The organism is Erwinia sp. SLM-02, assembly GCF_037450285.1.
In the GTDB taxonomy this organism is placed as follows: Bacteria; Pseudomonadota; Gammaproteobacteria; order Enterobacterales; family Enterobacteriaceae; genus Erwinia.
Window position 1 is genome coordinate 1428078 of sequence record NZ_JAQISN010000001.1, and the last position, 57671, is coordinate 1485748.

The following is a 57671-nucleotide window of genomic DNA, read 5'->3' on the forward strand; positions in this document are numbered from 1 at the left end:
GGCCGTGCATCGCCGCGTCGATTCATGCCGCCGCCGCCATTCCCAATCTGTTTATGCTCGAATACCAGCCTCCCGTTTTTGCCCTTGCCAATCAGCTGCTGAAGCAGCCGCTGATCTGCGAAGGCGGTGCGTATCATCTGCCGCAGGGTCCGGGTTTAGGCATTGAAATCGATGAAGATCGCGTTCGCGACGTGGTTATGGAGGCAGCATGTTAAAAGGTAATGTCCCGATTCTCGCCACGGCATTTGATGAGCAGGGCCAGCTGGATCTGGCCTCCGTTGAACGTCTGGTAAAGTTTCTGCTGCAGCAGGGCGTTGATGGTCTGGCACTGTTCGGCAATGCGTCCGAAGGCTATGCCCTGACCCTGGATGAAAAGCGGGCGCTGTTTGACTGCGTCAAAAAACAGGTGGGCGACCTGCCGCTGGTGGCCGCGGCGGGCGGGGCGTCATCCGCCGTCGCCATTGAGGAGATCGCCCGGGTGCAGCACTGGGGCGCGCAGGTGGCGATGGTTAATCCACCCTCGGTGGTGAAGCCCGGTCCGGAGGAGATTTATCGCTTCTGGCGCGACATCTGCCAGGCCTGCGATATCGACATCATGATTCAGGATGCGCCGCTGATGACCGGGGTGAATATCCCGGTGCCGACGCTGGTGCGCCTGTGCCAGGATTTCCCGGCAATCAAATACATCAAAGTTGAACAGCCGCCCACCACGCTGAAAATCACCGCCTTAAAACAGGCGCTGGGGGAGAGCGTCGGCCTGTTCGGTGGCCTGAACGCGGGCTTCCTGTTTGAGGAGCTGTGCCGGGGGATCACCGGAACCATGCCCGCCTGCGAATTCCCGGAGGTGATCAATGCCATTCTGGCCGCCTGGCAGTGGGACCGACGTGAAGCTCAGGCGCTGTTCTATCGCTATCTGCCTTTCCTGCGCTACGGCGTACAGCCGGGAATTGGCGTGGCCATTCATAAAACCGTGCTGCATCAGGCCGGAATTTTTGCCAGCGATTACGTGCGTGAACCGGCAAAGAGCCTGGATGACATCACGCGGCAGGAGCTTCGGGAACTGACCGCATTTCTGCCGCTGGCCGCGCTGGGAGGGGAGCGATGAACTACATTGCGGTGGACTGGGGAACCAGCAACTTCCGCGCGCTGAGCGTGCGCGATGGCGTGGTGATCAAAGCGGTGCAGGACAGCTGCGGCGTTGGCAAATGCCAGAAAGCCGAACTGCCCGGGATCCTGCAACGGCAGATGCGGCGGCTGGAAGAGGCTTACGATGAGCGGCTGCCCGTGCTGCTGTGCGGGATGATCGGCAGTAATATCGGGCTTGCCGACGCCGGATATCTCGAAATGCCGCTCAGCTTTTCGCAGCTGCTGGGGAAGGGCCGGGCGCTGCCGGGCATCCTGCCGAATCCGCTCACCCTGCGGCCCGGCATCTGTGACCGGCGGGTCAACGAGATCTGCCGGGGGGAAGAGATGCAGCTGGCGGGGGCGCTGACGCAGTGCGATGCCTCGCTGTTTGCCGCCGTGGGCACCCACAGCAAATGGCTCAGGGTGGACCGCGCCCGGCAGGCGGTTATCGGGATGCAGACCATCATGACCGGCGAGCTGTATCATCTGCTGCTGAATCACGCGGTGGTGGGTAAAGGCCTGCCGGAGCAGGTTCACTCAGCGGCAGCATTTCAGTCCGGCGTAGAGACGGCAATCACGGTGGTGCGGGAGCAGGCCGAACTGGTGACGGAGCTGTTTCGCTGCCGGGGCCGCTACATCCTGGATGCGCTGCCAAAAGAGGCGGCCGCCTCCTGGCTTTCCGGCCTGCTGATGGGATACGAAATACTGCGCGGCGATCCCGGCGGCAATGAAACGGTATGCTATATCGGCAGCGAAGCACTGCTGCCGCACTACCGGCATGCCTGTGAAATACTGCACCGCCGCTGTCAGCTCCTGTCCGCCGAAAGCGCTACCCTTGCCGGATTCAATGAGGTGTTTCGTCATGGAGAATAATGCTCAGGTTATCGCCATCCTGCGCGGGATCCCCGCAGACGAAGCCGTGCCGCACATTGCCTGTCTGCTTGAGCACGGAATTAACCGCGTTGAAATCACCACCAACTCTCCCGAGTGGGAAACCAGCCTGCGCCGGGTTCGGCAGCGCTTCGGTGGTGATATCCAGCTCGGGGTGGGGACCGTCACCACCGCCGATCACCTGCGGCGCAGCGTGGCCGCCGGTGCCGATTTCATCCTCACCCCGAATCTCAATCCGGCGATCGTAACTCAGGCAAAAGCGCAGGGGCTTTTCGTCTGCGCGGGGGTATTTACGCCGGGGGAAATTTACAGCGCGGTAGAGCTGGGGGTGGACGTGGTGAAGATATTTCCCGCCTGCGCGCTGCCGCGCAACTATCCGCAGCTGATCAAAGGCCCGCTTTCTCAGCCCGTCAGCTTTTCGGCGGTCGGGGGCGTGGATCTGGACAATGCCGCTGAGTATCTGCGCTACTACGACAGCGTGGGGCTGGGGTCCGCGCTGTATAAACCGGGCCAGCGCGTGGCCGACACGGCAGCCCGCTGCGAACGATTAAGGCAGCATGGGAAGTGATTCCCCGCTGATTTTTTTTGCCGCCGAGATCAGGTACAACCGCAGGCTGGCCATATCCATTTTTTCGCTGTTGATGTTCGACAGCGCAATGGCGGCCTGCATGCCCGGGATATTGCAGGCCAGGCGGTAATCGCCGGGGCCAAAATCTTTAGCAAACACCTGATGCCGGCGCGCCTCGTCAATGTCCTGTTTCAGCAGCTGATGATCGTTGATGCCGATCCGGCCAATGATTTCTTCATCACTCATCGCCGACAGCAGTTTAATGCCGATGACGGAGTCATGTACCGGAAACGACTGGTAGTTGCCGATGGCGCGCGCAATGCTTTCCCCGCCGCGGGTATGGATCAGATACACCACGCTCCTGCCGCTCAGCGCGCCGATCACGATGGAGATGGCGTGATTGCCGCTCTCTTCCAGCAGATCCATCACCGCATTGTAAAACGCCGAATTGTGGATGGCGTGGGCCGAGAGGCGGTGGATGCCGATTCCCAGGCTGTATTTGCGCCCGGCATCGCGCTGCACCATATCCAGCGCCAGCAGGGTCTGCATCAGTCGCGTGACCTTGGCAGAATCCAGCGCCAGCTCACGGCCCATTTCGCGAATGCCCTGCGGTCGGGTCGCCGTGGCCAGTAAATTCAGACAGCGAAAGGCATCATAGACGGTACTGTTCATCGGGATCCTTGCCGGGGGAGAGGTTAGTGATGATAAATCCTGCGCGTGCACGGTGACATCGGTTTAGCGGTGGAATGTGAAGTGTCTCAATTGTACGAATGAAGTTAATTTGGTCGTTCCGCGGCGGGATTGGTGAATGGGATGACTGTTAAAGGCAGGTTGCATTGTGATTGGTGAATGGGGCGACCGTTAAAGGCAGATTGCGGTTTGATTAGTGACTGGATCGACCGCTGCGGGCAGATCGCCGGGTCGCCGTGAATACATCCCTGTAGGCTTGGCTGCCGCATCCCTGCGGCAGACACCCGGCTAACCCGTCCCGCAGCGGTCTCCCTTTTGAGTCATAGCGTTGCTGCCAGAGAATACTCGTTAATCTGGGCGGGCAGAGATTGTTCGCGGCGGGATTAGTGAATGGGGCGACCGTTAAAGGCAGGTTGCGGTGGGATTGGTGTGTGGGTCGACCGCTGCGGGCAGATCGCCGGGTCGCCGTAAATACATCCCTGTAGGCTTGGCTGCCGCATCCCTGCGGCAGACACCCGGCTAACCCGTCCCGCAGCGGTCTCCCTTTTGAGTCATGGCGTTGCTGCGAGAAAATACTCGTTAATCTGGTCGGGCAGAGATTGTTCGCGGCGGGATTGGCGAGTGGGATGACCGTTACGGGCAGATTGCGGCGGGATTGATGTATGGGGCGACCGCTGCGGGCAGATCGCCGGGTCGCCGTAAATACGTCCCTGTAGGCTTGGCTGCCGCATCCCTGCGGCAGACACCCGGCTAACCTGTCCCGCAGCGGTCTCCCTTTTGAATCGTGGCGTTGCTGCCAGCTAGTATGTGTTGATATGGCCGTTCAGAGAGTGTTCGCGGTGGGATTGGCGAGTGGGATGACCGTTACGGGCAGATGGCGGTGGGATTGGTGAATGGGGCGACCGTTAAAGGCAGGTTGCGGTGTGATTGGTGTATGGGTCGACCGCTGTGGGCAGATCGCCGGGTCGCCGTGAATACATCCCTGTAGGCTTGGCTGCCGCATCCCTGCGGCAGACACCCGGCTAACCCGTCCCGCAGCGGTCTCCCTTTTGAGTCGTGGCGTTGCTGCCAGAGAATACTCATTAATCTGGTCGGGCAGAGAGTGTTCGCGGTGGGATTAGTGAATGGAGTGACCGTTAAGGGCAGGTTGCGGTGTGATTGGTGAATGGGGCGACCTTTAAAGGCAGGGTGCTGTGTGATTAGTGGCTGGGTCGACCGCTGTGGGCAGATCGCCGGGTCGCCGTAAATACGTCCCTGTAGGCTTGGCTGCCGCATCCCTGCGGCAGACACCCGGCTAACCTGTCCCGCAGCGGTCTCCCTTTTGAGTCATGGCGTTGCTGCCGGGAAAGAACGAGTCTTCTAGCGGCGATATCAAAATATCTGGTCTGGAGCAAAATCCGTCCTCTTGCAGCAACGCAAGTATATTCAGGCAATCGGTGCTATCCGGAAAAGCGGACCGTCCGAGCACAGGGATGTGCGAGGCCGAGCGAACAGGGACGTGGCAGCGGGTCCGCGTTCCGGATAGCACCGATACGCCAGACGCGTATACCGAAGCGATCGATTCAAGCGCTGTAATGTGCATGACGAGCGAACAGGGACGTGGCAGCGGGTCCGCGTTCCGGATAGCACCGATACGCCAGACGCGAATACCGAAGCGATCATTTGAAGCGCTGTAATATGCAGGCCGAGCGAACAGAGACGTGGCAGCGGGTCCGCGTTCCGGATAGCACCGATACGCCAGACGCGAATACCGAAGCGATCATTTGAAGCGCTGCAATGTGCATGACGAGCGAACAGGGACGTAGCAGCGGGTCCGCGTTCCGGATATTGCTGCCTGTCAAAATGCGTCACTCATCACGTTTCAAACAATTATATTTCTTCGGCAGGGCGCTTTTTACGGGAATAATCGCACGCCTGTCACGCCTTGTGACATGATGGGCAGCATAAATGACACTATGAGATTGATGAATAATGTTCAACGCCAGAAAAATTGCCGATCTGAACGTACTGGAAAGTCATGTCCACAATTACATTATCAAAAACATTAACGCGGTTATTTATATGACCATCAGGGAACTGGCCGATAATTCCGGAGTGTCGACCGCGACGGTACTGCGCTTCTGTAAAAAAATGGATTTCAAAGGCTACTCCGAGCTTAAAACCTGCCTCAAAATTCATTTACAGAAAAACAACACCTTATTGATACCGCACGGCGCGGAAGAAATACTGACTTTTTTTAAAAGCATCAGGAATGATGAATTTGATGAAATGATAGGCCGCGCGGCCGACCACATCCGAAGCGCGGAGCGCGTTTTCTTCGTCGGGGCAGGAAGCTCCGGCTCGCTTGGCCGCTACGGCGCGCGGTTTTTGTCTAACATCGGCAAGTTCAGCAACCATATTGACGACCCCTGGTACCCCGTCAGCACGGATATGGCCCAGAGTGCCGTTGCTATTGTGCTCTCCGTGTCGGGTGAAACGCCTGAAATAATAAAAATCGCCAGGCAGTTCGTTATTCATCAGTGCAAGGTTATCTCGATCACCAGCAGTCAAAACTCCACCCTGGCAAAACTGGCTGACTTTATTATCCCCTATCATGTCTCGCGTATTCTAATTGAAAATGAATACGACATTACGACACAGATCCCGGTGATGTTTATCCTCGAATCTATCGGGCGAAAACTGGCGCTAAGCAGTCATGATACTCAGTCACAGGGTGTGACATTTCTGTAATTAGTGACGAATTTCCGCCCGTTGTGACCACGTGACATTGCCTCAGGCTTTTCCTAACATGCCGGGAATGAATTGGGACCTGCGGGCCTGAATTCCCCTCTGGCAATGGAAAAAAGCGATGGCGATAAACTATGCAGAGTCTGCGAAAGAAATCGTAAGACTCATTGGTGGCGATGACAATGTGATCGGCGTAACGCACTGCGCGACGCGGCTGAGATTTGTGCTTAAGGACCCCTCACAGGTAGAGATTGAATCACTTAAACGCGTTAGCGGCGTTATCACCGCCGTTAAGGCCAGCGGTCAGATGCAGGTAGTGATTGGTAACCACGTCGGCGATGCCTACCGTGAGGTGCAAAACCTGCTGAGCATCGACGAGAACGCTGCGGTAGAGGCGCCGAATGTCGGCATCGTAAACCGCCTGATGGATATCATATCCAGCATTTTCGCGCCTTTTCTTTATCCCCTGGCCGCCTGTGGCGTACTGCAGGGCATAATCTCCCTGCTGACGGCGATCGATCTTATGGATCCCGCTGGAGGCACCTATCGCATACTTAACTTCGTCTCCTGGACGGGGTTCACGTTCCTTCCCGTAATGGTCGCCTTCACCGCCGCCAAAAAGTTTAACGTGAATCCGTTTACCGCGGTGATTTCAGCCTGTGCTCTGGTCTCTCCGGACTACTTGAATATGCTGACCGCCAACAAAATACTGACGGTGAATTCAGCCGATCCGGCGATGCAGGCGCTGATGAAAAGCGCCGTTGAAAATCCGGCCATTTCGAAAGTGCTGGTGGAGGTTGCTGGCATCCCCGTGGCGTCCGAACCGCTGACCTTTATGGGCCTGCCGGTAGAGTATCTGAGCTACACCTCGTCGGTGATCCCCATCATTCTGATGGTCTGGGGGATGTCTTACGTCCAGCGTTTCTTTGAACGGATCCTCCCGATGGTGATCAGGAATCTGTTCACGCCGATGTTTTGCATCGCGATTATGGTTCCGCTGACGCTGCTGGCGTTTGGCCCCATCGGCAATACCATCGGGGGAGCGATCGGCGGCGTCTATAACACCCTGTATCACCTGAGCCCTGCCGTAGCCGGGTTTGTCGTGGGTGCCCTGTGGATGCCGTTGGTTACGCTGGGCGTGCACTGGGGCATTACGCCGGTCACCGTGGGTAACTACGCGACGCTGGGTTACGACACGTTCACCGGCCTGCAGGCCTCCGCCGTGTTTGGCATGGCGGGTGCGGTATTGGGTGTCTACCTGAAAGCGAAAGATGCGGAGATGAAGCGCCTGGCATTATCCGCCGGGGTCACCGCGCTGTTCGGGATCACGGAACCGGCGATTTATGGCGTTGCGCTGCGGCTTAAACGCCCGATGATTTGTGGCTGCCTGGCCGGGGCCGGCGGCGGGGTGATTGCCGGCGCCTTTAATGCGGTTTCCTGGAGCTACTGCATCCCGGGGATTGCCGTCCTGCCGGTGTTCTTCAAGGAAGGACATATGACCCAGTTCCTCGGGTTCCTGATGTCGATTTCCGTCGCGTTTATCCTCGGGATTGTCTTCACCTGGATCGCCGGCTTTACAGAAAACACTCAGCCCAATGCTCGCGCCGTTTCACAACCCGGCACCGTCTGAACATCTTTAGAGAATGATTATGAACAACGTATTTCCAGAAAATTTCATGTGGGGAGGTGCCGTCGCGGCACACCAGGTTGAAGGTGCGTGGGATAAAGGAGGAAAAGGCCCAAGCATTGTGGATGTCCTGACCAGCGGAGCGCACGGCGTTGACCGGGTTATCACGGAAGGCGTTCAGGAAGGCTTTCTCTACGCCAATCACGAGGCTTCAGATTTTTACCACCGCTACCGTGAGGATGTTGCGCTGCTGGCAGAGATGGGATTCCGCTGCTTTCGCACCTCTATCGCCTGGTCGCGGATTTTCCCCCGGGGCGATGAATCTGAACCCAATGAAGAGGGGCTGCAGTTTTACGACGCGCTTTTTGATGAGCTTCTGAAGTATGGCATTGAGCCGGTGATCACCCTGTCGCATTTTGAAATGCCGAATTTCCTGGTGACCGAATATGGCGGCTGGAAAAATCGGCAGGTTGTCGACTTTTTCGTCAACTTCAGCGTGGTGGTATTAAAACGTTATCAGCACAAAGTGAAATACTGGATGACGTTTAATGAGATCAATAATCAGCGCAACTGGAAGACGCCGCTGTTCGGCTACTGCTGCTCCGGGGTGCTTTATACCCGGGAGCCTAATCCCGAAGAGTGCATGTACCAGGTCCTTCATCACCAGTTTGTCGCCAGCGCTCAGGTGGTTAAGCTCGGCCATGAGATCAACCCGGCGCTGAAAATAGGCTGCATGATTGCTATGGTGCCGCTTTATCCTTACTCCTGTCACCCCGATGATGTGATGTACGCGCAGGAGGCGATGAGGGAGCGGTTCCTGTTCAGCGACGTGCATATGCGCGGCCATTACCCGGCCTATATTCTGAAAGAGTGGCAGCGTAAGGGCTATAACATCGCGATGGAACCCGGTGACGCGCAGATCCTGCGGGAAGGTTGCGCAGATTACATCGGGCTGAGTTATTACATGAGCAACGCGGTCAGCAAAGAACATGCGGGGTCAGGCTCGGCGCTGTCCGGGTTTGAAGGGAGCGTGCCGAATCCGCATGTGAAGGCATCCGACTGGGGCTGGCAGATCGATCCGGTCGGCCTGCGCTATGTGCTGAACATCCTTTACGAGCGCTATGAGAAACCGCTTTTCATCGTTGAAAACGGCTTTGGTGCCGTGGATAAGAAGGATGAGTCCGGCGAAATCAACGATGACTATCGGATCGATTATCTGCGTTCGCACATTGAAGAGATGAAGAAAGCTGTGGTGGAAGACGGCGTAGACCTGATGGGCTACACCCCGTGGGGCTGCATTGACTGTGTATCCTTCACGACCGGGCAGTACAGTAAGCGGTACGGCTTCATTTATGTCGATAAGAACGACGACGGCAGCGGCACTTTTGCGCGTTCAAAAAAGAAAAGCTTCGACTGGTATCGCCGGGTCATTGCCAGCAACGGGAGTGAACTTTAACGACCGCTAAGGGATTGGTGAATGGGGCGACTGTTACGGGCAGATCGCGGTGGGATTGGTGAATGGGGCGACCGCTGCGGGCAGATCGCCGGGTCGCCGTAAATACGTCCCTGTAGGCTTGGCTGCCGCATCCCTGCGGCAGACACCCGGCTAACCTGTCCCGCAGCGGTCTCCCTTTTGAGTCATGGCATTGCTGCCAGAAAATACTCGTAATCTGGGCGGGCAGAGAATGTTCGCGGCGGGATTGGCGAGTGGGGCGACCGTTAAAGGCAGGTTGCGGTGTGATTACTGACTGGGGCGACCGCTACGGGCAGATCGCCGGGTCGCCGTAAATACATCCCTGTAGGCTTGACTGCCGCATCCCTGCGGCAGACACCCGGCTAACCCGTCCCGCAGCGGTCTCCCTTTTGAATCATGGCGTTGCTGCTAAAATAAGTGTTTTCCTGACAGCAACACCAGTATCTACAGGCAATCGGTGCTATCCGGATAAGCGGACCGTCCGAGCACAGGGAAGTGCGAGGCCGAGCGAACAGGGACGTGGCAGCGGGTCCGCGTTCCGGATAGCACCGATACGCCAGGCTCATGAACCCGCAGCGAGACAGCCCTGCCTGACCGCAGCGTTAAAAATCATCCTGTTGCAGATAACGCCACGCATACTGCGCGTAAAGCTCCGCACCGTGCACCATCACATCCTCATCAATATTGAAACAGCCGTGATGATGCGCCCAGTCGGTGCCCTTTTCCTTATTGCCGCATCCCAGCAGGGCAAAGCAGCCCGGGATATTTTCGATAAAGTAGCTGAAATCCTCACCGCCGGTAGTAGGGCGCTCGGCGTACAGCACCTCTTCGCCAAAGGCATCGCGGATCACCGACTGCGCCAGCAGGGCGCTGCGCTCTTCGTTGATCACCGGCAGCGTACCGTAGGTGTACTCCACTTCGGCCGTAGCCCCGTAGATCCCCGCCGTCTGGTGGGCGTACCGCTCGATTGCCGCCTTCAGGCGCTCGCGGGTGGCGACGTCAAAGCAGCGCACCGTACCGTCCAGCACGGCGTTTTCGGCAATCACGTTAAAGCGCGTACCGACCTCCATCCGGCCAATGGTCACTACCGCCGAGTCCAGCGGTGAGGTCTCGCGGGAGACGATGGCCTGCAGATTCATCACAAACGACGAGGCAACCACGGCGGCGTCAATACAGGCTTCCGGCATCGAACCGTGGCCGCCGCGGCCTTTGAATTTCACCTTAAGCAGGTCGGCAGAGGCAAAGCTGGAGCCGACGTTGCAGGAAATTTTACCGGAGGCGGTGGTGGTCCAGATATGCATACCGAAAACGTTGTCCACGCCTTCCACTGCACCCTGGCGAACCATCTCGCGTGCGCCCTGGGCAATCTCTTCCGCCGGCTGGAAAATCAGCCTGACGTTGCCGCGCAGTTCGGCGCGGTGTTCCTGTAGCGCTCTGGCCGCGTTCAGCAGCATGGACGTGTGCGCATCGTGGCCGCAGGCGTGCATTTTGCCGTCGGTCAGCGACTTATAGCTCAGCGTGGTGCTCAGTTCCTGGACCGGCAGCGCATCCATATCGGCGCGCAGCGCCACGGTTTTACCCGGCTGGCCGCCTTTTATCTCGGCGATAATGCCGGTCGGTTCAGTAAGACGATAGCTGATGCCGATCTCATCCAGCGCCTGCGCCACCTTCTGCGTGGTGCGGACTTCTTCCCACGGCAGCTCGGGGTGGGCGTGCAGGTCGCGGCGGAAGGCGATCATCGCCTCGGCCCAGGCTCGAACGGACTCGGTGATTGACTGACTGGTCATGAGTATTGCTTCCCTTATCTCTTGTACCGGTTGTACTGAATAATGCGTTAAACAGCAGGAATAATGTAGCCGACCATGATCCCGGCAAGGACCACCGACACCATGGTAACGGAAATAAAGCCGCCGACCAGCATCGGGGCCAGCATGTGCTGGGTCAGCACTTCGCGCTCTTTTTCATCTTTGGTCAGTGCGGTGATGGCTTCGTTAGTAATAATGTAGTCCGCCGGGAAGCCGTACATTGAGGTCAGCGCAATGGCGAAGGCCATCTCCATACTGACGCCCAGCAGTTTGCCCACCACCCAGGAGACGATAAACATCCCCACCACGGCGGCGGCAATCAGTACCAGCATCGGGAACAGCAGGCGCAGCAGCATTTCCGGCGTGGCGCGGTTCAGCGTATCAAAAATAAACAGCATCAGGCCCATCACCGCGAAGCCAAAGCCGTTGGCCTTTTGCAGCGGCTGCCTTTCCAGGAACCCCAGCGAGGCGGCGATCACCCCGAACAGCAGGCAGAGCACGAACGGGCTGACCGCCACCACGGGCGCCAGCCAGCCTGAAACCAGATACGCCAGCCAGCCCACGAAGGCGAGGCGCATAAATTTGAAGTAGCTGGTGTTGTAGTGGGCGGGGAAACGGCCAAACAGGCGCGGCATGGCATTGTCGGCGCTGGCGGCACCCGCCGCCTTATCCGGCAGCGGTGCGGCGGCAACGGTTTCCTGCCATTCCCCACGGCGGTATTTCTGCAGCACGCGCCTGCCTTCGCGCTGCAGCATAATGGCGGTAAGCGGATAGCCGGCAAAACCCTGCATCACGTAGATCAGAATGGCGAAAACGGACAGATCGACCAGTCCGGCGGACGCTGCACCTTTGGACATGATGATCGCCGACACGATGCCGCCGACCAGCGGTGGAATGGTGACAATGGCGGTATTACGGTCGAACATCAGCATGCAGACCACGAAGACCGTGGCCATAATCCCGGCGATACCGGCCAGCGAGATTATAATGGTTTTCCACTGGCGGATCAGTTCAGGGACCGAGAGCAGGGTGCCCATATTGGTGATCAGCAAATACATCAGCATAACGGCCACCACCGGCGTGATACCGGCGCGGCTGACAATATCCTGCGGGAAGAAGGTCCAGTAGCCAATTAAAAACAGCACCGCACAGACAAATACGGACGGGATCCAGGCTTTGGTTCTGACCGATACCAGGTCACCCAGGTATAAAATGACCACAACCAGCAAAAGTGCGAACATTTGAGACATAAGACACATCCATTTGATTATTTTTAGAATAACAGCCCTGTTAGTCAGATAATCTGATTTTTACCTGAAAACTATAATTATCAACTTGTTGGTGGGGCTGGTAAGTCGAGGTTTTAGAACAAATGCCCAGGGTGTTAAATAAAGTGACCCGTGACAATAATTAACACAGCGCCAAACTGATGACCAGAGAAGAATGACGGGAAATGTGAGGTTATAAGGAAAAACGAGGTGATTTTGCGATGAACGCTTATTTCAGCGGCGTTATGACTGCAGCGCGGTGATATATCCGCAGTTGGGAAAATCCAATATTAATAACGCGAAGCAACGATAAAATAACCCCGGTAGCACCCTCGGGCGCTACCGGGACTTTCTTTAACGTGCCAGACGATAATAAGCGTCGTTCCAGCGCAGCGCATCGCGGAAGCCGTGAATGGTGGTGTCGTTATCGATCACCAGTACTTCGATATTATGCAGTTCGCCGTACAGTCGCATATCGTCCACCGTCAGCGCCTGGCTGAACACCGTATGGTGGGCGCCGCCGCCGAGGATCCAGGCTTCAGACGCCGTCGCCAGCGAAGGCTGCGCGCGCCACAGTGCCCGGGCAACCGGCAGCGCGGGCAGGTCGTGCGGCTGCTCGATGGCGTCGACCACGTTGACCAGCAGGCGGAAGCGATCCCCCATGTCGATCACGCTGGCATTCACCGCTGCGCCCGCCGGAGAGGAGAAGATCAGGCGTGCCGGATCCGCCTTACCGCCAATGCCCAGCGCCTGGACGTCGAGCAGCGGGCGGGCTTCGCGGGCGATAGACGGGCACACTTCCAGCATGTGCGAACCCAGCACCAGGTCGTTGCCCGGTGAGAAGTGATAGGTGTAATCCTCCATAAACGAGGTGCCACCCTGCTGATTACCGGCCATGACCTTGAAAATATGCAGCAGTGCGGCGGTCTTCCAGTCGCCCTCACCGGCAAAGCCGTAGCCCTGCTGCATCAGGCGCTGTACCGCCAGCCCCGGCAGCTGGGTCATGCCGTGCAGGGTCTGGAAGTTGGTGGTAAAGGCGCGGCAGCCTTCGCCGTCGAGGAAGCGCTTCATGCCCAGTTCGATGCGTGCCGCATCCAGCACGTTCTGGCGTCGCTCGCCGTTAACGGCCGCCGCCGCAGAGAACACGTAGCTGCTCTCGTATTCATCAACCAGCGCGCTGACGTCGCCGTCGCTGACCTGATTAATCACCTCCACCAGGTCGCCGACGCCCCAGCCGTTCACCGCATAGCCGAACTGGATCTGCGCGGCGACTTTATCGCCTTCGGTCACCGCCACTTCACGCATATTGTCGCCGAAGCGCGCCACCTTCAGCTGCTGGCTGGCGAGTTTTGCCGCCGCGCCGCGCATCCACTGTGCAATGCGCTGCACCGCCTGCGGATCCTGCCAGTGGCCGGTTACCACCTGATGCGGCAGGCGCATCCGCGCACCGATAAAGCCGAACTCGCGGCCGCCGTGCGCGGTCTGGTTGAGGTTCATAAAGTCCATATCCATGCTGTCCCACGGAATTTCCGCATTGAACTGGGTATGGAACTGCAGCAGCGGCTTGTTGAGAACGGACAGCCCGCCGATCCACATTTTCGCCGGTGAGAAGGTATGCAGCCAGGTAATAATCCCCAGGCACTGCTGGTCGTGGTTGGCATCGCGGCACAGCGCCAGCGCCTCGTCCGGGCTTTTGACCAGCGGCTTAAGCTGAAGTGGGAAGGGCAGTTTTCCTTCACGGTTAAGCTGGTCAACCACCTCTTTGCCGTGCTGTTCAACCTGACGCAGGGTTTCCGCGCCGTACAGATGCTGGGTACCAATCACGAACCATACGGTTGCGGTGCTTAACTGGGTCATAAAACCACTCCTTCACTAACGGTTGACTGTTGTGGCGCAAACTGCGGTTCGGCAACTTCGCACCATTGAAGATAACGCTGATAAAGCTGTTGAAAACGGGCGACGCGCGCGGGGTCTGGCTGCAGGGTCTGCTCCAGCGGGCTGGCCATCTGCTGCTGCGCGGCCGGAATATCGGCATAGACGCCGGCGGCAACGGCGGCAAAAATGGCCGCACCCAGCGCGCAGCACTCGTCGGAAGCGACGATGTCCAGCGGGCGGTTCATCACGTCGCAGCACACCTGCATAATCGCCGGTGACTTGCGGGCGATGCCGCCGAGCGTCAGGATCTGCTGCACCGGAATATCCTGCTGCTCGAAGCACTCCATAATCGCTCTGGCCCCGAAGGCGGTGGCGGCGATAAAACCGCCGAACAGGGTGGACGCATCGGTCCCCAGGTTGAGATCGGTAATCACCCCCTTCAGGCGCTGGTTGGCGAACGGCGTGCGGCGGCCGTTAAACCAGTCCAGCACCACCGGTAAATGGTCGAGCTGCGGATTGCTGGCCCAGGCTTTGGTTAAATCCTCCAGCAGGGCGCGGCGAATCGGTTCCAGCTGGGTTTTCAGTTCCGGCTGCTGCTGCATGGCCTGCACCAGCGGCCAGCTGAGAAGACGGCTGAACCAGGCATACATATCGCCAAACGCCGACTGCCCGGCTTCAAAACCGATCATGCCCGGCACCACGCTGCCGTCGACCTGGCCGCAGATGCCCTTGATGGCCCGGTCGCCTACGCGCTCGGGGTCGGCAATCAGAATGTCGCAGGTGGAGGTGCCGATCACTTTCACCAGCGTGTACGGCTTCGCACCGGCCCCGACCGCGCCCATATGGCAGTCAAAGGCACCGCCGGAAATCGCCACGCCGCGCGGCAGGCCGAGCCGTTCCGCCCACTCGGCGCTCAGCTCACCCACCGGCAGATCGGCGGTCCAGGTATCGGTAAACAGGGGAGAGTCCAGATCGCGGGTCAGCAGCGGATCCAGCGCATTAAGGAATGCCGCCTCCGGCAGCCCCTGCCACAGCGGATGCCAGAGTGATTTATGCCCGGCGGCGCAGCGGCCCCGGCGCAGGTCGGCGGGGGCGGTGGTGCCGCTGAGCAGCGCCGGAACCCAGTCGCACAGCTCCACCCACGAGACGGCGGCGTCGCGTACCGCGGCATCTTCACGGCTGACGTGCAGAATTTTGGCCCAGAACCATTCCGAGGAGTAAATGCCGCCGATGTAGCGGGAATAATCCCCGAACTCGCCGCTGTGGCACAGGCGGGTGATGGCTTCCGCTTCTTCGATGGCGGTGTGATCCTTCCACAGCACAAACATCGCATTAGGGTTATCGGCAAATTCCGGGCGCAGCGCCAGTACACGGCCTTCGCGATCGATGGGGGCCGGGGTCGAACCGGTCGAATCCACGCCAATCCCGACCACGTTCTGGCTGTCCGCGCCGAGTTGAGTGACAACGTCACGAATTGCCTGCTCCAGCGCCTCAATATAATCCGCGGGATGATGGCGGAACTGATTGCGATTGGGCTGGCAAAAACGGCCTTCCTGCCAGCGGGGATAGGCGACCACCTGTTTCGCCAGTTCACGTCCGCTGGCACATTCCACCGCCAGCGCCCGAACCGAGTCGCTGCCAAAATCCAGACCGAGGGTAATGGCACCCTTGTTCATAGTTGTTCTCCAGAGACGATAGTCAAGTCTCCTTATCCTGAGCACATGGTGCAGAAGCGGTTAGGTGTGAGTGGCTGCATATATGCACTTTTCTGCCATCCGTTCCGGTTATGTGATGCGCTTCAAATGTTACTTTCCGGTTAAATCAGCTGAATGCATGGACAAAACGCCTGTAATTCCAGTGTGTGATAGCGCTCTACAAATTTCCGTTTATATACGGGTAAAACTAATTAACCGCCGCCGCAAAAAACACGACGGTTTTATATAAGTTACTGTTTATACGATTTTAATAATTTCATCTTCCGATTGTTACCGTTTACACAACCCCGTCAAAAGCGGGCACTGAGCCGGAGAGCCTCATGCACAAATTTACTAAAGCACTGGCCGCAATCAGCCTTGCTGCCGTTATGTCACAATCCGCTATCGCAGAAACAATGAAACTCGGTTTTCTGGTGAAACAGCCGGAGGAACCGTGGTTCCAGACCGAATGGAAATTCGCTGACAAAGCCGGTCAGGAGCTGGGCTTTGAGGTGATAAAAATCGCCGTGCCGGACGGTGAGAAAACCCTGAACGCCATCGACAGCCTGGCGGCCAGCGGGGCGAAAGGGTTTGTTATCTGCACCCCGGACCCGAAACTGGGTTCCGCGATTATGGCGAAGGCGCGCAGCTATGACCTGAAGGTGATTGCGGTCGACGACCAGTTCGTTACCGCGAAAGGCAAGCCGATGGATACCGTTCCGCTGGTGATGATGGCGGCGACCAAAATCGGCGAGCGTCAGGGTCAGGAGCTGTATAAGGAAATGCAGAAGCGCGGCTGGGATGTGAAAGAAACCGCGGTAATGGCCATCACCGCTAACGAACTCGACACCGCCCGCCGTCGTACCGGCGGATCGATGGATGCGCTGAAGGCGGCCGGGTTCCCGGAAAAACAGATTTATCAGATCCCCACCAAATCTAACGATATCCCGGGCGCGTTCGATGCCGGCAACTCGCTGCTGGTGCAGCATCCTGAAGTGAAAAACTGGCTGATCGTCGGCATGAACGACAACACCGTGCTGGGCGGCGTGCGCGCAACGGAAGGCCAGGGCTTTAAAGCGCCTAACGTTATCGGCATCGGCATCAACGGCGTGGATGCGGTCAGCGAACTGTCGAAAGGCCAGGCCACCGGCTTCTACGGCTCGCTGCTGCCAAGCCCGGACGTTCACGGCTACCGCAGTATCAAAATGCTGCACGACTGGGTGACCAGCGGTACGGAACCGGCCAAATTTACCGAAGTGACCGACGTGGTGCTGATCACCCGCGACAACTTCAAGGCTGAACTGGCCAAGAAAGGGCTGATGTAAATCAGTCTGTGACAATGTCACTTAATGCGGATCGGTCGCTGCGGCGATCGGCCCTCAGTCAGGTTAACCGTATGACCGGACGCGTGCAGTTTACGCCGTCCAACACCGTTTCAGGGGAGTGATATGACCAGAGAACCCGCTTATCTCAGCTTTCACGGCATAGGTAAAACCTTTCCCGGCGTGAAGGCACTGCAGGACATCAGCTTCGACTGCCATGCCGGAGAGGTCCATGCGCTGATGGGGGAAAATGGTGCCGGGAAATCAACGCTGCTGAAAATTCTCAGCGGAAGCTACCGCGCCAGCAGCGGAGAGATTCGCCTTCAGGGCCAGCCGGTGAATTTTCAGCACACCACCGATGCGCTGAACGCCGGGGTGGCGATTATTTATCAGGAACTGCATCTGATCCCGGAAATGACCGTGGCAGAAAATATTTTCCTTGGCCAGCTGCCGCACCGCGGCGGGCTGGTCAATCACCGCCGCCTGCGCGCCGAAGCGGCGAAGCAGCTGGCGGTGCTGGGCATGGATATCGACCCGGACATGCCGCTGAAATACCTCTCACTGGGGCAGTGGCAGATGGTTGAAATCGCCAAGGCGCTGACCCGCAACGCGCAGGTGATTGCCTTTGATGAGCCGACCAGCTCGCTTTCAGCGCGTGAAATCGACCAGCTGTTCCGCGTGATCCGCCAGCTGCGCGCCGATGGCCGCGTGGTGCTGTACGTCTCGCACCGCATGGAGGAGATCTTCGCCCTCAGCGATGCGATTACCGTTTTCAAGGACGGCCGTTACGTCCGCACCTTCAGCGACATGAACACCTGCGACAACGAACAGCTGGTGCAGGCGATGGTCGGGCGCGATATCGGCGATATTTATGGCTACCGCCCGCGTCCCTGCGGCGAGGTGCGCCTGCGGCTGGACAACGTGCAGGCTAAAGGCGTGCGCAGCCCGGTATCCTTCAGCGTGCGCGCCGGTGAAATCGTCGGGCTGTTTGGCCTGGTGGGGGCCGGGCGCAGCGAGCTGATGAAAGGGCTGTTCGGCGCTACCCGACTGACCGGCGGCGAGCTGTGGCTGGACGGGGAAAAACTCACCCTGCGCGAACCGGTTGAGGCGATCCGGGCCGGGATTATGCTCTGCCCGGAAGACCGCAAGGCCGACGGCATCATTCCGGTTCACTCGGTTCGCGACAACATTAACATCAGCGCCCGCCGCAATAACCTGACGGCAGGCTGCCTGATTAATAAGGCCTGGGAAGCGCAGAATGCCGGGCTGCACATTCGTTCACTGAACATCAAAACCCCGACGGCGGACCAGCTGATTATGAACCTCTCCGGCGGCAACCAGCAGAAGGCGATCCTTGGCCGCTGGCTGTCGGAAGAGATGAAAGTGATCATGCTCGACGAGCCGACGCGCGGGATCGACGTGGGTGCCAAAAATGAAATTTATCAGCTGATCTATGCGCTGGCCGAGCGCGGTATTGCCGTGCTGTTTGCCTCCAGCGACCTGCCGGAGGTGATGGGCCTTGCCGATCGCATTCTGGTAATGCGCGAAGGCGAGATCGCCGGCGAGCTGGCCCACGATGATGCCACCGAGGCGCTCACCCTCGGCCTGGCGATGCCTAAAACAGCAAAACCTGCCACCGCGGTGGCCTGACATGCAGGAGAAACCTATGTCTTCGACAACTTCAACGACCGCTCCGGCGGCACCGTCGCGCCTGAGCTTTGGGCGCATCTGGGATAACTTCGGCATGCTGGTGGTGTTTGCCGCGCTGTTCCTCGCCTGTATGGTGTTTGTGCCCAATTTCGCCAGCCTTATCAATATGAAAGGGCTGGGACTGGCTATCTCCATGTCCGGCATGGTGGCCTGCGGTATGCTGTTCTGCCTGGCCTCCGGTGACTTCGACCTCTCGGTGGCTTCGGTGATTGCCTGCGCGGGTGTGACCTGCGCGGTGGTAATCAACCTGAGCGAAAGCCTGTGGATTGGGGTCGGTGCCGGTCTGCTGCTCGGCGTGGCCTGCGGCTTCGTTAACGGCTTCGTCATCGCTAAGCTGAAAATCAACGCGCTGATCACCACCCTGGCGACCATGCAGATTGTGCGCGGTCTGGCCTATATTTTCTCCGACGGTAAAGCGGTGGGCATTGAAGACGAGCGCTTCTTTGCGCTGGGCTACGCCAGCTGGCTTGGCGTACCGGCACCGGTGTGGCTGACGATTATCACCCTTGCGCTGTTTGCCTTCCTGCTGAATAAAACCACCTTTGGCCGCAACACGCTGGCTATCGGCGGCAACGAAGAAGCTGCCCGCCTGGCCGGGGTGCCGGTGGTGCGTACCCGGATCATCATCTTTATTCTCTCCGGCCTGGTGTCGGCGGCGGCGGGCATTATCCTGGCCTCGCGCATGACCAGCGGCCAGCCGATGACCTCGATTGGCTATGAGCTGATTGTGATCTCGGCCTGCGTGCTGGGGGGCGTATCGCTGAAGGGCGGCATTGGTAAAATTTCCTATGTCATCGCGGGCGTCCTGATCCTGGGGACGGTTGAAAACGCTATGAACTTATTGAATATCTCGCCTTTCTCACAGTACGTGGTGCGCGGTTTGATATTGTTAGCAGCAGTGATTTTTGACCGCTACAAACAGAAAAATAAAGCAGCCTGATAAGGGGACGCATTATGTACCATCGCCTGGCACCGGTCGCACAATCTAACCCGCTTTTACCCGGTTATCAGTTCGGTGCCTGGCTGGTGGCCGGGCTGACGCCGATTAACGCCGACGGGCCGCTCGATTTCTTCGTCGACCGGCCTCACGGCATGAAGGGCTATATTCTTAATCTGACGGTGAAAGGGCGCGGACGCATTTTCGACGGCGAAAACGCCTTCGACTGCGAAGAGGGCGATCTGCTGCTGTTCCAGCCGAAAACCCCGCACTACTATGGCCGCTCGCCGGACAGCGACGCCTGGCATCACCGCTGGGTCTATTTCCGCCCGCGCGCCTACTGGAGCGACTGGCTGTCGTTTCAGGACGAAGTGCAGGGCGTGGGGCGGTTGCATCTTCCCGAAGCGCTGCGCGGGGAGTTTGACCGCCTGTTCGCCAGTATTGAAAACACCCATAACTCCGGGCGACGCTTCGCGGAAGAGCTGGCAATGAATCTGCTGGAGCGCCTGCTGCTGCGTGCGGTAGAGGAAGATCCGCGCAGCCATCAGCAGGTCCGCGACTCGCGGGTGATTGAAGCCTGCCAGTATGTCACCAGCAACCTGGCGGCCGAGGTGAAAATTGAAGAGGTTGCCAAACACGTCTGCCTGTCGCCTTCGCGGCTGGCGCACCTGTTCCGCGAGCAGATGGGGGTCAATCTGCTGCGCTGGCGCGAAGACCAGCGGGTGATCCGCGCCAGGCTGCTGCTGCAGACTACCCAGGAACCCATCGCCAGTATCGGGCGTGAAGTGGGCTATGACGACCAGCTTTACTTTTCCCGCGTCTTCCGTAAACGGGTTGGCGTCAGCCCCAGCGATTTCCGCCGCCGCAGCCTGGATGCGCACGATGCGCTGGTCGCTCAGGAAACATGGTACGTACCGCGGCGTGCTAATGAATAAAAATCAGAATGATTTCAGCTTGTCCTCTCTGGGCCGATCGTCTTAAATCAATGGGTAACCAATGAGGAAAAGTGATGACTGATAAAATACGTGTAGGGCTGGTGGGCTATGGTTTCGCCAGTAAGACGTTTCATGCGCCGCTGATTGCCGGAACGGCAGAAATGGAGCTGGCGGCGGTTTCCAGCAGCGATGCCGCCAAGGTTCATGCCGACTGGCCTTCGGTGCAGGTAGTATCCGATCCTCAGGCGCTGTTCGACGATCCGACCATCCAGCTGATCGTCATTCCCACCCCGAATGACACTCACTTCCCGCTGGCGAAAGCCGCGCTGGATGCGGGTAAAAACGTGGTGGTGGATAAACCATTTACCGTGACACTGTCACAGGCACGCGAGCTGGATGCGCTGGCAAAATCCAAAGGTCTGCTGCTGTCGGTGTTCCATAACCGCCGCTGGGACAGCGACTTCCTCACCGCCAAGTCGCTGCTGGCTGAGGGAACCCTCGGTGAAGTACGTTACTTTGAGTCGCACTTCGATCGTTTCCGTCTGGAAGTGAAACAGCGCTGGCGCGAGCAGAAAGGCCCGGGCAGCGGCATCTGGTACGATCTGGGGCCGCATCTTATCGATCAGGCACTGCAGCTGTTCGGTTCCCCGGTAGCGATTAACGTCGACACCGCCGAGCTGCGTCCCGGCGCGCAGACTACCGACTATTTCCACGCCACGCTGATTTATCCTCAGCGCCGCGTGGTGCTGCACGGCAGCATGCTGGTGGCGGCGGAATCCCCGCGCTATCAGATCCACGGCACGCAGGGCAGCTACGTGAAATATGGCCTTGACCCGCAGGAAGATGCGCTGAAAGCGGGCGCGCGTCCGCCGCAGGAAGACTGGGGCTACGATATGCGCGACGGCGTGGTGACGCTGGTCAACGGTGACGTGCTGGCGGAGAAAACGCTGCTGACCATTCCGGGCAACTATCCGGCGTACTATGCGGCGATCCGTGACGCGCTGAACGGCGTGGGTGAGAACCCGGTGAAAGCCGAAGAGGCGATTCAGGTGATGGAGCTGATTGAGCTGGGCCTGCAGTCTGCCGAGAAACGCCAGACTCTGTCGCTGAGATAATCTGAGCCGCCCAGGGTAGATCCTGTGACAGGGGTTAATTTGGGCGGTCAACGTAAGATACTGTCGTTGAATTAATCTGGCCCGCCGGGACTTATCCGGAACGTGACATGCCTAATAACTGCCGCCGCCTGTCGGATCTCTATCCGTCATGCGGCGGCAGTTTTTTTATTTTCCTGCTGAGCAAATTAACCCGCGACGCGAGCCTGCACCGCGGCTTTTTCCGCTTCGTTCAGGAAGGCGATTTTCAGGCCGTTCTCCTGCGCGGTACGCATCTGCTGCTGGCTCAGCCCGGCTGCCGGCGCGGCAACCTCATATTCATGACCAATCTCGATACCCTGAACCGCCGGGTCGTCGGTGTTGATGGTGGCCAGAATGCCGTGTTCCAGGAAGGCTTTCAGCGGATGGCCCGCCAGCGACGCCACGGTGCTGGTCTGGATATTGGAGGTCAGGCAGGATTCAATGCCGATGCCGTTCGCCGCCAGATAATCCATCAGTGCTCGATCCTCAATCGCCTTCACGCCGTGGCCGATACGTTCTGCCCCCAGCTCGCGAATCGCCTGCCAGATGCTTTCAGCTCCGGCGGCTTCGCCAGCGTGCACGGTGATGCGCAAACCGGCATCGCGCGCGCGGTTGAAGTGGCTGAGGAACTGATTGCCCGGGAAGCCCAGTTCATCACCGGCCAGATCCAGCGCGGTGATGCCGTCGCGGTGGGCCAGCAGGGCATCCAGCTCGCGCAGGCAGGCCTGTTCCCCGAAGGTGCGGCTCATAATTCCGATCAGGCGCACGTCGATATTGTGTGCGGCGCAGCCCGCCTTCACGCCATCAATCACCGCTTCGACCACGCCGTCGACCGGCAGGTGATGGGTCATTGCCATATAGCCCGGGGAGAAACGCAGTTCGGCGTAGTGGATACCGGCGCGCGCGGCATCCTCAACGTTTTCCTGCGCCACGCGGCGGCAGGCATCCAGCGATCCGAGGACTTTAACGCCCCAGTCGAGTTTGTTGAGGAAGCTGACCAGATCCGGTTCGGTTTCGATGACCTGCACGTGCGGGCGCAGGGTTTCCAGGGTGCTGGCGGGCAGGGTGAGGTTAAATTCACGGCCCAGGTCGAGGATAGTTTGCGCACGAATGTTGCCATCAAGGTGGCGATGAATATCGGTAAGGGGAAGCAGGCGGTCGATCATGGTCGGCACTCTTGAGGTGATGAAAAAGTGCAGAGCATTATAAAAACTTATTGCGCAACAGTACCAGTTATTTGCGCAAATGGGCGTGCGGTTGCTGGTTTATTGGGCGAAACGGTTGTTTGCAGGGGCGTGAGTAGCGCTGATAATGGCGTCTGTGTTGGGTTGTTTGAGTTGTTTGAGTTGTTTGAGTTGTTTGCAGGGGCGGGAGCGGGAGCTGGCTGGCTGTGCCCCCGGTCGGGCGGGTCCTCGCGCCGCGTTGCAGTCCCTTCACTTCGCTCGTCAGCCGGTCGGACCGCCACAGACGGGCCGTCCTGGCCCGGCTGTGACTTTTGCCCGCGTCCCTGCGGTCAAATCCTGGCTTCCTTTCTACGTTCAGCGCTGCGGATTGCCCGCCCGGGGGCACGGCCAGCCTGCTTTCTGACTGTTGTATTGCCTGAAAGCGAAAAGCGATGAAATTATCAATGGGGCAGCAGAGACTGAACTTCAGATACAGCTTCAATAACAGCGAGGTTTGCTCTGACAGTTTCAGACGTATGACCGGTTCTTTATGCTGTGTTGTTTGCAGCGTCGGGAGTTAGCGCTGGCTGGCCGTGCCCCGTTCGGGCGGGTCCTCGCGCCGCGTTGCGGTCCCTTCACTCCGTTCGTCAGCCGGTCGGACCGCCACAGACGGGCGTCCTGCCCGGCTGTGTCTTTCACCCGCGTCCATGCGGGTGAATCCTGGCTTCCTCTCTGCGCTCAGCGCTGCGGATTGCCCGCTCGGGGGCACGGCCAGCCTGCTTCCTGACTTTTATTTTGCCTGAAAATTAAACGGCTTTAACTGTGAATTCCACTTTGGAATCAGGATCCAGATTGGTTGCAAATTTCGGAGAAGGCGCTGGCTGAAAATAACTGGTTTGAAGGTATTGCTACTCGTACAACGAGATGACTTCCAAACTGTAGCGGACGCGATTTGATTGTCTGCTCTTTAAACTGACCGCATGCGAAATCACACTTTGGTCGTAGACGTAGCTTTTGTCCAAATCTAAAAGCGATGAAATGATGAATTGGGGCAGCCTCTGTTGCTGAGTAAGGGCATCCGCAGCGCTGAGGTGGAGACATTGAGCCAGGAGACGACAGCAGGGAGGCTGGCGTCAGGCCGGGCTTGAACAGGGATGTTCAATCCTGGCCGATCCGTTCGGCGCAATGGCGTAACCAAAGGGACCGCAACGCGGCGCGAGGACCGCCCTGAAGCAGCAGCAGAGGCTGCACCCTCCACAAGGTTCAACCAGCGCTGACCAGCGTTTGTATTGAGTGACATTGTAACGTTAAGGAAATTAGCTACTGTTACCAGGGCATCGATGGTGAGTTGTTTGTCGGATTGGGAGTAGGCGCTGGCTGGCCGAACCCCCGGTCGGGCGGGTCCTCGCGCCGCGTTGCGGTGCCTTCACTTCGTTCGTCAGCCGGTCGGAGCGCCACAGACGGGCCGTCCTGGCCCGGCTGTGACTTTTGCCCGCGTCCCTGCGGTCAAATCCTGGTTTCCTCTCTGCGTTCAGCGCTGCGGATCGCCCGACCGGGGGCACAGCCAGCCTGCTCTCTGACTTCTGCGTTGGCTGAAAATAAATGGTTTGAAGGTATTGCTGCTCATACAACGAGATGACTTCCAAACTGTAGCGGACGCGATTTGATTGTCTGCTCTTTAAACTGACCGCATGCGAAATAACACTTTGGTCGTAGACGTGGCTTTTGTCTAAATCTAAAAGCGATGAAATGATGAATGGGGGCAGCCTCTGCTGCTGAGAAAGGGCATCCGCAGCGCTGAGGTGGAGACATTGAGCCAGGAGACGACAGCAGGGATGCTGGCGTCAGGCCGGGTTTGAACAGGGATGTTCAATCCTGGCCGATCCGTTCGGCGCAATGGCGTAACCGAAGGGACCGTGCTTCGCACGGCGCGAGGACCGCCCTGAAGCAGCAGCAGAGGCTGAACCCCATACACCGCTCCCCAGCCCCAGACATAAAAAAACCGCCATCAAAAGATAGCGGTTTTGCAGTTCTGGATCTCTACCGAAATCAGTTCTGCGGAGCAACCTGTGGCTGCGCTTCAGGTGCTACCTGCGGCTGTGCTTCCGGGGACTGAGCCGGAACCTCTTCACCACCACCCAGCATATAACGCGACAGGAACTGCTCCAGCGGCATCTTCTCACCGTTCATCGTCACCTGACCGGTGGCGTACTGCAGCGTGGTCAGAATATTATTATCCTTCTGCGTGGTCAGCTTAAACATCTGACCCATCGCGGCCAGACCTTTAACCTGCTGATCAGCCAGCTTGCCAGCCTGATCCTTATCATAGCCTTCGGTCATCGCCACATGCGTCATCATCTCGGTCGCCATATCCATCGAGATCTGCAGCTTACCGTCCAGGGATTTCAGCACATTATCCACCTGCTGACCCACGGTCTGAGCAGGTGCGGTGGCCGCGGCAGGATCTTTAAACTGCACGGCAAGATTGAAACTGCTCTCGCCTTTATCATTGCTCCAGCTCAGCGGGGCGACGGTCACCGAAGGATTACCCTTCAGCAGCAGCGGCAGGTTGGCCGCCAGCAGTTCGCTCACGCGCTGCTGATAAACTTCCGGGTTATTCTGAATCGCCGGATCGCTGGTCAGCGCCATCACCTGATTGTTGTACTGCGTGGAGAACTGCTTCATCGCCTTGCCGTCAAAGTCGGCCAGTTTGATTAACAGCTTCCCGTGGCCGAAGTCCTGGCCCTGCAGCTTAAGGCTATCCAGGGTGTAATCAATCTGGCCTGAAACGCGATTATCCTTTGAATCAAAGGTCGATTTACCGTTCAGATTCTCCAGCGTCAGTGCTTCTTTATCACTGACCGTTGCGCTCAGCTTTTTCAACGCCAGATTCTGATCGCCAATGCGCAGACCTTCCGGGCTGAGGTGGCTGTTAGCATCCAGCTTCAGGCCGTTAATGGTGAACAGCACCGGCATCTCCAGCTCGTTTTTGCTGGCGATGGAGACGCTGTCGATATTACCGTCGAACTTAACCGCGTCGCCTTTCGAGTCCGCGGCGATCGTCAGCGTACCGCCGTTGAAGGCAAAGCGCTCGCCGGTTTGCACATTGCTGTAATCGGCCGGCAGCAGGCGCACATCGGAATCCGTGCTGCCGCTGTAGCCAATACGGGTTTCAACCTGAACGATGGACTGACCCTTGGCGATCTCGAACAGCTTCTTGACCGGATCGGTATTCTCTAACTCACTGTGCACCGAAGCCATGCTCGGGATCAGGTTGAATTTTTTCAGCTGGGCCAGCGGGAAGGGACCGTGATCGATGGTTTCCTTCATCACAATGCTCTGGCCGGGCTTCAGAATGGAGTTATCTTCCGTTTGTGAACTGGACTGAAGAATCAGACGCACGGTGCTGCTGAACAGGCCGCGCTGATAATCCTGATAGCTCAGCTGCAGGCGGCTTTCCGGAGCCGTATCGCGAATCTGCGCGTTCGCTTGCTGTACCAGCCGATCCATGTTTTTTTCCAGCTGCTTACCGGTAAGCCAGGCGCCTCCGGTCCAGATAACGCCCAGGGCAATGACCACGCCGACGGCAATCTTGGTTTTTTTCATCTGTAAGTCGTCCTTTTTGATTCACGAACGCCGGTTAACCGCTTCAAACCCTGCAGGCAACATAGTGGCGAATAAAAAACGCCTTACGGCGTTTTTGTGGAATAACTTCAATAATATTAGCAATTATGGCGCAATACGTCAGCCGCAATTAGCCAGATCGTTAAACGCACGCGCAACGCGACCGCTTCCGCTCAGGGTAACCGGCGATTCGCTGGCGGCCACAAAGGCGGATTCACCCGGCTTCAGGGTGAGCTGCTGTTCGCCGCTGGCCAGCTCGGCCTCTCCTTCAATACAGAAAATAATCGCCGCGCTCTGCTGTTCAACGCTCAGCGGCTCGGCGGTCAGGGTATGGATAGCGAACGCAAAATCCTCAACCGGGATCGGGAAAGTCTGGGTGTTTCCCTGCTGAACCGGCACCGTCAGCAGCGTGTTGGCCGGTTTTTCGACGAACTTAAGGTTGGCCAGCAGCTCGGGAATATCAATGTATTTTGGCGTCAGGCCTGCGCGCAGAACGTTGTCGGAGTTGGCCATAATCTCCAGCGCCACGCCGTTCAGGTAGGCGTGCGGGGTTTCGGCGAACAGGAACATCGCTTCACCCGGCTGCAGCTCAATCACGTTCAGCAGCAGAGGGGAAAACAGCCCGCTGTCGTCAGGGTAAACCTCGGCGATGCTGCTGATGGTCTGCCACGGTTCGCCCGCATCGGCGGTCAGCTGTTCGCGCAGAACAGCCAGCGCGTGCGCCTTCACGTCACCGTCCATTGACAGCAGGCTGGCAAACAGTTCGGACAGGTTTGCCGCATTCGGCGACTGGATAAATTTCTCAATCGCCGGGTGCGCAGCGGCAACCGGCAGCAGCAGGCTGGCGATTTCCGGCAGCGGGCGGAAGCCGTTGATCGCCTGGAACGGGGTCAGCGCGTAGACCAGCTCCGGCTTATGGTTATCATCTTTATAGTTGCGGTTAGCGGCGTCGATCGGGATCCCCGCCGCATTTTCGCGGGCAAAGCCTTCAATCGCGGCAGATTTGCTGGGATGCACCTGAATGGACAGCGGCTGATCGGCACACAGCACTTTGAACAGGAAGGGCAGCTCATTAAAACGTTTCGCCACGGCTTCGCCCAGCAGCGCGGTTTTATCAGCGGCAATCACCTCGCGCAGCGACTGCGGGGCACCCTCCACGATAACCTGTGAGGAGCTTTTCGGGTGCGCGCCCATCCACAGCTCCGCCATCGGCTGCTGCGATGGATTCTCAATGCCGTACAGCTCGGTCAGCGCCGTTTTACTTCCCCAGGCATAATTTTGCAGCGAATTGATTAATTTTTGCATGATGTGTCCCTGTTAAACCCTGTTCAGGTAGCTAATTGCCGATAGTAATACCGAAAGAATACCCTGGAAGACAATCCGAAAAATCCGCTTTAAAACAATCGGAGTGCAATAAACGCGAATGAGTCGCATAATGTTAAATAGTTGTATGCAAAAATATGGCCCGCAGTATCTGGCCGCCGGTTAGCAAAAACGGGCCATTTAAATCATATGTTTGTGCTAAAGGAGAGAGAGGAATGGCAGCCCACCGCATTGAAAAAGACTCAATGGGACCTATCGAAGTACCGGCTGATAAACTTTGGGGCGCGCAGACCCAACGTTCACTGGAACACTTTCGCATCTCAACGGAAAAAATGCCCGTCGAACTGGTTTATGCTCTGGCGCTGACCAAGCGCGCCGCAGCAAAGGTGAACAACGATCTCGGCCTGCTGCCGGGTGACCGTGCCGGCGCGATTATCAGCGCAGCGGATGAAGTGCTGGCCGACAGGCACGCGGCTGAATTCCCTCTCGCCATCTGGCAGACCGGTTCCGGTACGCAAACCAACATGAACATGAATGAGGTGCTTGCCAACCGCGCCAGCGAAATTCTTGGCGGTGAGCGCGGCATGTCGCGCCTGGTTCATCCCAACGACGATGTGAATAAAAGCCAGAGCTCCAACGATGTCTTCCCGACGGCGATGCATGTTGCTGCGGTTGTTGCCGTGCAGGAACACCTGCTGCCGCAGCTGAAAGTGCTGCAAAAAACGCTGAACGATAAGGCCGAAGCCTATAAAGACATCGTGAAAATTGGTCGTACCCACCTGCAGGATGCCACGCCGCTGACGCTGGGCCAGGAAATTTCCGGCTGGGTTGCCATGCTGGCACACAGCCTGAAGCATATCGAACAGAGCATTCCTCACGTCGCCGAGCTGGCGCTGGGCGGCACCGCCGTGGGCACCGGCCTCAACACCCACCCGGAATACGCGGTACGCGTGGCGAAAGAGCTGGCCGATTTAACCAAACAGCCGTTTGTTACCGCGCCAAACAAGTTTGAATCGCTGGCCACCTGCGATGCGCTGGTGCATGCGCACGGCGCGCTGAAAGGCCTGGCGGCGTCGCTGATGAAAATTGCCAACGACGTGCGCTGGCTCTCTTCCGGTCCGCGCTGCGGCATCGGCGAAATCGCCATCCCGGAAAACGAGCCGGGCAGCTCAATCATGCCGGGTAAAGTGAACCCGACGCAGTGTGAAGCGCTGACCATGCTTTGCTGTCAGGTGATGGGTAACGATGTGGCGCTGAACATCGGCGGCGCGTCCGGTAACTTCGAGCTTAACGTTTATCGCCCGATGGTGATCCACAACTTCCTGCAGTCGGTGCGCCTGCTGGCCGACGGCATGGACAGTTTCAATCACCACTGCGCGGTGGGTATCGAGCCGAATCGTGACCGCATCACCCAGCTGCTGAACGAGTCGCTGATGCTGGTGACCGCGTTGAATACCCACATCGGCTACGACAAGGCCGCCGAGATCGCCAAGAAAGCGCATAAGGAAGGGCTGACGCTGAAAGGCTCGGCGCTGAAGCTCGGCTACCTGACGGAAGAAGAGTTTGATGCGTGGGTGCGCCCGGAAGAGATGGTGGGCAGCATGAAAGTCTGATGCGCCTTTGCGTTCAGCATAAGCCAGGCATCTGCCTGGCTTTTTTTATGCGCTCGCATCGCCCGGCAGACGGGCATCAGGCGAGGCGATCGGTATAGAGATACAGCCGGGGGATCAGCATAAACAGCGGCTGGGCCAGCGGCTTGTGGCGATGATTAACGTTATCCGCATCATAGTTGAGCAGTTCGCCCAGCACGGGAACGCTGGCCGTATCCTTGCACAGCACGATGAGCGGAGAGGGGCAGGCCAGCTGGGTCTGCTTTTGCGTATCGCTGTTCCATACCCGGGCGATAGGCTGGACCTTCACCGGGCGCTTGATTTTCAACCGCGCCGTATTGGGCAGGGATTTGATGGACTCTATTTCCTGCGCCACCTTTTCCGCCCACTGCTCGCGGCTCCACGGGGCGACGGCGCGCCCGGCGTTCAGGCTTTTCTGCAGTTTTTCCAGCATCTCATCGCGGCTGACGTTTTTAATAATATGTTTGTTGGCCCAGCCGAAGCGCACCGAGTCGGGATTATCCAGCAGCGTAATCGTCCGGTAGGCATTGAGGGTGATCAGTCCACGCTGGTGCGCGTGTACGAATTCAAACCGTTCTTCGCTGGGCAGGCCGGAGTCGACGGTGATGATTTTTTCCAGCCGTTTCTTTAACCCGTTAACCCGTTCAACCTGCTGGTGAAGCAGGGCAGACTGCCCGGCATCCGCCTGCAGGCACAGCGCGCCGGGCAGGCGAACGGCGGACTTGGTGCTGATTTTTTCCGACTGGTGCTGCATAAACAGGCGGCAGTAATGCGCCAGCGCGCGATCCCGGGCGGCCTGACCGACGCGTTGCTCCACGGCGATCTGCGTCATCGGGTCGGACTCTTTCCCTTTTTCCACGGCGGGCAGCTCAAAAACGCGGGCGGCCAGCAGGCGTAAGGTGAGGATCTGTTGCTGCAGGTCGTTAAGCCCGGACTCCAGCTCCGCCACGCAGTGGTGCAGGTCTTCTACGGCATGATACTGATTCATCGCAACCTCATTAGTTACAACATACTAATGAGTATAGTGAGCAGAGGCGCTCATATCAACACCGGCGTGCGTTTTTTTCAGCAGAAGAAAACAGGAAAAGGGCCGATGCAGGGACATCGGCCCGGAAGAGGGAACAGATTACAGCTTTTTATGGTGCAGCCTGGCCGCGACCAGCAGAGACAGCAGCAGCATGACGCTGATGAACGCGGTAATGCCCAGCCAGCCAAAGTTATGCCAGAACACGCCGCCCAGCGTACCGGCAACGCTGGAGCCCAGATAGTAGCTGAACAGATAGAGGGAAGAGGCCTGGCCTTTAGCCCGGCGTGCACGCGGTCCAATCCAGCCGCTGGCGACGGAGTGCGCGGCGAAGAATCCGGCGGTGAACAGCATCATGCCCGGCAGAATAAGCCAGACATTGCTGAACAGCGTAATCAGCAGGCCGCTCAGCATCACCAGGGTCGAAAACAGCAGTACCGGTGAACGGCCATATTTCACCGTCATTGCGCCCGCTTTTGGCGAGCTCCATGAACCGGTGAGATACACCACCGACAGCAGACCTACCACGGCCTGGCTCAGCGAATAGGGCGGAGCCAGCAGGCGATAGCCAATATAGTTAAACAGCGTAACGAAAGATCCCATCAGCAGAAAACCTTCTGCGAACAGCAGAGGCAGCCCGCTGTCGCGCCAGTGAAGGCGGAAATTAATCGCCAGCGTACGCGGTTTCAGGGGCGTGGGGCGGAAGTGCCGCGAGTCCGGCAGAATTTTCCAGAACATCACTGCGGAAGCCAGTGCGAAACAGCCAATCACCGCCACCGCGACGCGCCAGCTGCTGTAATCGGTAATGATGCCGCTGAACAGGCGTCCACTCATCCCGCCGATGGAGTTGCCGCTGATGTACAGCCCCATTGAAAAGGCGACCACCGTGGGGCTGATCTCCTCGCTGAGATAGGTCATTCCCACCGCCGCCACGCCGCTGAGCGACAGACCGGTCAGCGCACGCATAACCAGAATGCCGTGCCAGCTGGTCATCGTTGATGACAGCAGCGAGAAAATCGCCGCCAGCATCAGCGATGTCACCATCACCGGCTTGCGGCCCAGCGCATCGGAAAGCGGGCCGGTGAACAGCATGCCCAGCGCGAGGAATCCGGTCGCGATGGAGAGGGAAATACTGCTGCTGGCAGGCGTAACGCCAAACTCCTGAGACAGCACCGGCAAAATGGGCTGGACGCAGTAGAGCAGGGCGAAGGTGGCCAGCCCGGCGGAAAACAAAGCCAGCGTGACGCGCATAAACTGCGGCGACCCGCGGTTGATGTAAACGCTGGCGGGGTTATAGCGGGGGGCGAGGCGGCTGGCAGGCTCTTCAAGCGTAGCGGCATGCGTTGAGCGATTCACTTCAGGTTCCTTAGCGGGTGGGCTGGGTATCTCCATGGAAAAGATAAGAAAAACCTATTATGATGTCTAATATATTAATTATCTCAAATGATATGTTTAAAATATGAATATCGAGCTTCGCCACCTGCGCTATTTTATTGCCGTTGCTGAAGAGCTGCATTTCGGCCGCGCCGCGCAGCGGCTAAATATTTCCCAACCGCCGCTGAGCCAGCAAATCCAGATCCTTGAACAGGAAATAGGGGCCAGGCTGTTTGCCCGGACCAACCGCAGCGTGCGCCTGACGGCCGCCGGAAGGCAGTTTCTGCTGGATGCCCGCTTAATTCTGCAGGGCGTTGCTCAGGCGGCTGATAAAGCGGCGCGACTGCATCGCGGCGATGAGGGGGAGCTGCGCATAGGTTTTACGTCTTCCGCGCCGTTTATCAGCGTGGTGTCCGACGCGCTGTTTACTTTTCGCCAGCGCTATCCGGCCGTCCACCTGCAAATGCAGGAGATCAACACCCGCCAGCAGCTTGCTCCGCTGATTGACGGGCGGCTGGATCTGGGGGTGATGCGCAACACGCCGCTACCGGAGACGCTGGACCATCAGCTGATCCTGCAGGAGCCGATGTATGCGCTGGTTCACCGCGATCACCGGCTGGCCGGACGCGAGGAGATAAGCGTGGGCGAACTGGCGAAAGAGCCGTTTGTTTTTTTCGATCCCCAGGTCGGCACCGCGCTGTATACGGAGATTTTAACCCTGCTTCAGCGCTATCAGATTGAGCCGAATATCGCGCAGGAAGTGGGCGAAGCGATGACGATTATCGGCCTGGTTTCCACCGGGCTGGGCGTGTCAATTTTACCCGCGTCTTTCCGCCGGGTTCGGCTGGCGGACGTCGTCTGGATCCCCCTGCAGGAACGGGATGCGCTGTCGCAGGTCTGGCTGGTCTGGTCGCGACTGCGGGAGCGTCCGGCAGTAATGTCCGCAATGATGTCACTGCTGCTCCCCGACGACTAAATCGTGGAAAACATGAGCGCTATTCTGTGGTTTATGTGCTGCAAATCACATATCGAATCAAATATTTGACCTTGTGTGCGAAGTGTTTCACCATGAGCGGTAAGCTTTATTTTGAAGCGTGAAAATAAGCGGGAGCTGGGGTGTGATTGCGGACAATCAGCCTGGTCATATTGACCAGATCAAACAGACCAATGCCGGTGCGGTCTATCGGCTTATCGACCGGTTTGGCCCTATCTCGCGCATTGAACTGTCAAAAAAGGCGCAGCTGGCCCCCGCCAGTATTACCAAGATTGTCAGGGAAATGCTGGAAGCGCATCTGGTGAAAGAAACCGAATTCCAGGAGCCGGGCAGCCGCGGCCGTCCCGCCGTCGGGCTGGTACTGGATACGGAAGCCTGGCATTTTCTTTCGGTGCGCATCGGCAAAGGCGATATCACCATCGCCCTGCGGGATTTAAGCAGCAAACTGGTTGTAGAACAGCAGTTTGCACTGCCGCCCGCCGATCCTGAACCGCTGCTTCAGCGTATTATCCATGTTATCGATCGGTTCTTCGTCATCCATCAAAGCCTGTTAGAGCGACTGACGGCCATCGCGATCACCCTGCCGGGCAGAGTCAACGGTCAGGCCGGCATTGTCCACCGCATGCCGTTTTACCAGGTTGATGATATGCCGCTGGGGCCGGAACTGCAGTTGAGAACCGGGCTGCCGGTCTTCATTCAGCACGATATTTGCGCCTGGACCATGGCGGAATCGCTGTTTGGCGCCTCGCGCGATGCCAGCGATGTGCTGCAGGTAGTTATCGATCATAACGTCGGTGCCGGGGTGATTACCGGCGGCCGGCTGCTGCACGGCGGGGGCGCAACGCTGGTGGAGATCGGCCATACGCAGGTCGATCCCTGGGGAAAACTCTGCTACTGCGGCAATCACGGCTGCCTGGAAACCGTCGCCAGCACCGAGAACATGCTGGAGCTTGCCGCCCAGCGGATGCAGGCGTCTATGAGTTCCTCATTGCACAATCAGCCGCTGTCCATTGAAACCCTGTGCGACGCGGCGCTCGGCGGTGATCAGCTGGCCTGCGATATTATCACCGGCGTCGGCGGCAGCATTGGCCGCATTCTGGCCATTATGGTGAACCTGTTTCATCCGCAGAAAATCCTGATCGGCTCCCCGCTTAACCGCGCACACGCGATATTATTCCCGGCCATCGACGCCTGCATCCAGCAGCAGTCGCTGCCCGACTACGGCGCCACGCTGTCGGTAGAGCCCACCGAGTTTCTCAACCAGGGAACCATGCCCGGTGCGGCGCTGGTTAAAGATGCACTTTATAACGGCTCGCTGCTGATCAAATTACTGCAGGGATAACGAATCCACTAAATATTGCGCCAACGCAATCTACGCCGCCAGGCGCTGCCCTACAATTTTCGCTCCATTACTTTCAAAAGTTTAGCTGTGGGCCAGACAGGGCCGACTGGAGCTGTTCATGCATAGACGTTTTTTTGTCACCGGAACCGATACTGAGGTCGGTAAAACGGTGGTTTCACGAGGGATGCTGCAAACCCTCGCCGCTGGCGGCAAGCATGCCGTTGGCTACAAGCCGGTTGCGAAAAGCAGCCAGCAAACGGAAGAGGGGCCGCGTAATAAAGATGCACTGGTACTGCAGGCGTCTTCTTCCCTTCAGCTGCCTTATCAGGCCATTAATCCGGTGACGCTGCTTGATGATGAAATCAGCACCAGCCTTCAGTCGTTTAGCTACTCCACTTTGAGCAGCGGGCTGCATGCGCTGGATGAACAGGCTGATTATGTGGTGACGGAAGGAACCGGCGGCTGGCGGAGCTTAATGAGCGATCGGCGGCCGCTGTCCGACTGGGTGGTTCAGGAGCAGATGCCGGTCGTCCTGGTCGTGGGCATCAAGCTGGGATGCGTCAGCCACGCGCTGCTGACCGCGCAGGCGATACTGCACGACGGGCTGCCTCTGCTCGGTTGGGTTGCTAACCGAATCAACCCGGGCCTGGCGCACTATGCGGAAATTATTCACGTCCTGCAGGATAAAATCCCCGCGCCGCTGCTGGGCGAGCTCCCTTATCTGCCCCGTGCGGAAACGCGTGACCTGTCACGCTATTTCGATCTGTCGCCGCTGAATTTATAAATCCTGTAACGTGGGCGAACCGGTAAAAGAGTTCGCCCCGGCAGCATGAATCTTTGAACCCACGCCGCAAAAAGCCACGCTTTTCGTTTACTATCCTTACCTTATCTTGCTTTAATCCCGTACTGACCTCACAGAAGAACGGATAACCGTTGATGTCATTAGTGACGTTGTCACTTATGCAGAGCGCACAATCCGAAAACTCCACGGCAAAATTTGGTACACACTTAGCAGGGAAGCAACGAAAAGGAATCCCATGTCAGAGAATACAATTAACATCGTCACCCGGCGTCACTGGGTGCTGATCGCCTGCATGCTGTCGATGTTCATGGCAGCGATAGAAGTCACCATCGTCGCCACGGCTATGCCCACCATCGTGACCGAGCTGGGCGGCTTCTCACAGTTTGGCTGGGTGTTTTCAATTTATCTGCTGACCCAGGCCGTCACCGTCCCCATTTACGGGCGGCTGGCCGATATGTGGGGGCGCAAGCGGGTATTCTTTATCGGTGCCGGGCTGTTTCTGCTGGGGTCAATACTCTGTGGATTTGCCAGCAGCATGGGCTGGCTGATCCTGTTTCGCGCTTTCCAGGGGTTGGGTGCCGGGGCCATTATGCCGTTGACCTCAACGATCATTGCCGACGTATACCCACCCAAAGAGCGCGCGGGCGTGCAGGGCTGGCTTTCCAGCGTGTGGGGCGTGGCAGCGATCGTCGGCCCGTTAACCGGGGCATGGCTGGTGCAGCATTTCAACTGGGCGCTGGTTTTCTGGGTTAACGTGCCGATAGGCATTATTTCAATGCTGCTGCTGGTGCGCTTCTTCCCGGAAAGCCGCGAGAAATGCGAACAGCGGATAAATTTCACCGGCAGCTGCTGGCTGATGCTGACCGTCACCGCGTTGCTTACCGGATTATTACAGGCGGAATCGCTGGGCTTCTGGACGGTGCTGCCGATCGTGCTGGCGCTGCTTGCCGGATGGAGGCTGGTACGCCACGAGCGTCATTCGAGTGAGCCGCTGTTTCCGCTGGCGATCTGGCGCACCCGCACGCTGCTGGCAGGCAACGTCGGCAACCTGCTGATTGGCGCAGCCATGATGGGCATCAGCGCCTTTCTGCCTGCCTGGATCCAGGGCGTTAATGGCGGATCGCCTTTGCAGGCCGGAAGTGCGCTGGCGATGATGTCGATCGGCTGGCCGCTGGCCAGTACGTTAAGCGGCAGACTGATGCAGCGTACCTCGTATCGTTTCACCGCGCAGCTGGGTTCACTGCTGCTGATTGCGGGAACGGCGCTGCTTTTGTTCCTGCATCGTGAAAGCCCGGTCTGGCATGCCGGCCTGTCGGCGTTTGTCATCGGTACGGGAATGGGGATGACCAGCACCACCTTCCTGATTGCGGTTCAGAATACCGCGCAGTATGAGATCCGGGGGATTTGTACCGCCTCGGTGATGTTCAGTCGTATGCTGGGGTCGGCATTGGGGACGGCGGTGATGGGCGCGGTGCTGAACTATAATCTGCTGCTGCGCTTACCGCAGTTCAGCGATCCGGTACAGCAGGTGATGTCGCCCGCCGGTCGTGAGCAGCTGGCGCCCGCCAGGCTGGAAATGATCCTGACGGAGATCGCGCATTCGTTACACTGGGTGTTTGCGGTGTCGCTGGTTATTGCGTTAGGCAGTCTGGCGATGTCGCGGCTGGTTCCGGTACAAAAACCGCACTGACGGGGCAGCCGCTGGCGAGGCGCTGTGCGCTCCGCCAGCGGAGAGGGATCACTGAGCCGGGGCGTCCTGTGAAGTCCCGGCGCTGGCCGGAACGTTACTTTCGCCGTCGTTACCGTTGCGTTTGTAGACGATTTTTTGCGTATCGCTCTCGCAATGGCCGACCACCTGACCACCCGCCTGTTCGGCCTGATCGTTAGGCACGATATCCAGCGAGAAGCCGGATTCGGGTACGCCGTTGTTGATGATTTTCTGACTAATATCAGCCTTGACGCTTTCGCAAGATGCCTGAACGGCCAGCGGGCTGACAACGAGCAGGGCGGTTAACATCCACTTAGAACCTTTCATCATTTCATCCTTTTGCGTGAGAACAGCGGTAATTATAAGTCAAAAATGTCGCGGACAGCGCTCGGGTTGAGTTAAGGCCCAACGCACCCGGTACGGCAGACCCTCAAAGACGCTTACGGCGCAACGGGACGCCCGGTACGGCGATCCAGGCAGCGCAGGGTATTAGGCTCCCAGTAGGCGTTCACGTTCAGGCTTTTTTCGCAGCCGTCACGGGTATCAAAGGCGCGATCGACTTTATCAAACTCTTTCTCAACGCGATTATTCACTTTGCCACGCAGGCGATGGGTAGCGTCCCACTGCTCTTTTTCCTGGCGAGCCTGTTCCTTGCTCAGCGAATTGTCACCATTTTCAATCACCAGACGATCGGTGCGGGCCTGCGCAGTGTGTTGCACGGAGAAAAGCGCAGCCAGCAAAAGCAGTGGCAGGGTGGTTCGGGTAAGACGTTGCTGTAGTGACTTCATTCATTGTTTCCTTTCTTTACCAGACGCGAAGCATTCATAAGCGGCTACGCAGACGTTCGCACAAAGTATATCATCAGCCCTCAAATGAACGCCATTAGCCCGGCGTGCTCGTTGATGAAATGGAGAGATTTGCCCCGATGTTTATGACTATTTTTGTCTTTTTTGCTACGGCGCTGGCTGAGATTATTGGCTGCTTTTTACCCTGGCTGTGGCTGAAAAAAGGCGGTTCGCCCTGGCTGCTGCTTCCGGCCGCGCTGAGCCTGATGATTTTTGTCTGGCTGCTGACGTTGCATCCGGCGGCCAGCGGCCGGGTCTATGCCGCTTACGGCGGGGTCTATGTGGTGACGGCGCTGATCTGGCTGCGGGTTGTTGACGGCGAAAAGCTGAGTAGCTGGGACTGGGTAGGCGCGGCGGTGGCGTTTTGCGGCATGCTGATCATTGTGGCGGGCTGGGGGAAAACGGTGTAGTCGGGGATGGAGACGCTTAAACAGCTCCTGCTGACCTGCTGACAGCTCCCGCCTGACGCGGGAGCATGCAACGCGCAGCAAATCAGGATTTGTGCACGCGCAGACCGGCCTGGCTCTGGCCAACCGGCATCATCTCCAGGGCGCTGATGTTGACGTGCGCAGGCAGCGTGGCGACCCACCAGACCGCTTCGGTCACATCTTCCGGCGTCAGCGGCACGGCCCCATCGTATACCCCGTCGGCACGGGCATCATCGCCTTTAAAGCGCACGTTGGAAAACTCGGTGCCGCCGACCAGGCCTGGCTCAATATCGGTCACGCGCAGCGCGGTGCCGTGCAGGTCGGTACGCAGGTTAAAGCTGAACTGGCGCACGAAGGCTTTGGTGGCTCCGTAAACATTGCCGCCCGGATACGGCCAGCTACCGGCAATCGAACCCAGATTGATGATATGACCGACGTTGCGCTCCACCATACCCGGCAGGATAGCTCGCGTCATATACACCAGCCCTTTATTGTTGGTGTCGATCATATCTTCCCAGTCATCAAGGCTGGCGCGCTGTGCAGGCTCAATGCCCAGCGCCAGTCCGGCGTTGTTGACCAGCACATCAATATTGCGCCATTCGGCGGGCAGGTTGCTCAGCGCATCATCGATGCCCGCGCGGTCGCGCACGTCGAGTTTCAGGGTGTAGACATTTTCGCCGAGTTCCTCTTTCAGCGCGTCCAGGCGTTCCTGGCGGCGGCCGGTGGCAATCACCTTATGGCCCTGCGCGATAAAACGACGGGTAATGCTCTGACCAAAACCGGCTGTCGCGCCGGTAACAAATACGATCATCTCACTGTTCCTCAACACAAAATAGGGCTTCATCACCCGGAAAATTCCCTCATGCAGCGGGGATCACCATACCATCTCATGGCGGGAGTGGTAAGAAGCGAATGGTTATGATTAATAAGAAAATGTTGCACCAGCATGGTGCGATTGCCGCAGGCGTTGCCTTATTAAAGTGCCGGGAATGCCCCGCTGATGCCGCTTTCAGCGAAAGGGCTTATTGCGAATCGACAGCAACCGTTTGCCTTTAAATACGCAAACGGTTGCCTGCGAACAAATGCACAATAAATCCGAAAATTATCAAAATATAATATAACTTATTGATTTAAAGCGATTTAAAAAAATAACCGCGCTGGTATGAATATTGCAAAACAGTCGGATGCGCTTTTAAAAAAAGATCGTTCATTCTGTTCAGCTCTCATTAACCAGCACATTTCCCGCTAGTGGCGGGGCGGATTTTCCGCGGTGCTAAAAGGATCAATTATGTCAGCAGCCTGTAGCCACGCCGTTCGCGGCAGCTTTTTTGATATCACCCGGACGGTGGCCGCACCGGATGAACTCCCGGAGGCCGCCCGTTACCTCGAAGATGGCCTGCTGTTGCTCAACGGCGGGGAAATCGTCTCGCTCAGCCCCTGGGAGGAGGGACGGCTGCCGCAGGGATGCGAGCTTACCGACTACCGCGGTAAACTGATCGTTCCGGGGTTTGTCGATACGCACATCCACTATCCGCAGACCGAGATGATCGGTGCCTTTGGCGAACAGCTGCTGGAGTGGCTGAACCAGTACACGTTCCCGGTCGAGAGCCAGTACCACTGCCCGCAGCATGCCGAACGCATGTCGGCGTTCTTTCTGCAGCAGCTGTTAAGCAACGGCACCACCACCGCGCTGGTGTTCGGCACCGTACATCCGGAGTCGGTCGACGCGCTGTTCTCCGCCGCCAACGGCCTGGGGATGCGCCTGATTGCCGGAAAGGTGATGATGGATCGCCATGCGCCGGAAGCGCTGATCGAAACGCCGGAGCAGAGCTATCGTCAGACGCGTGAACTGATCGCCCGCTGGCACAACGTAGGCCGCCTGAGCTATGCGCTGACGCCGCGTTTCGCGCCCACGTCCTCCCCGCAGCTGCTGGAAAAGGTGCGCCAGCTGCGCGAGGAGTTTCCGGATGTCTGGCTACACACGCATCTGAGCGAAAATCCGCAGGAGATTGCCTGGGTGAAGGCACTGTTCCCGGAAAACAGCGGCTATCTGGATGTGTATCATCAGTATCAGCTGACCGGCCGCCGCAGTCTGTTTGCCCACTGCCTGCATCTGGAAGATGACGAATGGGACCGCCTGCACCATACCGATTCCGCCGTCGCCTTCTGCCCGACCTCGAATCTGTTCCTCGGCAGCGGTTTGTTCGATCTGAAAACCTGCTGGCAGAAAGGCGTGAAGATGGGCGTCGGGACCGATGTCGGTGCCGGCACCACCTTCAGTATGCTGCAAACCCTGGGCGAGGCCTACAAGGTGGGCCAGCTGCAGCGCTACAAACTCTCGGCCTGCGAAGCCTTTTACCACGCGACGCTCGGCGGGGCGAAAGCGCTGGATCTGGATCCGCACATCGGCAATTTTATGCCGGGCAAAGAAGCCGATTTCGTGGTTATCGATCCGGCGGTATCCGCGCTGCAAACGCTGCGTTACGGCAACAGTCGCGACATCTGGGAAAAGCTGTTTGTGCTGATGACGCTGGGCGACGACCGGAATATTGCCGCAACCTGGGTGGATGGGCGCTGCGTCTGGCAGTGTGAAAAATCGCAGCGGGCCGCATAAGCTCTTCCGTTATTGGCAGAATTCAGCGCGCAGGAAGGCATTGCTTCCTGCGCGTTTCCACGTTTATTCTGGGAGGCGTGCAACAGGGAGCAGGAGAGCAGGGAAATGCGTAGTAAATCCGCCATTTACGCCATAGTTATGGCACTGAGCGCCGGCGTGCCATCGCTGCTGGCGGCAGAATCGTTTAAGGAGAATTCGTCGATGTCCACCCGTAAGGATAACCCCTTCAGCCAGGCCAGCACGCTGCCTTACCAGGCACCGCCATTCGACCAGATCCAGGATGACGACTATCGCACCGCGCTGGAAAGCGCCATCGGGCAGAAGCGTGCTGAGGTCGCTGAGATTGCGGCTGACCCGGCACCGGCCGATTTCAACAATACCTATCTGGCACTGGAGCAGAGCGGCGAAAGCCTGCGCCGCGTCTATGGCGTATTCAACGCAATGACCGCGGGCAACACCAGCGATGCGCTGCAGGCGCTGGACGAGGACATTTCACCGAAGCTGGCCGCGCTGGACGATGAAATTCACCTCAATGCGGCGCTCTTTACCCGCCTGGATGCGGTGTATCAGCAGCGTGAGCAGCTGTCGCTGGATGACGAGTCGCTAAGGCTGGTTGAGGTCACCTGGCAGGCGTTTCAGCTGGCCGGGGCACGGCTTAACGACGCGGAAAAAACCGAGCTAAAAGCGCTGAACCAGGAATCGGCGACGCTCAGCAGCCGCTTTACCCGACGGCTGCTGGCGGCAACCAAGGCCGGAGGCCTGGCCGTGACCGACCGCCAGCAGCTTGCCGGGCTGAGCGAGGCGGAAATCGCCGTTGCCCATGCGGCGGCGGAAGCGCGCGGACTGCACTCCCAGTGGCTGCTGGCGCTGCAAAACACCACGCAGCAGCCCGCGCTTCAGTCCCTTGACGACCGCAGCACCCGTCAGGCGCTGTTCAACGCCGCCTGGACGCGGGCGGAGAAGGGCGATGAAAACGATACGCGTGAGGTGATTGCCCGGCTGGCGCAGGTGCGCGCCCGGCAGGCGAAGCTTTTGGGGTTTGACAGTTTTTCCGCGTGGAAAATGCAGGACCAGATGGCGAAAACCCCGCAGGCCGCGCTGGACTTCATGCGCCAGATCGTCCCGGCCGCCAGCGGTCGGGCAAAGCGCGAGACCGACGATATTCAGCAAATCATTACCCGCCAGCACGGCGGATTTAACCTCGCGCCGTGGGACTGGCTGTACTACGCCGAGCAGGTCCGGCGTGAACAGTACGACCTTGATGACGCCCAGCTCAATCCCTATTTTGAACTGAACAGCGTGCTGGAAAACGGCGTGTTTTATGCCGCCACGCAGCTGTACGGCATCACCTTTAAACCGCGAACGGATATTCCGGTTTATCATCCCGACGTGCGGGTTTATGAGGTGCTGGATAAGGACGGCAGCCCGCTGGCGCTGTTCTATACCGACTGGTTCCGCCGCGATAACAAGGGCGGCGGTGCCTGGATGGGCAATTTTGTTGAGCAGTCGACCCTGTCCGGCACCAAACCGGTAATTTACAACGTCGCTAACTACACCAAACCGGCGGAAGGGCATCCGGCGCTGCTTTCCTGGGATGAGGTGATCACCCTGTTCCACGAATTCGGCCACGCGCTGCACGGTATTTTTGCCGAACAGCGCTACGCCAGCCTGTCCGGGACCAATACGCCGCGCGACTTCGTTGAGTTTCCGTCGCAGATTAACGAGCACTGGGCCAGCAATGATCAGGTGTTCAGCCACTATGCGCGGCACTATCAGACCGGCGAACCGATGCCCGACGCGCTGCGCCAGCGGATGCAGGCCGCCAGTAAATTTAACAAAGGCTACGATATGAGCGAGCTGCTGGCGGCGGCGCTGCTCGACCAGCACTGGCATCTGCTGGCGGCGGATGCGCCGCTGCAGCAGGCCGACGTCATTGAGCAGCGGGCGTTACAGCAGGAAGGGCTGGACCTGCCGGCGGTGCCGCCGCGCTATCGCTCCAGCTATTTCCAGCACATTTGGGGCAACGGCTATGCCGCCGGTTACTATGCTTATCTGTGGACGCAGATGCTGGCGGATGATGGCTATGCCTGGTTTGAGGAGCACGGCGGGCTGACCGCTGAAAACGGCCAGCGCTTTCGCGATATGATCCTCTCGCGCGGCAACAGCAGCGACCTGCAGCCGCTGTTCCATCGCTGGCTGGGGCGTGAGCCACAAATAGAACCGATGCTGCATCATCGCGGGCTGAAATAGCCCGCGTACCGGCAGCGCACCGCGCGCTGCCTGACTTCATCCCCGGAGGAAAATATGGCCATTGTCGCCTGCCTGCATGCGGCCAGAAGTAATATTGCGGTTTTTGAACAGGCGCTGCTCGCCCTCGATTATCCGGACGTTGAGCTGCTGCACCGCGTGGAAAGCGATCTGTTTGACCGCGCGGTTGCGAAAAATGAGGTCACGCCGGAGATTATCGCCGCCACGCGTCAGGCGATTAACGAACTGTGCGAGCAGGCCGACGTGGTGATCGTCACCTGTACCACGCTGGGCGTAGCCGCCTTTGAAGCCGAGTTCAGCAGGCCGGTCCTGCGAATTGATGCCACGCTGGCGAAAGTCTCCTCGCGCTATCACGGTACTATTCTGGTGCTCTGCACCGCCAGCTCGACGCTGGCGTCGACGACCCGCCTGTTCAGCGCCTTTATTCCGGGTGAACGCCTGGTGGTGGAGCTGATCCCGCGTGCGTGGGCGTGGTTTAACCAGGGCGATATCGCCGGCTACCATCAGGTTATCGCTGACTACATCCGCCAGCGGCCTGAATGCGCGCTCGGCTGTATTGTTCTGGCTCAGGCATCGATGAGCGGGGCCGAAAAGCTGATCCACACCACGCTGTCGGTGCTGAGCGGCCCGCAGGTCAGCCTGCAGGCCGCGATCGACAGCCTTGCCTGATTACGACTGTATCAGCCTGGCTGCAATAACCCGCCGCTGCAGCCAGGCGTAAAGCGCCACCGCCAGCGTACAGCCTGCCAGCGTCGTTAGCATCACCCCGCCGCCAAAGCGGTCCAGCAGCAGCCCGCTGAACAGCGGTACGCTGAGGCGTGACAGGGTAAACAGGCTGGCCTGAATGCCGTAATCCACCGCCCGGTTTTCCTCACGGCTGAACGCCATCATCAGCATAAACATCAGCGCCGACAGCCCGCCGATGGCACAGGCCATCAGCGTGGAGATCGCCAGCAGCAGGCCGGCGGAGAGCCTGAGCGACACGCCCGCCGCCAGCAGCAGCAGCGACACGCCGGCAAAGAGCAGCCAGCCCGGCAGCGCGGCGCTGGCGTTGCGCCGGTTCAGCCAGCGGGCACCGATCAGGCTGACCACGGCGCCGGTGACGCTGCCGCCCACGCCCACCCACATAATCACCTGATGCATTGGCAGACCGGCATCCAGCAGCAGCGGCTTCAGCCACAGCCAGCCGCTGCCGAGGAACGGAAAAGCCAGCACGCAGAGTGGATACCAGCCTTTGCCTCCCGGCTGGCGGAAGAAACCGCGCATATCAACACGGCGGGACTCTCCCGCGGGCGGCTCCGGCAGCAGCCTGAGCAGCAGGGCGCAGAGCAGGGCGGCGGCGCTCATCAGCAGGCAGGGCAAAGCCCAGCCGTGATGCTGCCACAGCAGCAGCATGATGCCGCTGCCGCCCACCGCACCGGTAAACAGCGCGGCGGCACGCACGCTCCCCGCCCTGGCCTGCTCGCTGTCGTGAAACAGCGCAATCGCCAGGGCGTTGACCGGCACGTCGCACCAGGCCAGCAGCAGGCTACAGCACAGCAGCAGGGCAAACAGCAGGCTTTTATTCTGCTGCAGATCGAACTGGCTGAGCAGGGCGAACAGCAGCGCCAGCCCCAGCCAGAGCAGGCTTCCCCAGCTTTTATAGCGCTGACGAAACCGCCGTCCCCGTTCCACCGGCAGCGCCAGCCAGAGTTTGATCACCGCAGGCAGCGCCGCCAGCTGGAACAGGCCAAGCTGCTGGCCGCTCCAGCCCTGCTGGTGCAGGATCAGCGGCAGGCCCAGCATCAGCCAGGTCACCGGCAGCGTCAGGCTGACGTTAAACCAGAAGAACATCAGCTGCAGCAGCGCGCGGTTCACGGCTTCTCCTCACGAAAGGCACAGTGCACGTGCAGCGGCGCCATCGGAAACGGCTGCTCACCGCGATCCTCCACGCGGAAGCCCGCGTCGGTCAGCATTTGCGACAGGCTGTCGTGGTGGAAGACGTGCTTACCGCGCATCAGCAGCGGCAGAAAGAACGGCAGCACGCGGCTCACCTGCTGCGGATCGTCACCCAGCCGGGCGTGGGCGCTGATCAATACGCCGCCCGGATTCAGCCGCTGATACAGTTCGGCCAGCGTCCGCGCCGGATCGGCAACGAAATGCAGGAAAGAGGAGCACCAGATGATATCGAAGCGATCGCGCTCCGCCAGTTCGCTCACCGCGCTGAAGCGATCGCTGACCCCGGCAGCCACGAGATGGCCCTGCGCCACCTCGGCGGTCAGCGGCAGATCCTGCACCACGCCGGTCAGCTGCGGATAGCGCTGCGCCAGCGCCGCGCTCACCAGGCCCGGCCCGCCGCCCATATCCAGCAGCCTGGCCGGGCGGTTGAACTGGGCGACGGTGGCGGCAATCGCGCAGGCGGTATCGGCGGTCAGCGCCCGCTGCTCCTGGGCAATTTGCCCCCCGGCGGCGGCGGCCCAGGCGGCATCGTGCGGCAGCTGATCGCCATAACCCGGCAGCGGCTGGCTGAGCATGTCAGTCAGCTGCTGGCCAAAGCCACGCAGCGCCTGCAGGCGATAGCGCCACGCATCGCCCATGTACCGTTCGCCCTGCTGGCAAAGGTAGGGGCGGACGGCGGGCGCGGTACGGTAATACAGCGATCCGTCCAGCGGCTGGCGCTCAAGCAGCTGAAAGCTCCACAGCAGCTCCAGCAGATGGGCGGTCGGGTCGGCATGCCACCGCAGCTGTGTCGCCAGCTGTCGCGCGTTGAGCGGAGCCTGCAAATGGTCAAAAAGATGATTTTCAAGCGCCAGCTGTACGCTGTCAGCCAGCACGCTGTCTGCGGCCAGGCGGTCGATCAGGCTGATGGGAAAGGTCATAGTGTGTAGCTCACTTTCAGGCCGACTTCACGCGGCGGGCTGTAGATGCGTACGCTGCCGTTCAGATAGCCTACGGCGTCATACTCTTTATCGGTCAGGTTATCGATGAACAGCGAAACGTCGAGATCGCGCCAGCCGTAGCCCACGGTGACATCTACCACGCCATAACCGGCCTGGCGATACTGATTGCCCGCGTCGAGGAAGCTGTGGCTGGCACCGTGCCACTGCATCAGGCCGTATGCGCCGCTGGCATGCTCGTAGCGCAGGCCGAGGCTGGCGGTGGCGTCCGGGGCGAAGGTGTTGTGATTACCGGCATAGTCGTTGCTGCCGTCGCGGTAGCTATCGAAGCGGGTATGGTTCAGGCCGAGTGAACCCTGCAGGCGCAGTTCGGGCAGCAGGCTGTAGTCGGCCTCCAGCTCCCAGCCGGTGGAGCGGGCTTTGGCCGCGTTGTTGATGTACACCACGCCGGCCTGTACCACCTGCTGCACCTGCATATCGTCGATATCCATCAGGTAGACGGCGCTGCTGTAGCGCAGGCGGCGGTCGTCGGAAAGGCCTTTTACCCCCAGCTCCCACGAATGCACTTTTTCCGGGTTATAGCGGAAATAGTCGGTCGCCGGTGAGAAGAGGTTATAGCCGCCGGCACGATAGCCCTGGCTGTAGCTGGCATAGCTTTGCAAATCGGGCTGCCACTGATACTGCACGGTGACTTTCGGCGAGACGTTGTGCCAGCTGGCGCTGCGTTTATCCATGCCGGTCGGTGACATGTCAATTTCGCTGCGCTCGATGCGTCCACCCAGCGTTACGCTCCACGGCCCGCCCAGCATTTGCGTCCATTCGCCAAACAGCGCCTGCGTATGGCCGCGCTGGGCGTTGCGCATTTCGGTGGACATCATCGGCAGCTTCTGCACAAAGCGGTAATCATTGTCGTCGCGATCGACGTACAGCCCGGTCAGCCAGCGGTGGCTGCTGCCTTCGCCCTGCAGGCGAAACTCCTGCGAGAGGGTGGTGAATCGATTATCGCGCTGCATGCGCAGCGAGTCCGCCGCCGTGAAATCGGTATCCTGCTGAATGCGGTCGAGGATCTCGGTGCGGGCGGTAATCGAACGGAACTGCCAGCCGTTTGACAGCAGGTGGCGGTAGTCCAGGGAAACCACGCTGGCCTGCGAGTGGTTCCAGGAATCGCTGCCGCTGGCGACTTTTCTGTCGCGGCTGGCCGCCGGCCCCCACTGCGAACCGCCGTCGTGATAGCGCTGCTGGCTGTAGCGCAGGCGCAGATCGTCAGCGTCGTTCGGCGTCCAGCGCAGCAAGATGCGCGCGTTGTTGCGCTCGCGATCGTCTGCTTTGCCGCCGGTGGTGGTGTTATCGACGTAGCCGTTCTGCGACTTCCACTCACCCACTACTGCGGCATACAGCCGATCTTCAACCAGCGGGGTACTGAAGCTGCCGCGCAGCTGCTGCCGCTGACGGCTGCCGGCAATCGCCGTAATTTCACCGCGCTGAAGGTTATCCGGCGTGCGGGTCACCACGTTGATCACCCCGACTTCGGCATTGCGTCCGTAAAGCGACGACTGCGGCCCGCGCAGGATCTCCACGCGATCCACGTCGAGGAAGTTATTATCAAAGCCCTGGCCGGCCAGCAGCGGCACGCCGTCTTCGCTCAGCAGCATCGCCGAGTTAAACCCGCTGCCGCTGCCGGTCACGCCGCGCACCACCGCGAGGTTGGTGCCGGCCTGGCCCCAGGGTTGAAACGCCATACCCGGCGTCATCGCCGCCAGCTGGCTGACGCTGTCCACGCGGCGTTCTTCAAGATCTTCACCGTATAAAACCGAGAGCGAAGCCGGAACCTGCACGGCAGGCAGCTCGGTTTTGGTGGCGGTGACAACCATCTCATTATTCTGCACGTCGGCGGTGGCTGCCATCATGCCGGGGGCGGCCAGCAGCAGGCCCCAGTAAGGTCTTACCATTCTCATCCTCATCGTTTGTCGATAGCGCGGGGTCAGCAACTATGATATCTATAGATGAGAATGCTTATTATCCTCGTTTATATGCGAGGCGGTGATTTTACTCTGCGATACGGTGACGGTGATGATTCAGGCCTTTCAGGGAACACAAAGCTACCGGCTGACGTCGGCGGACGCCGAACAGCGGGGCAATATCCGCTCCCTTCCGGCCACGGTGGGCTCGTGTCATTCCCGTTTCAGTCCGGTTGCCGAAGGCTTTACCGTGGTCTGTTCCGACTACCAGCCGGTGCGGCCGCTGATTGAAGAAACCTGCAATCCGCACGATCGTCCGATGCTGGTGCTGACCTTTGGCCTGGGCGGGCACTCGCAGTTCCGCGGACGCGACGGCAGCGAAACCGACTTCAACGCGGGCCAGCTGACCGTCACCAGCTTTCACGGCAGCCGGGGAGAGCGCCGCTACCGCGCCGGTGAACCGGTCAGGCAGCTGCGCCTGCTGCTGAGCGCTGACAGCGTGACTCACTATCTTGGCCAGGCGGTCAGCGACAGGCTGTTTGCCACCGGGCGCGTGGTCAATCACGCGTTCACCCCCTACAGCCGGGCCACGGGAGCGCTGCTGGAACAGCTCGCGCAGGGCGGTGATGATACGCTGATGCTGCACATTCACGCGCTGAACCTGCTGGCCCAGCAGCGGCATATCGTGGAAGAGGCCAGGCACAGGCCGCTGCATCCCGGCGACGATCGTCGGCTGGAGCAGGCACGCGACTGGATGCTGGCGCACCTTGATGAACCCTTTTCATTAAGCACGCTGGCGATGGCGGTGGGGCTGAGTGACTACAAGCTCAAGCAGGGGTTCCATCAACGCTTTAAGACCACTCCCGGCCAGATGCTGCTGCAGCTGCGCATGGAAAAGGCGCACCGCCTGCTGGAGCAGGGCTATCAGGTGGCGCAGGCGGGCTGGCAGGTGGGATACCGCCACGCCAACAACTTCAGCGTGGCGTTCTATCGCTATTTTGGGCGGCAGGCCAGTGCGGTGGTCGGGAAAAAAAAGTAGAGGATGTGAAAAAAATGTTTATGCTGTGATAACAATATGCTGCAACCGATTTTGTCGTCCGGGAAATAAATATGTTCGATTTGTCATTAGTGATCCTGCTGTTCCTCGCTGCCCTGAGTTATTTCAGCCATAACCTTACCGTGACCATTGCCCTGCTGGTGCTGGTAGCCATTCGTCTGACGCCGCTGCAGCAGACCTTTCCCTGGATAGAGAAGCAGGGCGTTACCGTCGGGATTATCATTCTGACCATCGGCGTGATGGCGCCGATAGCCAGCGGTTCACTGCCTTCCAGTACGCTGCTGCACTCGTTCCTGCACTGGAAGTCCCTGCTGGCGATTGCCATCGGTATTTTTGTTTCCTGGGTTGGCGGGCGCGGCGTTGCGCTGATGAGCAGCCAGCCGACCATCGTTGGGGGCCTGCTGATTGGCACCATTATCGGGGTTTCGCTGTTCCGCGGCGTGCCGGTCGGTCCGCTGATTGCGGCCGGGCTGGTGTCGCTGCTGATCGGCAAGTCATAAACCGCCTGCCAGAGTGGATTAACCCGGCCAGCGTTAACCGCGCGTCCTGGCGCAGGCTGGAACCTTAGCGTTCATCCGGTGGCGCGGACGCGACACCACCGCCGGCGGGCATTTCCCGCCGCCGCAGTTCGGCCCGGTGCCGCACTGTGCTATGCTGCGCCCCATTCAATTTTGCATGCAGAGAAAACCGTGAGTACAAAACAGGATAAGCGCAATAAACGCGCAAAAGAAAAAGCGAAGCAGGCCAACAAATCCCGCGCCCATGGCCGCAAGCTGGACGCGATTGGCCGCCAGAATTATGAAGCCACGCCGGAAATGGTCGAACTGTTTAACACCCTGCCGGCGCTGGATGAAAGCGGTGACATGCCGTTTGTGAACGCCATCTATGACTGGTCGCTGGCCGAGTACCAGTTTGATGGCACAAATGAAGAGGGTGAGGCGCTGCAGGTTGCGGCGCTGTGCGTGATGTATATTCACTGGGCCACCAGCGGTGGGGCGACCACGCTGGTGCAGAACGAGCTGATTGAAGCGGCGTTGCGTCTGGTGGAAGAGAACGACGCCTTTAAGCAGCGCTATCAGGCAGCGGAAGCGGCGGCCAAAAACGCCTAAAAAAAGGGCAGGTTCCGTAGGGAACCTGCCAGTCATCTTGCCAACCCTACTTCATTTACCGCCTCCCTTCTTACCCCGCATGGCCGTGCTGAAAAGCACCACGCGGAGTAAGAGGGCGGTTTTGTTTATCTCTTACCTTACTTGCTGGTGTACGCCGTCAGGCTGTCCATTGAATCCTTTGCGATCTGCCACAGATCGTCTTCCCAGTGCGTCGGGCTGAGCAGCTCCGGGCACCAGACGCCGCCGTAGCCGGTTTTGTTCACCGCAGCCACCCAGCGGTCGATATCCACTTCGCCTTCACCGGGCTGATAGTTACGCTGTACGCGCTCGTCCCACGCCTCTCCCGGGTGCAAACGGCGGCCATCGCAAAAATGCACGCCGTAAATCAGATTCACATCAAGGGCTTCGACCTCTTCCGGCGTGGTATCGCCACCGGCATACAGGTGCCAGAAATCAATCACCACGCCAACGTTATCGGCACCCACGGCATCAATAATCGCCTTGCCCTGTTTGAGGCTGTTAAATGGCGTGAAGGCCACCACCTCAATCTGGAACTTAATGCCGTACTGCGCACCGATGGCGGCAATATCCCGGACGTTCTGCGTCAGGATCGCGGTGCGTTCCGCTTCGGAGAGCGCGTCAATTTCATTCAGCGCCATAATCTGCACCACCGGGCAGCCCAGCGCCTGGGCCGCGCGACAGATCCGGTCTGCTTCATCCAGCATTTCCCGGCGTTCCTGCGGCTGATGGCGGCCAATACGTTTCAGCGCGTTCATACAGCTGATTTCGATATTGTAGTGCTGCATCAGCTGCCTGTATTTCTCCAGCGTGCCGCCGTGCTCCAGATAGCGAAACAGATGTTCTGGCAGCAGTTCCAGGGCATCAAAGCCGGTTTCATGCGCGATACGCAGCTGGGTGACCGCGTTAGAATGTAAAACGGACACGCCATGCAAAGCTTTTTTCATCGGTTTTCTCTCATTCTGATGACTTCAATGCGCTGTGAGGGTGAATGATAGCTATCATTTTCATTTGATGTCTTTGATAGTTTTATATCATTTTCCGTCTGCGTTGATCTTCTGACGCGCAGCGGCCTGCGAATGGGAACAGCCTAAAGTTAAAGAAATTAAAATTCCATTTATTATGCAAATGAAATATTAATTCTTTGAAGTCGATCATGTTTTATCGCTGACTTATCGCGCAAATGATAGGTTTTGATAGAAAAATATCACGTCGGGCGAAGCAGGCGTGTAGCGTCGTTGTTCAGAGGAAAGTACCGGGGGGTAATCGGTAGCCGCTGAAGGCAGCCAGGCGATGCCGTCATCGTGGCCGGGTGGGAAGTGAATCAGGGGAAAGCGAAGTCAGACATCGGGGCGGTGGCCCGCCCCGAAAGCAGAGAAATCAACCCGGATAGATGCCGCGATCTTTACGCGCCATCAGGATGCGCTCACAGGCAACGATATACGCTGAGGTACGCAGGCTGCACTCTTTCTCGCGTGCTTTATCCCAGACGTGGATCATCGCTTCCGTCATGATCTTATCCATGCGTTCGTTGATCTCGTCTTCACTCCAGAAGAAGCTGGCCATGTCCTGCACCCACTCGAAGTAGCTGACGGTCACGCCGCCGGCGTTGCAGATCACGTCCGGCACTACGGTCACGCCGCGCTCGGCCAGCACGTCATCCGCTTCCGGGAAGGTGGGGCCGTTCGCGCCTTCCAGCACCAGCCGGCAGTGCAGTTTTTCCGCGCGCTGGCGGGTAATCTGTCCTTCCAGTGCGGCCGGGATCAGAATATCCATCTCCACGTCCCAGAAAGCGTCATCGCTAATCACGTCAGCACCGGTAAATCCGGCGATTTTCTTATTGGCCGCCTGCCATTCGGTTAATGCGGCCAGGTCGATCCCCTGCGCATTAAACAGGGTGGCGGTGTGATCCTGAATCGCCACCACGCGGCCGCCGGCAGCGGCAAACAGGCGTGCGGCTTCACTGCCAACGTTACCGAAGCCCTGCACGGCAATTCTTGCGCCTTCCAGTTCGATGCCGCTGCGGCGGGCCACTTCGCGGCCGGTAATAAACACGCCGCGACCGGTGGCTTTTTCACGCCCTAACGAGCCGCCAAGGTGGATGGGCTTACCGGTTACCACGCCGGTAATGGTGGTGCCGTGATTCATGGAGTAGGTATCCATCATCCAGGCCATTACCTTGCCGTTGGTGCCGACGTCGGGTGCCGGAATATCTTTCTGCGGCCCGATAATCAGGCCGATTTCGCTGGTGTAGCGACGGGTCAGGCGCTCCAGCTCGCCTTCGGACAGGGCGAAAGGATCGACGCGGATGCCGCCTTTCGCGCCGCCGTAAGGCAGGTTGACCGCGGCACATTTAATGGTCATCCAGGCGGACAGCGCCATCACTTCATTCAGGTCAACGTTGGGATGGTAGCGCACGCCACCTTTTCCCGGGCCGCGTGAGAGGTTGTGCTGCACGCGGAAGCCTTCGAAGTGACGGATGGTGCCGTCATCCATCTGGAGGGGAATATCAACGATCAGCGCGCGCTTGGGATGGCGCAGGGTATCAATCCAGCGCGACAGTTCACCGAGGTAGGGGGCAACGCGATCGATCTGCTGCAGGTAGGTTGACCAGGCTGTCTTGCTGCCTTCAGATACGTAAGATAGCTTTTCCATAACAAACCTTTATTTTATTAGCCCCGCTTCGTCGGTGGCGATTAAGACGCCGGCGCGCGTTGCTTAGTTATAACTACTAATTACCGTGGATTGCTCAGGACATCGCACTGAGCTGCCATCAATTTAACACCAAAAAAAAGTTTCAAACTTATTAAATAATTGTAAATTGCTCCGTTTTGGTGCAGGTTTTTGGCCTCAAACTGCATAGTTACCCTCGGCGTGCGGCCAGAGTTGCTTAACGGACGGTTTCCAGCTGATAGTTATGCAGGTAAACTGCATAGTGTTCTTTTTATTATATTTTTCAGAAATTTGAATGCGATCATACTTTGCCGTCAGCGCCCGATTTTCAGGCCGGCCGGCATTGAATGAGCCACCGCTCCGACGGATTCAGGAGAAGAAACTATGTTAACGAACGTTGAAGGCCTGAAGCAGAATTTTCCACTGCTAAATGATTTATGCGCACTACAACCAGTCACCTGGTTTAATCCCGGCTATACCCGTCTGCAGGAAGGCTATCCGTATGTAGGACTAAGCGCCGAACAGGTGGTCGATGCGGCCGCGCGGCTGCAGCGCTTTGCGTCCTGGCTGGCGATCGCCTTCCCGGAAACGCAGGCGAGCGGCGGTATTATTGAATCGCCGATTTGTCCGCTGCCCGCGCTGCAAACGGCGCTGGATGCCCGCTACGGCCAGCGGCTCGCAGGCCAGCTGTGGCTGAAAAAGGACAGCCACCTGCCGGTGTCCGGCTCCATCAAAGCGCGCGGCGGAATTTATGAAGTGCTGGCCCATGCGGAGAAACTGGCCACAGAGGCCGGATTGCTGACGCCCGCGGATGACTACGCCTGCCTGGCGCAGCCGGCGTTTCGCCAGTTCTTCAGCCAGCACCGCATCGCCGTGGGGTCCACCGGCAACCTCGGCCTGTCGATTGGCATTATCAGCGCCAGCCTGGGCTTTGAGGTGACCGTGCACATGTCCGCCGACGCGCGCGCGTGGAAAAAGCAGAAGCTGCGCAGCCACGGCGTGACCGTGGTGGAGTACGACCAGGATTACGGCGTGGCGGTGGCGGAAGGGCGGAAACAGGCCGAGGCGGACGAACGCTGTTTCTTTATCGACGATGAAAACTCGCACAACCTGTTCCTCGGCTACGCGGTGGCGGGAGAGCGGCTTAAATCGCAGCTGGCCGCGCAGCAGATCCGCGTGGATGCCGGGCATCCGCTGTTCGTCTATCTGCCGTGCGGCGTGGGCGGTGGCCCCGGCGGCGTGGCGTTTGGCCTCAAGCTGGCCTTTGGCGATAACGTTCACTGCATCTTTGCCGAACCCACGCATTCACCGTGCATGCTGCTGGGCGTGCATACCGGCCTGCACGATGCGATTTCGGTGCAGGATCTGGGCATTGATAACGTGACGGCCGCAGACGGGCTGGCCGTGGGACGCGCCTCGGGTTTTGTTGGCCGGGCGATGGAACGGTTGCTGAGTGCCTTTTATACTCTCAGTGATGACGAGATGTACGCGCTGCTGGGCCTGACGGCGCGTCATCAGCAGCTGGCGCTGGAGCCGTCGGCGCTGGCCGGCATGGCTGGCCCGTGGCGGATAACCGCGCAGCCTGAACAGCTGGCGAAGCAGGGGATCCCGACCCCGGCGCTGGCGGGCGCAACGCATCTGGTGTGGGCCACCGGCGGCGGCATGGTGCCGCAGGATGAGATGGCAACGTACCTCGCGGCGGCGGACGCTGCGCTTAAAGAATAGACAGTCATCGCGCTGAGAGTAGCCTGTCGGGCGATAAGCACGCATCCGTGCTTTGACTGGAAGGGCATAAGCGGTATTCTAGCGCCGAAAAAGTTTCCTAAATTGAGGTCGACATGATTATTAAACCACGCATTCGTGGCTTTATCTGTGTTACTGCCCATCCGGCGGGTTGTAAAGCTAACGTAGAAAAACAGATTGAGTACGTTACTGCTCAGGGCGAAATCGCTTCCGGCCCGAAAAAAGTTCTGGTCATCGGTGCCTCAACCGGTTACGGCCTCGCGGCGCGTATCTCTGCGGCTTTCGGCTGCGGTGCAGACACGCTGGGCGTGTTCTTTGAACGCCCGGGCGAAGAGAGCAAGCCCGCCACTGCCGGCTGGTATAACTCAGCGGCTTTTGAAGAGCTGGCAACCGCGAAAGGTTTGTATGCGAAAAGCATCAACGGCGACGCCTACTCCGACGCGGTTAAACAGAAAACCATTGAGCTGATCAAGCAGGATCTCGGCCAGGTTGATCTGGTGGTGTACAGCCTGGCTGCGCCGCGCCGCACCCATCCAAAAACCGGTGAAGTGTTCAACTCAACCCTGAAGCCGATCGGTAAACCGCTGGTGACCCGCGGTCTGAATACCGACAAAGAAACCATCCACGACGTGGCGCTGGAACCGGCTTCACAGGAAGAGATCGACGGCACCGTGGCGGTTATGGGTGGCGAAGACTGGCAGATGTGGATCGACGCCCTGCTGGAAGCCGGCGTGCTGGCTGACGGTGCGAAAACCACCGCCTTTACCTACCTGGGCGAGAAAATCACCCACGATATCTACTGGAACGGCTCTATCGGCGAAGCGAAGAAGGATCTGGACAAACGCGTTCTGACCATTCGCGACACCCTGGCCGCTCACGGCAACGGCGACGCGCGCGTTTCCGTGCTGAAAGCCGTAGTAACCCAGGCCAGCTCCGCCATTCCGGTGATGCCGCTGTATCTGTCACTGCTGTTTAAAGTGATGAAAGAGAAAGGCACCCACGAAGGCTGCATCGAGCAGGTTTACGGCCTGTTCAAAGACAGCCTGTACAACGCGTCGCCAATCCTGGATGAAACCGGCCGTCTGCGCGCTGACTACAAAGAGCTGCAGCCGGAAGTGCAGGAAGAAGTCGCCCGCCTGTGGTCCGTGGTCACCGACGAAAACCTGAACGAACTGACCGATTTCGCGGGCTATAAAGCCGAGTTTATGCACCTGTTCGGCTTCGGCCTGGAAGGCGTGGACTACGCGGCTGACGTGAATCCGGATGTGAAAATCAAAAACCTGGTGCAGATGTAATTTCTGCCGGGTTCCCTGAACTGAAAGGCTGACCGTTTGCGGTGGGCCGCGCAGTTCAGATATGACAAACCGCTATCGGCTAACGATGGCGGTTTTTTTTATCGCCGGGACAGTCATTAATTAGCGAATGTAGTTATTAACCTGATTTAAAGAAAAGTGAACGGCTTTAAGGTTGAGTAAGTAGATAATTTGCGACATTTTTTGCTATTATCTCAGCGCTTCCTTCAACCTGTTACGGGTCTTGAACTGCGTGCAATGAACGGCGTTGCACGGTTACCTTTTCTCCTGCGCTAGCAGGAACGCAATCTGGTGATGATATGAATAAATTAGTTCCGGCGCTGATGATGGCTTTTTTAGTCACGGGTTGTGCTGTTCATCCGCAACCACGCGTTTCGCCTCCGCCGCCGCCGCCACAGCCGGTTGTGGAAAATCCGACCTTGAGTGCCTTTGATGCGCGGGTTGGCCAGTGTCGTGACGAGCTGGATGCTCTGCAGTCCTATAATGTGACGGTCTATCAGCAGTACCGCCAGCGCTTCGACCGTATTAACGGCCAGCTGAACAAATATATGGAAATTCGCGGCAAAATCGGCAGCGACATTGACGATATTGCCCTGCCGAAATACCAGTTCAATCTGCGCAATCTCTGCTTCGATATTCGTAGCGAACTGACTCGCCAGATCGTTAAAGAAGTCTGACAGTCCGCGCGGCAGCATCACGTTGCCGCGCTGATTACCGGCAGTTCTCCCGCGTATACAGCACAAACTCTATCTTGCCGTCGGCGTATTCATCCGGCGCTATCTGCTGCTCCAGATATTTCAGCATCAGCGTCATTGAGCGCTGCGCCATTTCCCGCGTGTTTTGATCGAGCGTCAGCGCCAGCGCATCCTGTTCCAGCAGCGTGCGGGTGGTGGGATACAGCTCGTGGGTGATAAAGACCGCTTTGTTCAGCAGCCGGTAGCGCGCCAGCGCCTCGCCCGTTTCACGATTTCCCAGCCCGGTGTTGTAGACGCCCTGAATGGTTTTGCTCTCATACAGCTGCCGCTCCAGCAGGCGGCTGACCTGCTGGCGATCGTCCAGCGCCGCCAGCACCTTATGCACCCGCAGGTGCGGGAACTGGCTGGCCAGCACCGCGCTGAAGCCCTCAACCCGCTGGCGGTGCGCCAGGTAATCCATGCGGCCGCTGATAATAATCACTTCACTGGGGCCACCGATCATTTTCCCCATCAGCAGCCCGGCGGTACGTCCGGCCTGCAGCTGGTTAATGCCGACGTGGCACAGCCGTTTTGCGCCGGGAAGATCGGTCGCCAGGGTGATCACCGGCACCTGGCGATGCGCGCACTGCTCCAGCGCTGCGTAAATCGCCGGATGCTCATGGGCAAAAACAATAATGCCGTCGCGCTGTTCGCTGGCCTTAACGATCTGCGCCGCCAGCCGCTGCGGATTATCTTCGGCAATCAGCGTGCGGTGCAGCGTCACCTGACCGTACCCAAGCTGACCGGCAAGATCGCTGAAGTCCTGGCTCAGCTGGCTGAAGAAAAACGCCTCGCTGCTGCTGAGCAACAGTTCAATTTGCCACGGCTGATGATGGGCGTCCGGCAGGATGCGCCTCAGACCCGCCTCTCTCGCTGCCTGCAGAACGCGGCGGGTGGTCGCCGGAGAGACGCCACCGCGCTCGTTCAGTACCCGGTCGACGGTGGCAACACCCACGCCAACCTGCTTTGCCAGCTCCTCCAGCGTGATCTTCTTCACTCTTTACTCCACATGATGGATTTCCATCAAAAAGTCGATTCAGCCAGTATATTCACTGGCGCTATCCTGGCAATCGAACACTGATGTTTAACCAATAAAGGCGTCGCGAAATGGTACAAAAACGTAAGTTTGCCCTGCTGGGCACGGGATTTATCGGCCAGGTACATGCTAAAAACCTGGCGGCACACCCGGATATTGAGCTGGTGATGGTGGCCGACCAGGATCGCAGCCGCGCCGATGAGATTGCCCGCCGCTACGGTGCCCGCGTGGGG

General features: G+C 58.7%; 47 protein-coding genes (2 of these 47 cut by a window edge). 28 read left to right on the forward strand and 19 right to left on the reverse strand.

Annotated elements, in window-relative coordinates; all coding sequences use genetic code 11:
* The 4 genes in view from PGH32_RS06655 to PGH32_RS06670 are tightly spaced (each overlapping or abutting the next) and all read left to right on the forward strand, a layout consistent with a single transcriptional unit that may run on beyond the window.
* Window positions 1–215 carry the final stretch of a mandelate racemase/muconate lactonizing enzyme family protein gene (locus PGH32_RS06655; RefSeq protein WP_337893540.1) on the forward strand. It extends 949 nt beyond the left edge of the window, so 215 of the gene's 1164 nt are visible here — the last part of the coding sequence; the start codon falls outside the window, past its left edge; its stop codon occupies window positions 213–215.
* Window positions 209–1105, forward strand: coding sequence for a dihydrodipicolinate synthase family protein (locus tag PGH32_RS06660; protein WP_337893541.1), 897 nt, complete (start codon window positions 209–211; stop codon window positions 1103–1105). The genes PGH32_RS06655 and PGH32_RS06660 overlap by 7 nt, the downstream gene beginning before the upstream one ends.
* Window positions 1102–1998, forward strand: a complete 897-nt coding sequence (locus PGH32_RS06665; RefSeq protein ID WP_337893542.1) for a 2-dehydro-3-deoxygalactonokinase — start codon at window positions 1102–1104, stop codon at window positions 1996–1998. Before PGH32_RS06660 ends, PGH32_RS06665 begins: the two co-directional genes overlap by 4 nt.
* Entirely contained in the window at window positions 1988–2584 is a 597-nt protein-coding gene (locus PGH32_RS06670) for a bifunctional 4-hydroxy-2-oxoglutarate aldolase/2-dehydro-3-deoxy-phosphogluconate aldolase (protein ID WP_337893543.1), read from the forward strand. Before PGH32_RS06665 ends, PGH32_RS06670 begins: the two co-directional genes overlap by 11 nt.
* On the opposite strand, the gene PGH32_RS06675 is transcribed toward PGH32_RS06670, so the two are convergent.
* On the reverse strand, window positions 2564–3256 hold the full coding sequence (locus tag PGH32_RS06675; protein WP_337893544.1) for a helix-turn-helix domain-containing protein: 693 nt from the start codon (window positions 3254–3256) through the stop codon (window positions 2564–2566). The two genes, PGH32_RS06670 and PGH32_RS06675, sit on opposite strands and share 21 nt — an antisense overlap.
* A 1989-nt stretch (window positions 3257–5245) precedes the next feature.
* Here PGH32_RS06675 and PGH32_RS06680 point away from each other — a divergent pair.
* The 3 genes from PGH32_RS06680 to PGH32_RS06690 all read left to right on the forward strand — a co-directional run bounded on the left by PGH32_RS06680 (window position 5246) and on the right by PGH32_RS06690 (window position 9084).
* Window positions 5246–6004: a MurR/RpiR family transcriptional regulator gene (locus PGH32_RS06680; RefSeq protein WP_314420047.1), complete on the forward strand. Its 759-nt coding sequence runs from the start codon at window positions 5246–5248 to the stop codon at window positions 6002–6004.
* Window positions 6005–6122: 118 nt separating this feature from the next.
* Window positions 6123–7631 (forward strand): PTS transporter subunit EIIC, encoded by a 1509-nt coding sequence (locus PGH32_RS06685; protein ID WP_337893545.1) that lies wholly within the window; start codon window positions 6123–6125, stop codon window positions 7629–7631.
* A 19-nt stretch (window positions 7632–7650) separates the two neighbouring features.
* Entirely contained in the window at window positions 7651–9084 is a 1434-nt protein-coding gene (locus PGH32_RS06690) for a 6-phospho-beta-glucosidase (RefSeq protein ID WP_337893546.1), read from the forward strand.
* Between the two features lie 620 nt (window positions 9085–9704).
* On the opposite strand, the gene PGH32_RS06695 is transcribed toward PGH32_RS06690, so the two are convergent.
* The 4 genes from PGH32_RS06695 to PGH32_RS06710 all read right to left on the reverse strand — a co-directional run bounded on the left by PGH32_RS06695 (window position 9705) and on the right by PGH32_RS06710 (window position 15726).
* Window positions 9705–10889: a M20 family metallopeptidase gene (locus tag PGH32_RS06695; protein ID WP_314420053.1), complete on the reverse strand. Its 1185-nt coding sequence runs from the start codon at window positions 10887–10889 to the stop codon at window positions 9705–9707.
* A gap of 47 nt (window positions 10890–10936) precedes the next feature.
* Window positions 10937–12157, reverse strand: coding sequence for a hypothetical protein (locus tag PGH32_RS06700; RefSeq protein WP_314420055.1), 1221 nt, complete (start codon window positions 12155–12157; stop codon window positions 10937–10939).
* A 372-nt stretch (window positions 12158–12529) separates the two neighbouring features.
* Window positions 12530–14032 carry an L-arabinose isomerase gene (gene araA / locus PGH32_RS06705; protein WP_337893547.1) on the reverse strand — a complete coding sequence of 501 codons (1503 nt, stop codon included), beginning with the start codon at window positions 14030–14032 and terminating at the stop codon, window positions 12530–12532.
* Window positions 14029–15726, reverse strand: a complete 1698-nt coding sequence (locus tag PGH32_RS06710) for a ribulokinase (RefSeq protein WP_337893548.1) — start codon at window positions 15724–15726, stop codon at window positions 14029–14031. The genes araA and PGH32_RS06710 overlap by 4 nt, the downstream gene beginning before the upstream one ends.
* Window positions 15727–16085: 359 nt before the next feature.
* Between PGH32_RS06710 and PGH32_RS06715 the strand changes: the two genes are divergently transcribed.
* From PGH32_RS06715 to PGH32_RS06735, 5 genes are all read left to right on the forward strand, one after another.
* The gene (locus PGH32_RS06715) at window positions 16086–17069 is read left to right on the forward strand and encodes an arabinose ABC transporter substrate-binding protein (protein ID WP_123330278.1); all 984 of its coding nucleotides are present in this window, start codon (window positions 16086–16088) and stop codon (window positions 17067–17069) included.
* A gap of 123 nt (window positions 17070–17192) precedes the next feature.
* Window positions 17193–18716 (forward strand): L-arabinose ABC transporter ATP-binding protein AraG, encoded by a 1524-nt coding sequence (gene araG / locus PGH32_RS06720; protein WP_337893549.1) that lies wholly within the window; start codon window positions 17193–17195, stop codon window positions 18714–18716.
* A 16-nt stretch (window positions 18717–18732) separates the two neighbouring features.
* Complete coding sequence (gene araH, locus PGH32_RS06725; RefSeq protein ID WP_314420063.1) at window positions 18733–19716, forward strand: L-arabinose ABC transporter permease AraH; 984 nt, start codon at window positions 18733–18735, stop codon at window positions 19714–19716.
* A 14-nt stretch (window positions 19717–19730) separates the two neighbouring features.
* Entirely contained in the window at window positions 19731–20648 is a 918-nt protein-coding gene (araC, locus tag PGH32_RS06730) for an arabinose operon transcriptional regulator AraC (RefSeq protein ID WP_314420064.1), read from the forward strand.
* A gap of 74 nt (window positions 20649–20722) precedes the next feature.
* Window positions 20723–21763 carry an oxidoreductase gene (locus tag PGH32_RS06735; RefSeq protein ID WP_123330269.1) on the forward strand — a complete coding sequence of 347 codons (1041 nt, stop codon included), beginning with the start codon at window positions 20723–20725 and terminating at the stop codon, window positions 21761–21763.
* Window positions 21764–21948: 185 nt separating this feature from the next.
* Here the strand turns inward: PGH32_RS06735 and add are convergent, their stop codons facing one another.
* The 3 genes from add to manA all read right to left on the reverse strand — a co-directional run bounded on the left by add (window position 21949) and on the right by manA (window position 27873).
* Window positions 21949–22947: an adenosine deaminase gene (gene add / locus PGH32_RS06740; RefSeq protein ID WP_337893550.1), complete on the reverse strand. Its 999-nt coding sequence runs from the start codon at window positions 22945–22947 to the stop codon at window positions 21949–21951.
* A 2046-nt stretch (window positions 22948–24993) separates the two neighbouring features.
* On the reverse strand, window positions 24994–26550 hold the full coding sequence (locus PGH32_RS06745) for a YdgA family protein (protein ID WP_314420069.1): 1557 nt from the start codon (window positions 26548–26550) through the stop codon (window positions 24994–24996).
* 138 nt (window positions 26551–26688) lie between these two features.
* On the reverse strand, window positions 26689–27873 hold the full coding sequence (manA, locus tag PGH32_RS06750) for a mannose-6-phosphate isomerase (protein ID WP_337893551.1): 1185 nt from the start codon (window positions 27871–27873) through the stop codon (window positions 26689–26691).
* A gap of 233 nt (window positions 27874–28106) precedes the next feature.
* On the opposite strand from manA, the gene fumC reads away from it, so the two are divergent.
* Complete coding sequence (gene fumC, locus PGH32_RS06755) at window positions 28107–29504, forward strand: class II fumarate hydratase (RefSeq protein WP_314420074.1); 1398 nt, start codon at window positions 28107–28109, stop codon at window positions 29502–29504.
* A 76-nt stretch (window positions 29505–29580) separates the two neighbouring features.
* On the opposite strand, the gene tus is transcribed toward fumC, so the two are convergent.
* Together tus and PGH32_RS06765 are read right to left on the reverse strand one after the other, a co-directional pair.
* Entirely contained in the window at window positions 29581–30510 is a 930-nt protein-coding gene (gene tus, locus PGH32_RS06760) for a DNA replication terminus site-binding protein (RefSeq protein ID WP_337893552.1), read from the reverse strand.
* A 138-nt stretch (window positions 30511–30648) separates the two neighbouring features.
* Window positions 30649–31902: an MFS transporter gene (locus tag PGH32_RS06765; RefSeq protein ID WP_314420080.1), complete on the reverse strand. Its 1254-nt coding sequence runs from the start codon at window positions 31900–31902 to the stop codon at window positions 30649–30651.
* Between the two features lie 103 nt (window positions 31903–32005).
* On the opposite strand from PGH32_RS06765, the gene PGH32_RS06770 reads away from it, so the two are divergent.
* The 4 genes from PGH32_RS06770 (at window position 32006) to PGH32_RS06785 (ending at window position 36748) form a co-directional block, all read left to right on the forward strand.
* Complete coding sequence (locus PGH32_RS06770; RefSeq protein ID WP_314420083.1) at window positions 32006–32896, forward strand: LysR family transcriptional regulator; 891 nt, start codon at window positions 32006–32008, stop codon at window positions 32894–32896.
* 142 nt (window positions 32897–33038) lie between these two features.
* Entirely contained in the window at window positions 33039–34256 is a 1218-nt protein-coding gene (mlc, locus tag PGH32_RS06775) for a sugar metabolism global transcriptional regulator Mlc (protein WP_337893554.1), read from the forward strand.
* A 118-nt stretch (window positions 34257–34374) separates the two neighbouring features.
* Complete coding sequence (gene bioD, locus PGH32_RS06780) at window positions 34375–35040, forward strand: dethiobiotin synthase (protein ID WP_314420087.1); 666 nt, start codon at window positions 34375–34377, stop codon at window positions 35038–35040.
* A gap of 253 nt (window positions 35041–35293) precedes the next feature.
* The gene (locus PGH32_RS06785) at window positions 35294–36748 is read left to right on the forward strand and encodes an MDR family MFS transporter (protein WP_337893555.1); all 1455 of its coding nucleotides are present in this window, start codon (window positions 35294–35296) and stop codon (window positions 36746–36748) included.
* A gap of 48 nt (window positions 36749–36796) precedes the next feature.
* On the opposite strand, the gene PGH32_RS06790 is transcribed toward PGH32_RS06785, so the two are convergent.
* Both PGH32_RS06790 and PGH32_RS06795 read right to left on the reverse strand, forming a co-directional pair.
* Complete coding sequence (locus tag PGH32_RS06790; protein ID WP_443112742.1) at window positions 36797–37096, reverse strand: DUF1161 domain-containing protein; 300 nt, start codon at window positions 37094–37096, stop codon at window positions 36797–36799.
* Between the two features lie 110 nt (window positions 37097–37206).
* Window positions 37207–37554 carry a DUF1283 family protein gene (locus PGH32_RS06795; protein ID WP_314420093.1) on the reverse strand — a complete coding sequence of 116 codons (348 nt, stop codon included), beginning with the start codon at window positions 37552–37554 and terminating at the stop codon, window positions 37207–37209.
* Window positions 37555–37691: 137 nt separating this feature from the next.
* On the opposite strand from PGH32_RS06795, the gene PGH32_RS06800 reads away from it, so the two are divergent.
* Window positions 37692–38021, forward strand: coding sequence for a YnfA family protein (locus tag PGH32_RS06800; protein WP_314420095.1), 330 nt, complete (start codon window positions 37692–37694; stop codon window positions 38019–38021).
* 82 nt (window positions 38022–38103) lie between these two features.
* Here PGH32_RS06800 and ydfG read toward each other — a convergent pair whose 3' ends face one another.
* Window positions 38104–38850 (reverse strand): bifunctional NADP-dependent 3-hydroxy acid dehydrogenase/3-hydroxypropionate dehydrogenase YdfG, encoded by a 747-nt coding sequence (gene ydfG / locus PGH32_RS06805; RefSeq protein WP_314420097.1) that lies wholly within the window; start codon window positions 38848–38850, stop codon window positions 38104–38106.
* A 477-nt stretch (window positions 38851–39327) separates the two neighbouring features.
* Between ydfG and guaD the strand changes: the two genes are divergently transcribed.
* The 3 genes from guaD (at window position 39328) to PGH32_RS06820 (ending at window position 43590) form a co-directional block, all read left to right on the forward strand.
* Entirely contained in the window at window positions 39328–40653 is a 1326-nt protein-coding gene (gene guaD, locus PGH32_RS06810) for a guanine deaminase (RefSeq protein WP_337893556.1), read from the forward strand.
* Between the two features lie 105 nt (window positions 40654–40758).
* Window positions 40759–42903 carry a peptidyl-dipeptidase Dcp gene (gene dcp / locus PGH32_RS06815; protein ID WP_337893557.1) on the forward strand — a complete coding sequence of 715 codons (2145 nt, stop codon included), beginning with the start codon at window positions 40759–40761 and terminating at the stop codon, window positions 42901–42903.
* A 54-nt stretch (window positions 42904–42957) separates the two neighbouring features.
* Window positions 42958–43590, forward strand: coding sequence for a hypothetical protein (locus PGH32_RS06820; protein ID WP_337893558.1), 633 nt, complete (start codon window positions 42958–42960; stop codon window positions 43588–43590).
* On the opposite strand, the gene PGH32_RS06825 is transcribed toward PGH32_RS06820, so the two are convergent.
* The 3 genes from PGH32_RS06825 to PGH32_RS06835 are packed head-to-tail and all read right to left on the reverse strand — an operon-like array spanning window position 43591 to window position 47746.
* Window positions 43591–44778, reverse strand: a complete 1188-nt coding sequence (locus PGH32_RS06825; protein ID WP_337893559.1) for an MFS transporter — start codon at window positions 44776–44778, stop codon at window positions 43591–43593.
* A complete protein-coding gene (locus PGH32_RS06830; protein ID WP_337893560.1) occupies window positions 44775–45779 on the reverse strand; it encodes a methyltransferase domain-containing protein in 1005 nt (334 codons plus the stop codon). The genes PGH32_RS06825 and PGH32_RS06830 overlap by 4 nt, the downstream gene beginning before the upstream one ends.
* On the reverse strand, window positions 45776–47746 hold the full coding sequence (locus PGH32_RS06835) for a TonB-dependent receptor (RefSeq protein ID WP_337893561.1): 1971 nt from the start codon (window positions 47744–47746) through the stop codon (window positions 45776–45778). The genes PGH32_RS06830 and PGH32_RS06835 overlap by 4 nt, the downstream gene beginning before the upstream one ends.
* Before the next feature lie 121 nt (window positions 47747–47867).
* On the opposite strand from PGH32_RS06835, the gene PGH32_RS06840 reads away from it, so the two are divergent.
* From PGH32_RS06840 to PGH32_RS06850, 3 genes are all read left to right on the forward strand, one after another.
* Window positions 47868–48794, forward strand: a complete 927-nt coding sequence (locus PGH32_RS06840) for an AraC family transcriptional regulator (RefSeq protein WP_337893562.1) — start codon at window positions 47868–47870, stop codon at window positions 48792–48794.
* Window positions 48795–48865: 71 nt separating this feature from the next.
* Window positions 48866–49312 (forward strand): DUF441 domain-containing protein, encoded by a 447-nt coding sequence (locus PGH32_RS06845; protein ID WP_314420111.1) that lies wholly within the window; start codon window positions 48866–48868, stop codon window positions 49310–49312.
* Between the two features lie 189 nt (window positions 49313–49501).
* Window positions 49502–49921 carry a hypothetical protein gene (locus tag PGH32_RS06850; RefSeq protein WP_314420113.1) on the forward strand — a complete coding sequence of 140 codons (420 nt, stop codon included), beginning with the start codon at window positions 49502–49504 and terminating at the stop codon, window positions 49919–49921.
* Between the two features lie 137 nt (window positions 49922–50058).
* Here the strand turns inward: PGH32_RS06850 and PGH32_RS06855 are convergent, their stop codons facing one another.
* Together PGH32_RS06855 and PGH32_RS06860 are read right to left on the reverse strand one after the other, a co-directional pair.
* Complete coding sequence (locus PGH32_RS06855) at window positions 50059–50886, reverse strand: sugar phosphate isomerase/epimerase family protein (RefSeq protein WP_337893563.1); 828 nt, start codon at window positions 50884–50886, stop codon at window positions 50059–50061.
* Between the two features lie 433 nt (window positions 50887–51319).
* Window positions 51320–52594, reverse strand: coding sequence for a Glu/Leu/Phe/Val family dehydrogenase (locus PGH32_RS06860; protein WP_314420118.1), 1275 nt, complete (start codon window positions 52592–52594; stop codon window positions 51320–51322).
* 402 nt (window positions 52595–52996) lie between these two features.
* On the opposite strand from PGH32_RS06860, the gene PGH32_RS06865 reads away from it, so the two are divergent.
* The 3 genes from PGH32_RS06865 to PGH32_RS06875 all read left to right on the forward strand — a co-directional run bounded on the left by PGH32_RS06865 (window position 52997) and on the right by PGH32_RS06875 (window position 56345).
* Entirely contained in the window at window positions 52997–54337 is a 1341-nt protein-coding gene (locus tag PGH32_RS06865) for a D-serine ammonia-lyase (RefSeq protein ID WP_337893564.1), read from the forward strand.
* A gap of 113 nt (window positions 54338–54450) precedes the next feature.
* A complete protein-coding gene (gene fabV / locus PGH32_RS06870) occupies window positions 54451–55650 on the forward strand; it encodes an enoyl-ACP reductase FabV (RefSeq protein ID WP_337893565.1) in 1200 nt (399 codons plus the stop codon).
* Window positions 55651–55967: 317 nt separating this feature from the next.
* Window positions 55968–56345 carry a hypothetical protein gene (locus PGH32_RS06875; protein WP_337893566.1) on the forward strand — a complete coding sequence of 126 codons (378 nt, stop codon included), beginning with the start codon at window positions 55968–55970 and terminating at the stop codon, window positions 56343–56345.
* 34 nt (window positions 56346–56379) lie between these two features.
* Here PGH32_RS06875 and PGH32_RS06880 read toward each other — a convergent pair whose 3' ends face one another.
* Window positions 56380–57399 (reverse strand): LacI family DNA-binding transcriptional regulator, encoded by a 1020-nt coding sequence (locus tag PGH32_RS06880; protein WP_337893567.1) that lies wholly within the window; start codon window positions 57397–57399, stop codon window positions 56380–56382.
* Between the two features lie 110 nt (window positions 57400–57509).
* On the opposite strand from PGH32_RS06880, the gene PGH32_RS06885 reads away from it, so the two are divergent.
* Window positions 57510–57671 carry the beginning of a Gfo/Idh/MocA family oxidoreductase gene (locus PGH32_RS06885; RefSeq protein WP_337893568.1) on the forward strand. Its footprint extends 843 nt past the window's final position, so the window shows 162 of its 1005 coding nt (coding positions 1–162); its start codon is at window positions 57510–57512; its stop codon lies off the right edge, out of view.

What these genes read in the sequence shown, in the direction of transcription:
- araA (WP_337893547.1), bottom strand. Translation starts at nt 14,032, where the DNA reads ATGACCCAGTTAAGCACCGCAACCGTATGGTTCGTGATTGGTACCCAG.
- PGH32_RS06665 (WP_337893542.1), top strand. Translation starts at nt 1,102, where the DNA reads ATGAACTACATTGCGGTGGACTGGGGAACCAGCAACTTCCGCGCGCTG.
- add (WP_337893550.1), bottom strand. Translation starts at nt 22,947, where the DNA reads ATGATCGACCGCCTGCTTCCCCTTACCGATATTCATCGCCACCTTGAT.
- dcp (WP_337893557.1), top strand. Translation starts at nt 40,759, where the DNA reads ATGCGTAGTAAATCCGCCATTTACGCCATAGTTATGGCACTGAGCGCC.
- PGH32_RS06700 (WP_314420055.1), bottom strand. Translation starts at nt 12,157, where the DNA reads ATGTCTCAAATGTTCGCACTTTTGCTGGTTGTGGTCATTTTATACCTG.
- PGH32_RS06710 (WP_337893548.1), bottom strand. Translation starts at nt 15,726, where the DNA reads ATGAACAAGGGTGCCATTACCCTCGGTCTGGATTTTGGCAGCGACTCG.
- PGH32_RS06845 (WP_314420111.1), top strand. Translation starts at nt 48,866, where the DNA reads ATGTTCGATTTGTCATTAGTGATCCTGCTGTTCCTCGCTGCCCTGAGT.
- PGH32_RS06855 (WP_337893563.1), bottom strand. Translation starts at nt 50,886, where the DNA reads ATGAAAAAAGCTTTGCATGGCGTGTCCGTTTTACATTCTAACGCGGTC.
- PGH32_RS06715 (WP_123330278.1), top strand. Translation starts at nt 16,086, where the DNA reads ATGCACAAATTTACTAAAGCACTGGCCGCAATCAGCCTTGCTGCCGTT.
- fumC (WP_314420074.1), top strand. Translation starts at nt 28,107, where the DNA reads ATGGCAGCCCACCGCATTGAAAAAGACTCAATGGGACCTATCGAAGTA.
- PGH32_RS06695 (WP_314420053.1), bottom strand. Translation starts at nt 10,889, where the DNA reads ATGACCAGTCAGTCAATCACCGAGTCCGTTCGAGCCTGGGCCGAGGCG.
- PGH32_RS06670 (WP_337893543.1), top strand. Translation starts at nt 1,988, where the DNA reads ATGGAGAATAATGCTCAGGTTATCGCCATCCTGCGCGGGATCCCCGCA.
- ydfG (WP_314420097.1), bottom strand. Translation starts at nt 38,850, where the DNA reads ATGATCGTATTTGTTACCGGCGCGACAGCCGGTTTTGGTCAGAGCATT.
- bioD (WP_314420087.1), top strand. Translation starts at nt 34,375, where the DNA reads ATGCATAGACGTTTTTTTGTCACCGGAACCGATACTGAGGTCGGTAAA.
- tus (WP_337893552.1), bottom strand. Translation starts at nt 30,510, where the DNA reads ATGAATCAGTATCATGCCGTAGAAGACCTGCACCACTGCGTGGCGGAG.
- araG (WP_337893549.1), top strand. Translation starts at nt 17,193, where the DNA reads ATGACCAGAGAACCCGCTTATCTCAGCTTTCACGGCATAGGTAAAACC.
- PGH32_RS06735 (WP_123330269.1), top strand. Translation starts at nt 20,723, where the DNA reads ATGACTGATAAAATACGTGTAGGGCTGGTGGGCTATGGTTTCGCCAGT.
- PGH32_RS06820 (WP_337893558.1), top strand. Translation starts at nt 42,958, where the DNA reads ATGGCCATTGTCGCCTGCCTGCATGCGGCCAGAAGTAATATTGCGGTT.
- araC (WP_314420064.1), top strand. Translation starts at nt 19,731, where the DNA reads ATGTACCATCGCCTGGCACCGGTCGCACAATCTAACCCGCTTTTACCC.
- fabV (WP_337893565.1), top strand. Translation starts at nt 54,451, where the DNA reads ATGATTATTAAACCACGCATTCGTGGCTTTATCTGTGTTACTGCCCAT.
- PGH32_RS06770 (WP_314420083.1), top strand. Translation starts at nt 32,006, where the DNA reads ATGAATATCGAGCTTCGCCACCTGCGCTATTTTATTGCCGTTGCTGAA.
- PGH32_RS06840 (WP_337893562.1), top strand. Translation starts at nt 47,868, where the DNA reads ATGATTCAGGCCTTTCAGGGAACACAAAGCTACCGGCTGACGTCGGCG.
- PGH32_RS06680 (WP_314420047.1), top strand. Translation starts at nt 5,246, where the DNA reads ATGTTCAACGCCAGAAAAATTGCCGATCTGAACGTACTGGAAAGTCAT.
- PGH32_RS06865 (WP_337893564.1), top strand. Translation starts at nt 52,997, where the DNA reads ATGTTAACGAACGTTGAAGGCCTGAAGCAGAATTTTCCACTGCTAAAT.
- PGH32_RS06795 (WP_314420093.1), bottom strand. Translation starts at nt 37,554, where the DNA reads ATGAAGTCACTACAGCAACGTCTTACCCGAACCACCCTGCCACTGCTT.
- PGH32_RS06790 (WP_443112742.1), bottom strand. Translation starts at nt 37,096, where the DNA reads ATGATGAAAGGTTCTAAGTGGATGTTAACCGCCCTGCTCGTTGTCAGC.
- PGH32_RS06835 (WP_337893561.1), bottom strand. Translation starts at nt 47,746, where the DNA reads ATGGTAAGACCTTACTGGGGCCTGCTGCTGGCCGCCCCCGGCATGATG.
- PGH32_RS06690 (WP_337893546.1), top strand. Translation starts at nt 7,651, where the DNA reads ATGAACAACGTATTTCCAGAAAATTTCATGTGGGGAGGTGCCGTCGCG.
- PGH32_RS06800 (WP_314420095.1), top strand. Translation starts at nt 37,692, where the DNA reads ATGTTTATGACTATTTTTGTCTTTTTTGCTACGGCGCTGGCTGAGATT.
- PGH32_RS06785 (WP_337893555.1), top strand. Translation starts at nt 35,294, where the DNA reads ATGTCAGAGAATACAATTAACATCGTCACCCGGCGTCACTGGGTGCTG.
- guaD (WP_337893556.1), top strand. Translation starts at nt 39,328, where the DNA reads ATGTCAGCAGCCTGTAGCCACGCCGTTCGCGGCAGCTTTTTTGATATC.
- PGH32_RS06860 (WP_314420118.1), bottom strand. Translation starts at nt 52,594, where the DNA reads ATGGAAAAGCTATCTTACGTATCTGAAGGCAGCAAGACAGCCTGGTCA.
- PGH32_RS06875 (WP_337893566.1), top strand. Translation starts at nt 55,968, where the DNA reads ATGAATAAATTAGTTCCGGCGCTGATGATGGCTTTTTTAGTCACGGGT.
- PGH32_RS06830 (WP_337893560.1), bottom strand. Translation starts at nt 45,779, where the DNA reads ATGACCTTTCCCATCAGCCTGATCGACCGCCTGGCCGCAGACAGCGTG.
- PGH32_RS06660 (WP_337893541.1), top strand. Translation starts at nt 209, where the DNA reads ATGTTAAAAGGTAATGTCCCGATTCTCGCCACGGCATTTGATGAGCAG.
- PGH32_RS06685 (WP_337893545.1), top strand. Translation starts at nt 6,123, where the DNA reads ATGGCGATAAACTATGCAGAGTCTGCGAAAGAAATCGTAAGACTCATT.
- PGH32_RS06675 (WP_337893544.1), bottom strand. Translation starts at nt 3,256, where the DNA reads ATGAACAGTACCGTCTATGATGCCTTTCGCTGTCTGAATTTACTGGCC.
- PGH32_RS06745 (WP_314420069.1), bottom strand. Translation starts at nt 26,550, where the DNA reads ATGAAAAAAACCAAGATTGCCGTCGGCGTGGTCATTGCCCTGGGCGTT.
- araH (WP_314420063.1), top strand. Translation starts at nt 18,733, where the DNA reads ATGTCTTCGACAACTTCAACGACCGCTCCGGCGGCACCGTCGCGCCTG.
- manA (WP_337893551.1), bottom strand. Translation starts at nt 27,873, where the DNA reads ATGCAAAAATTAATCAATTCGCTGCAAAATTATGCCTGGGGAAGTAAA.